The sequence below is a fragment of the Coleofasciculus sp. C1-SOL-03 genome (assembly GCF_040220555.1).
GTDB lineage: Bacteria > Cyanobacteriota > Cyanobacteriia > Cyanobacteriales > Coleofasciculaceae > Coleofasciculus.
In genome coordinates this window covers 1-46,379 of sequence record NZ_JAVJUO010000120.1, presented here as the reverse complement: position 1 = coordinate 46,379, position 46,379 = coordinate 1, and the positions used below count along the sequence as shown (strand labels likewise).

The window sequence follows — 46,379 nt, the reverse complement described above, 5'->3', positions numbered from 1 at the left end:
TGGTTAAGGCTGATATCGAGCAACAATGCCGGGTATCAGCCAAGCGTAAGCGTTAACGGTTATCGACCAAAAGTTACACCGTGGACTTATACCAAGGCAGAATTACTGATGGGTAGGTTTGTCTAGGTTTTTAGAAGCGGTTAAGGAATAAAGAAACCCAAACAATCCGCTAACCCACCGAATAAGTCCCTGGGCATAAATTCTGTACGCTGTACTAAGAAATGTTAAGGAACCTTAAATCCTTACTGTTCCCTGTTCCCTGTTATAACCCAGTCCGCGCAGGCGGACTTTGTTTGTGTAGCAGCGATTTCAATCGCCGTGGCAAAGGGGGTAATAAAAGCGGATTTGGTATCACCTTCCAACCTACATCTCCCATACCTTAATCTGACTCCTCCCTAACCCTCCCCTTGTCAAGGGGAGGGAACTACCCCTACGAATGATTCATAACCTCAAAAAACCGAATTGTGAATTGGGTTCCTTGATCTGGCTTGATGTCCAATTCTCCCTCCAACTGTTCAGTTAAAGCCTGGATTAACTGAAATCCTAATGTCTTGGGATTCTCCGGCTCAAACCCTTCCGGTAAGCCAATTCCGTTATCTTGAACCGTGAGAGTCAGTCTGCGATCGCACTCGGATGTCAGTTTAATGGTAATCACACCTGGACGGGATTCAGGGAAGGCATATTTTAACGCATTGGATAGTAACTCATTCAGCAGTAAGCCACAGGGAATCGCCGTGTCTAGGTTCAGAGAAATGGGTTCAACGTCAATCTGCAATTTAATTACGTTGCGATTCGCGCCATAAGACTGGAATAGATACGTGGCTAAGGTTTCAATATAATCGGCAAAATTAATCGTTTCTAGAGACGTAGATTGATACAATTGATTATGAATCAGCGCCATAGACTTAACCCGATTCGCACTTTGTTGGAAAACATCCAAAACTTGAGGATCGGTTAACGTCTGGGACTGGAGATCCAGGAGACTGGAAATAATTTGTAAGTTATTTTTGACCCGATGGTGAACTTCTTTCAGCAGGACTATTTTTTCCCGCAGGGAGGTTTGCAGTTCAGCTTCAGCCTGCTTTTGTTCCGTGATATCAATCCCCACTAAAACCGCCGCTTGACCTTGTTGGTATTTTTGGGCGATAATCAAATAATTGCGAATCGAATCCTTGATTTTTAAATCAACCACCTGAGAGGCGGTAAATTCTGAGCTTGCCAAGAACTGGTGTACAAAATGAATATACTCCGCGTTATTGTTGCGAAAGCCAATTTTTTGACCAAGAAAATCGCTGGCAGACAAGCCCCACATATTCGCTGTATGTTGATTAACACCGAGATATTGCCCATCTGCACTAATCCAAGCCACACAACCGGGTACGGTATTCAAAATAGCTTGCAGTTGTTCATTCGTTTGTTGTAGGGCTTCAATAAACAGTTGGCGTTCGGCTTCTAGCTGTTTGCGATGGCTGATATCTTGAAAAGCAGCGACGCTATAGATAATATCGCCTTGTTCATCATAAATAGGAGTCGCTAAAATCTCCCATAAGCCTTTCTTGCCATTGTTGCGGATTTCCAAATCATCAACATTGACTTTTTCTCCCCGTAACGCCCGACAAACTGGATAGTTTTCTGGGGGATATAACTGATCCGTTCCCGCAATATAGAATTGATAAAGATGAGAATAGTCTGCAATCGGAGCATCAGTGAGCCGTTCTACGCCCAATAGTTTAAATGCTGCTGTGTTAAAAAATACGGGTTGGATCAATTTATCAAATACTGTAATGCCGACGGGAATGGCGTCTAAGATTTGATTCAGCTTTTTCTCACTGGCACGTAGTAAACTATTTTCTCTGACTTGGGCGAACGTTTTCCATTGGACATAGCCATAAATAGCGCCGAATATGGCAATTGCGTAAAGGGTATAAGCCCAGCCTGTTTTCCAGGGGGGCGGGATAATCGTAATCGTCAGAGATGTGCCTTCTTCGTTCCAAACTCCGTCATTATTAGACCCTTTAACTCGAAAGGTGTAGGTTCCGGGGTCAAGATTTGTATAACTGGCGTAGCGTCGAGTTCCGGAGTAAATCCAATCGTGATCAAATCCTTCGAGTTGGTAGGCGTATTGATTTTTTTCCGGATTAGTATAGTCAAGGGCGGCGAATTTAAAGCTAAAGAAGTCGTCTTTGTAGGATAATTTAATCTCCTTGGCGATGGAGATGGCGGGGTTGAGTTTGACGGTTTGATCAAAGATTCTAAAATCGGTGATCACAATGGGGGGAATATGAGGATTGTCTTTAACTTGGTCGGGATAAAATAAGTTGAAGCCATTGAGTCCGCCAAATAACATCGCACCATCTTTAGTTTTGGCGTAGGCTTTCACGCCATCGAACTCGTTTCCCTGAAGTCCATCGCCGACATCGTAGTTTCTAAAGGTTTCTGCTTCGGGGTTAAATTTGGATAAGCCATTACCTGTACTTAGCCAGAGATTTCCATTATCGTCTGCAAGTATACCGACAACGGAATTGCTGGGTAAACCGTCATTTTCGGTGTAATGGGTAAAGGTTTCAGTGGCGATATCGAATTTATTCAGTCCGCCGCCGTAGGTGCCTAACCAGAGTGTCCCGGCTGGGTATTCATTGATTGACAATACTCGGTCATAGCTTAGGCTATTGGGGTTATTGGGATCGTGGGTGTAGCGGGTAAATTTTTCCGTCTCGCGGTCAAATTTGTTGAGTCCACCGTTGAATGTGGTGATCCAGAGTGTACCTGCACTATCTTCATGAATTAACGTTGTACTATTATCACTCAAGCTATTAGAGTCATCAGGATTATGAGTATAGTGCGTAAATTGTCCTGTTTCACGGTCAAATTTATTGAGTCCACCACCGAATGTACTAATCCACAGATTACCCGCTTGGTCTTCAGTGATGAAATTTACAGTATTATGACTTAAACTTGTGGGATCATCAGGATTATGTGTATAGTGCGTAAACTTTCCCGTTTCACGATCAAACTTGTTGAGTCCGCCACCAAAAGTGCCAACCCACATGATACCCTTACTATCTTCATAGGTTGACCAAACATTGTTACTACTTAGGCTGTTAGGGTTGTACGCTTCGTGGGTATAATGTGTAAAATTTTCAGTTTTGCGGTCAAACCGATTGAGTCCACCGTTATCAGTGCCAATCCAAATTATGCCGTACTTATCTTCGTCGATTGACATGATATGATTATCATTCAAGCTATTTGGATTATGGTATTCGTGTTTATAATGCGTAAATTTCGGTTCTTTCAGGTCTAACTTGTTAACACCGCTAAACCCCGTGCCAATCCACAGAATATTTGACTTATCTATCAAGACACTAAAAAATACCGTACCATTCAAATTGTTTGAGTTAAGTGAATCTTTTGTATAATGTCTAATTATTCCTGTTTCAGGATTAAATTGGTCTAGTTGGGTGCCAAAAGAGTTACCGTACCAGCTACTTGTTGCCAGCCATAGATTTTTCAATCGGTCTTCAGTAATCGCATTGATAGTGTTATTGCTTAAACTATTCAGATTTCCTGGCTCATGCTTATAGTGGGTAAATTGTTCAGTTTCGTAGTTGAAGTGATTTAGTCCCCCATTCAGCGTGCCAATCCACAGTCTATCAGCATGGTCTTCATGGATTGACAATACAGTATTATCGCTTAAACTATGAGGATCAGCAGGATTATGTGTATAGTGTATAAATTGCTCAGTTTCTTGATTGAACTGGTTAAGTCCCCCACCATCGGTACCAATCCACAGTCTATTAGCATGGTCTTCATAGATTGACAATACAGTATTATCACTTAAGCTATGAGAATCAACAGGATTATGTGTATAGTGTATAAATTGTTTAGTTTCTCGATTGAATTGGTTAAGTCCCCCACCATCAGTGCCAATCCATAGTACGCCCAACTTATCTTCATAGATTGATAGGACTCGGTTACTCCCTAAGCTCATTGGGTTATTGGCGTCATGTTTATAGTTGATAAATGTTTGTGTTTTCTCCTCAAATTTATTAAGTCCTCCACTTTCAGTACCAATCCAAATTTCTCCTGACTTGTCTTCATAGATTGTTGTGACAAAATTATCAGATAAGGAATGGGTATCAAGTTCATCATATTTATAAATTCTTAATTTATATCCATCATAATTATTTAAACCATCTTGAGTCCCCAACCAAATAAGTCCTTGACTATCCTGTAGTAAACAATTAATTGAACTTTGAGATAATCCATCTTCAGTAGTGATATGTTCAAAATGAATATTGTCATTTTCGTTGGCATATACACTGACTGAAAGACTAAAACTTATCAAAATTGTAAGAACTACTGTTAATATTAATATCTTGAGCAATTTTAGAGTTAATCGGCTTACTTCAAAGCTTATGTAAAACAAATTTAATGATATGCCGACAGGCATAGACTCTACTAGTCCTAAATAATAAGTAAAAAAGTTGTTCGCGAAAAAATGATACTTATAGTGCGCCTAAATCATTTGTACAATTAACTGGCATGACTTTATTATATGATGTCCGGCAAATCACCCCTACCAAAAATGTACGGGCTTGGTTACCAAGCCCCTACTCCCCATCACCGTAATTATGGGTATTCAACCGGACATGATATTACCTAATGCTTTATTTTTGTGAAAACTTTGGGCTTATCAATCTTAGGTTCTGCTATTGTTTTTTTCTGCTTGACCTGAGTTGTTAGTTGTAGAACTCAATTGGATACGCTGTATATCCTGTCTATGACATTAGTCTCAAATCCAATAAATTACAAGAATCGCTGGGTATCAACCACAATATTCATCACCACAATATCCATCGCTATCACAATCGGTGACAGGATAGTTAGGATTTTGTTTGTTAGTCCAACGCTGCACTGGTTGATCTGTCAGTCCCATTGGCTTGGAGGGGAGAGGAATTTCACAAACTACATTACCGTCCTGACCAGGAACTTTGTTAGTCATTGTTCCCACTAAGGTGTTGTTAATCACTTCAAACTCTACACCACTGGGAACCGTTAACCCGTTCTCTTCTAAAACAGGATTTGTATTCGAGAGAAATTGCGATTTAAACTCTTCATCTACCCATGTCTGGGCGATAATCTTGGACAAAATCTTTTGAGTTGCTGGATTATTCTTTACCAAAACTGACATTGTTTTTCTCCTATTCTTCAAAGAATCTAGTCAAGGGAAGTAATGTTAGTCAAGTATTCCTAGAAACCGGGTTTCTCGTAAGGATGACAACGATATCAACCTTTCACCCAAAGAAACCCGGTTTCTTGACCGATGTCCTAGGGACACTTATTTCCCTTAAATCCGCTATGCCAACTTATAGTCATATTAATATACAATGCTTATTTTATCTATGCAAGAGGGTCGGGGAAATTAAATCAATCTAGATTGGATCATTCGGCTAATCTACAGATGGGTTCCCCAGAATAAACTCTCCCACGGAAGTTTCCCGATAGTAATCCGTTCCCACCGTCGCCGCAAATAAATCGGAATTACCACCACCGATCGCGCAAGGTGCCAGATTCATCGCTGTTGCTACCAGATACATGGTCTGCTGTAATGAACCCACATCCTTAAGCATATTAGCATACGCAATGGATTCATAAACCCAGCTTGCTCGCTGAAACCGTGGGGCGAAGACAAATAGAACTTGCGGCATACAGAATCTACTACTAGCAAAGTAGGCATCTTCTAACAGCGCCTCCACATTCTCATTCCTGCCCGTCAATCGACAAAGCTGATGAGATTCGGGACGATAATGATACACTCCAGAGTCTAGATTATCACAGGTATTCGCGATCGCATACAATTCTAACTCATATCGACCACCACTATTCGCATAAGGTCTGTGGGTACATTCCCCATAATCCTTCGCCGTAATTCGCTTATTCCGAGTGCAGCGATACAGAAATTCCCCCAATTGCTTCACGGTTATCGGCTTATCGCTATAACTCCGAATCGATTTCCTCTCCTCCAGTACCCAAGTAAAGGAATAATCCTCCGCCTTAAGTTTCTCGATATCCGGCTGATACAACTCAATGATCTCATCGGACATCCTCGGTTGAATCATCGGAGGCTGGGGAATCTTATCCAGGAAGCGGAACGTTTTCCCCGAATCATTGCTATGTCTTCCCTTGCGACTTCTGGCGTGAAACAGCAAATCGTGAAACTCCCAGGATATGAGCGAATGACTCTCATCCTCCTCAATTTTGCCATTATCCTGCACGACACCCAGCATTTGGCTACTCAAGAGCAAACTGAGAAATAATTGTACCGTTTCTGGCGTCAATCCAGGTATCCTTTGACACAATTCCTCCCCGGTTCTCGGTTGCGCCAATTCAGAAACCAGTGCAGCGCCGCGCCAATCGGCTAAACTAATCTGGGCGTATGATAAAGGAGATTCCAGGATTAACTGATTGTCCTGTTTATGGCAATAGGCAAAACGCGAGAGAGTATAGCGTTGTTCAACAGTCGCCGATTGAACCTGAAACCGTTTAAACGGATAAATCGGAACTCGCGTAGCGATAGGAAACCCATCCCCAACAACCGTATGACAAATCCAGCCTAACTGAATAAACTGATTCAGATAATAATAAAACGTTGCCAGTCTTTCAAACCCATCGCTTTGCAGGACACTATCACTCAGATTCTCCTCTGTTCCCCCGGCTGTCGATAAACTATTTATCGCACTTAATAATCCCGGCGATACCTGATCCAGATTCAGCGTATACTGAGGGAGATTACCCTTAACACGGGTTGACTGAATCATCATGCGATCGCGCGACTCTTCAGTTACAGTAATATCCTTACGAAATGACAAAATAAAAGGAAGTGACATAAGGCATTAATCGGGTTCGTAGTTGCGCTTGTAGTTGCGTAGTTGCGCTTGTAGTTGCGCTTGTAGTTGCGCTTGTAGTTGCGCTTTAGCGCCGGTTCAACGTTCCTATCCCCACCACAAAATCAGTTGGACACACATTATTGGGCGCACGTCTATCATTGGTGTCAACTTAAACGGAAAACCCCCTCACCCCCAGCCCCTCTCCCACCAGGGGAGAGGGGAGCAAGAAGGAAGCGCTTGCCCCCTACAGAATCACAAAAACATAGGAATCGGATTAAGCTGAGACTCCAGCAACGGTTGAGACAACCAGCCCAATTTTACCGGAACATCATACAACCGTCCAAACGCCAATCGCCGCCAAAAATGACGCAATCCCGGCACAATCACCTTAACCACAGGCAAACCAATATCCGGACGAGTCTGATCTAAAACTAACACCTCCAAACCCTGCTTTCCAGCAATATTAACACAACGCCTGACATCATCCGCCAAATCATCCCTTCCCATCTGAGAATAATCACCAAAACCCTTCATCTTCACCCTAGAATCAGGCACCAGATAGGGCTGATTGGCAATCGTCGCCCTTTGCCACCAATCTAACGCCACCGGATCATTAAAACGATACGCCGTTGTCCCATCATCCGCCACCGATAACACAGCCGGAAGCACCTGATTCATCTCCGTTATCGCACGTAATAGCGCAATTTTCGGGTCAAAATGAGCGCCGAAACCGAAGACAATATCTTCAATCTCATGATTAACTCGTCGAGAAATCGCCGTAAACGTCGGCACATTCAAATCCGTCGTTATATCAATAACCCACATCTCCCGATGAATTGAGCGATAATACTCAACCACCTCCGCTAAATACGGGTCATCAAAACTCCCTAAATCGACCCCTGGACGCTGCACCCGATTATACCACCACAACGCCACCCCATCCCGTTCCACTAACTCCATAAACCCTTGCAAAATTGCCTCTTCTACCGTATTTCCCGCCGCCGCACCATTAGAATTTGCCCAACAATAGGGATTTTGTTCTCTGGGATAACCGTAATAACCATAAGCCGTAGGAATATATTTAAACCGTTGATGAGTTAATGACCAAACAGGCGTCCAGTCTAATTCCTGTTGCGGATCAAAGGGTTCAGGAACCTGTTGACTCGGCGTCGATTGCTCATTGATCTGCTGACGATTCTCATACTGCGCTTCACTATAAAGCATACAGTGATTCGGATGAATCGCCTGATCCCCTAACTCCTGATAACATCCTTTTTGGCGAATCTCATCCCCTTGAAATATGCCACAATAGCGTTCAATCGCTTCACACAACGCACTTGCTTTTGCCTGACTATCAGTTTTCCCTTTCCCACCACTTTTCCCGCGCACGGTTTGCCGCAAAAAGTAGAGGGGATCAAACATCATGGCAAAGTTGTGTCCCGCATAATAACTGTGAATCACCCCATTGTCTGTCAGTTTTTTCGGGTGTAATGTATGCACCACCCCCGTAATCGGACTCACATGATGCTGGTATTTTTTTAGCGTGGCTTCTGGTGAGACACAACGGTGTCCGCCATCATGGGTAAATCTTTTCGTCTGGTTGTGGAGATAGATAGGAGATGGGGTTTGGTTAAACTGTTGCGGATTGCCACAGCAGGAACATTGAGGACGTTGAACTAAGGTATGGGTTTCGGTGTTTAGGGATAGGGTATCGACGGTAATAATCTGTCCCGTAACTTGGGGATTTTCGCCTTGGACAATCCATTTAATCAGTTCCGTCGCCGCGAGATTTAATCCGGTTTGCCAGGTGGAGGGGAGGGCGGCTTTGGCGGTGGGAAAAATTGATGCATTTGGGTTTTGGTTTTGGATATAGGTTTCCACCGGGCGATTGGTGCGTAACCGTTGCGCTAAACAGTGCCAACATCCAGTTTTTCCAGGTAGAAATAGGGGTCCTAGCCAGAGGGTTGTCCCGATGGGTTTGATTAATAGCCAAGGCTGTTGGTTTTGCCAAGCTTGGTGGTTAATATCAGCGAGTTCGGGGCGCAAATAGTCATCGGTGACAACTAGGGTTAAATCACCGTCTTTCCCCAGGTTTAGGGAGAGGGATTCCAGGTGGGTTTTGATGTCTGGAACGGAACAGGTTGCCAAGGATTGCACCGATACGGTTGTGGTTTGTAAGCGATGCCATGCTGAGATTGGATTAACGGGTAAGGTTGCCAGAAAAGCGGCGATTTCGGATGAGATGTGATGCTGGGCTTCGACAATATACCCCTTTTGTTCCATTAACAGGAGGGCATAGTAAATGTCCGCTGCTGAGGCGGTGTCTTGTAGTTGTTCAATGATATCGTCAACGGTTTGTCCGGTGAGTAAGGGGGTTAATTGGGTGTAAAGCTGTCCGCTGAGGGCAAAGGATTCCTGTTCTGAGATTAAAAATACGGTGGAATCGAGAATTTCAATATGAAAATAGGGTTTAATTATGGGTTTATTGATCATGATAGGGGGTTAAGTGAGTGGTGGGTTACGGCGGATATCTACTGAAATCATTATTGTCTGGATTAAATACCGCCTAACCCACCCGACAATTTTATTTGTCAGTTGGGTTGATGTCTCCAGAATGTAATTTATAGATATGTGAGCATTTTTTAATTCAATTTCTATTAAAAAGCAAAATAAATTTAGTGGAGTCCGTAGCATAGTATTAGGCATTTCTCAGCGTTTAAATCCTCAGCATTAATCCTCATGTAGGGGCGGGTTTAGGGATTTCCTTTGAATCGACGCCGATAAATTTTCTACAAAACCCGCCCTTAATCATTGGCATCTCACTACAATTATCCGGAAGCCATGCTCCCCTATAGATTACCATGGACTGCAAGCCAGATGCAGGGTGGGTGAAAACTTGTCCATTCGACTCGGTGCTTTTGATGAACCCTCAAAATCGAGGCAAAACCAATCCTGTAGAAAGTTGGCGGCTGTCAATGGTTTACCTGTCAGACTGTGTTATCGGCGGATTAGAAAAAATTGTTTGCTGCGAATCCAATTTATGGTTTACGAAAGTGAAACGTTATTATAGAAACTATCTACCCGTGAATAGCTGTGAACAATCATGAGGATTCTGCTGGTTGAGGATGATCAGCGCATTGCTAAAGCGCTGGCAGAAACTCTGCAAGACCAACATTATATTGTTGATATGGCTACCGATGGCGAAGCGGGGTGGGATTTTGTCGAAGCATTCAGCTATAAACTCATCCTGCTGGATGTGATGCTACCTAAACTCGATGGAATTAGCTTTTGTCAACGCTTGCGACGTTCCGGTAAAATGACCCCTGTACTCATGTTGACGGCTAAAGACACCAGCAATGATAAGGTGATCGGATTAGATGCGGGTGCGGATGATTATGTCGTGAAACCCTTTGACTTACCTGAATTAACTGCTCGCATTCGGGCATTACTGCGTCGAGGCAATTCTAGCCTACCCCCCGTGCTGGAGTGGGAACGTCTCAGCTTCGATCCGAATACCTGTCAAGTCACTTATGCTGAACACCCCCTACATTTAACGCCCAAGGAATACAGTTTACTGGAATTACTGTTACGAAGTCATGGTCGTGTGCAGAGTCGTAGCACTATTTTAGAACAGCTTTGGTCATGGGATGATCCACCCGGAGAAGACGCGGTTAAGGTTCATATCAAAGATTTACGCAAGAAACTGAGAGCAGCAGGCGCTCCACCGGATTTGATTCAAACCGTTTATGGTATCGGGTATCGGCTGAAGCAACATTAGCCACGGGAAAGACGTATGGTCAGAGAAGATCAGGGAAATCAGGGAAATCAGGGAGATAAAAAACTGTATAAATTTTTATCAAAATTGGGTATCAAAACCCGATTCCCTATAAGCAAAGCGAAGGGTCAAAATTCAAAACTCAGTCAGGGCGGGTTTCGCACAAACGTTACCCTCAATAGCCAAGAGAAAATCCCTAAACCCGCCCCTACACACTCAAAACCCGGTTCCCTACGAGCGCAGCGAAGGGTCAAAACCCGGTTCCCTATAAGCAAAGCGAAGGGTCAAAACTCTGTCAGCCCCCAGTTTAAATCCTTGCGCTGGCGTCTATTGGGTTCCTACCTGATGGTTATGGTGGCAATTCGGGTCATATCTAATGGTGTGGTCTATGAATTTTTTTCTCATAGTCTTTATCAGCAATTAGATAACCGTCTGCTCAATTTAGCCCAAGCGGCGGCTCATAGTTTAGTGGCGATTAAGCAGGATAAAGATGCCGTTGATCAACCAGCTTATCGCCCTTTAGATGGAGATGGTGATCTCGACATTCCCTGGCAAAATCTGAGTAAACCGGATCAAGGTGTGGAGTGGTTTGGCGCGGATCAGCAACGATTAGCGAGCTCTGGCACCCTTTCGCCCACTTTTCCCCTGCAAGAAGGGTTCCAGACAGGGGAACAAGGGCAGATTCGTACCCTAACGATTCCCGCGTACAGATACAGCCAAGGACAACGACAACTCGAAGGTTATGTTCGCGCCAGTGAATCTACGGAGTCTGTGGAAGCTGTCCTCACCCAGTTACGTTGGGGATCAGGTGTAGCAGGTATTCTCACTTTAGGACTGATTGGAGTGGGCGGTATGTGGCTGACTCGGCAGTCGATGAAGCCCATTGAGCAGAGTTTTCAGCAACTTAAACAGTTTACAGCCGATGCGTCTCACGAGTTACGCAGCCCCCTGACGGCGATTAAGGCGTCAGTAGAGGTGATGCAAACTCATCCAGAACGGATTCATCCGGCGGATGTGGAAAAATTGGCTGCGATCGCGTCGGCGACTAGCCAGATGAGTCGTTTGGTGCAGGATCTGCTGTTACTCGCCCGAACGGATGCGACAACTGCCGCACCAACCCACGAATGGACAGTGATTCCCCTGGACGAACTTTTAGAGGATGTTGAGGAACGTCTCGAACCCAACGCTGAAGCCCAAGACATTACTCTGAAATGTAGACTACAAACGGACATTTTTGTCAAGGGGGATGTCTCTCAGCTTTTCCGTGTCTTTTGTAATCTACTCGAAAACGCTCTGCAATACACTCCATCCGGAGGTACAGTTACCCTGTCGATGAGTACAGATGAAACCTGGGTGGTTGTCAGTGTGGAGGATACAGGGATTGGTATTGCGCCAGAACATTTACCCCTTATTTTTGATCGCCTGTGGCGAGCCGATAAAGCCCGAACTCAGCGTCAGGAGGGTTCAGGGTTAGGTTTAGCGATCGCCCAAGCTATTGCCCAACGTCATGGTGGAGACATTACAGTCAGGAGTGAGTTAGGAGTTGGCAGTTGTTTTCAGGTGTATCTGCCTATAGTTTCTTAGGGGTAGCTAAGTAGTCAGATCAAAGAAAACGGCAATTTCTTTACCGAATCCTTACATTTGCCGTCTATTTTTTTTACCAAGCCCTTCTCAGCGAGTGGCAAGGCTGTTTTTACAGAGTATTAAGATACCAGAGATAATGAATTCAAAAGCTTTAATTGCTGAGTTTATCGGCACCTTTGCCTTAATCTTTATTGGCGTTGGTGCGATCGCGACAAACTATATCATTAAAGGTGACACAGATGTCGATTTAGTCGCCATTGCTCTAGCTCACGGCTTGACCATTGCTGTCATGGTTAGCGCTACCGCCGCCATTAGTGGGGGTCATCTCAATCCAGCCGTCACCTTCGGCGCTTGGTTGGCGGGCAAAATTAATCTCAAAGATGGTTTAGGATATATTATTGTTCAGTGTTTAGGAGCCATCTTTGCTGCCAGTCTGATTAAGTTAGCGATACCCCTAGAGCCACTGGGAGCCATTAAAATGGGTACACCCGCACTAGGTAATGGAGAAACTCCAATGATGGGCTTAGTGCTGGAATTTATCCTCACCTTCTTTCTCGTCTTCGTGGTTTTTGGCACAGCGATGGATAAACGTGCCCCCCAAGTCGGCGGTTTGTTTATTGGGTTAACCGTTACCCTCGATATCCTAGCGGGTGGACCGATTAGTGGTGCCGCCATGAACCCCGCTCGTTATCTCGGTCCAGCTTTGTTGGGAGGGGGACTCCAGTACATTTGGCTCTATTGGCTGGGTCCCTTAGCTGGTGGTGCTGCTGCCGCTTTAGTGTATCATTACCTGCTCGAAGACCGCAGTCAACATGCGATCGAGTCTAAGGAGGGTGAAAACTAGGTGAGGGCACGATAGTATCGTGCTCCTACGAATGGTGATTTAAATGTCAGGAAAACGTGACATCCTCCTACACGCTCCCCTACGGGTACACTGTAGGCTTCCTTTGTCGTAGTCTTGCGACTACGCTTCCGGCTCCTTCACTTCGTTCGAGGACAAGGTTTTATAGTGGGAACATGCAAGAGCCCATTTCTTGCTTATCGCAAGAGAAATTTTAGTTATGGAGTTGAGTTTTTGCTGTCAAGTTGCCAGCTTTTACAGCTTTGCATTGAACTTAAGAGTTCTCGCTGTCTCTAGCTAACCGAAACCTCCATCAGTTCTTGGAGCAAAGCATTGCTATCTTGACTCATTGACGGTTCTGGATGTTTGGCGATAATCATCGGAGTGTCTCCCATATCACTATCGGGGATAGCTTGGAGAAGGTAAACCTGTTGGGGGTTGACATTGGCAATCACCTGGGGTGAATGAGTCGCCACAATAAACTGACAGTTGGGGAAAGTGCGAGTCAGGGCGGGTACAATCTCATGTTGCCATTTCGGATGCAGATGGAGTTCAATCTCATCAATCAGAACCACGCCATTCCCTTCTAGGGGATTCCCTAACCCCGGATTCGCGATCGCTAATCGTTTGGCTAAATCGGCGGCGAGTGCAAGCAAGCCTCTTTCTCCTTCAGAGAGTTGATTAACGATTAACTCTCGACCTTGTTTCGTCACCGTCATCCGTAAAGGGGCGCGTCGCACCCGCAGGTTCGCAAAACCGGGTAACAAAGAGGATATCGCTTGGCGGATGGCTTCTAGGAGGCGATCGCGGTGTTCGGGATTATCTCGACGCCATTCGTTTTCTAGATCCTCAAGATCCTTAAACCACTCGAAGAAGCTGCTAAAGTTAATCGACACACCCGTTAAGGCGTGGTCATAAATCGCCAGTTGGTTTGACCAATAGTATTTCGTTGCTTCTTGGGTAACTTTGTCGCAAAACTGGCGATTGACGGGATAGTAAACCACGACGGGTAAATTCACATTCAAATTGTTTTGCAACTGATTCTTAATTCGCAAACAAATTCCTTCTAATTCTCGAATGTTCCCGCCCCTAGGTCGTCCCTTGGTATTGGATAACGACAGAAACCAACTAATTTGCCGTTCCCTCAAGGAAATTGTAATCTCATTTTTGGTTTGATGAGCGCCATTGGCGATATCTCCCTGACGAAAAAAATGTCGCGGAATTTTCCGTTCTTCGGTAATATCCTGTTCGTTAATAAAATGTCCCGTTCCAATCGGATCTTGAAGTTCCGCCACAAAATGGGAAAGCAGAAGTGCGATACAGTCGAGAATACTGGATTTTCCCGTTCCGTTGATTCCCACCAAGACTGTCGGTTCAGTCTCATGGAACTCCAGCGTCAGATCGCCGATGCCACGGAACGAGTTGATTTTCAGGCGCTTGACTTTCATGGCTTATAGTAGGCTGATGGCAATAAAATGACACCGGGATGAAAAAGCAGCAATTGTTATTGATACTGCTGATGATACTCTGATCGGTTGAGCTTGTCCGGCAAAAGCCTCATACAATTGATTCAAGAACTCCTAGTTTGGGGTTGTATAAACGTACCCTGACACGTCTAGAACCTAAATGCGTAACCTTTGAGGAACTGTTAACTGGGGTTACGCCAGCCGACGCCGACGCTTTAGGGAGCAATCCCTAGGGAAGCTTCCCAGAAATAAACGCGATCGCAATATTGAAATCTGCTTGTACAGACAGCTTCTAGGGAAACATTTTGCGTATTGGTCACATCCAACGATACGAAAGCGGGTTCTCCTCCGGGTGCAACGGTTCGAGATTCAGCCTTTACCCCATCTATATACACATTAACAAGAACCCTGGGACTACCTTGGTCGTTATCGCGCATACCAAACCCTAATTGCAATGTCTGAAAGTTAACATCCTCCCGATTGGGTTGCAGTCTACAGGTCAATGATGCCTGAGTATCGCCTGGACCCATATAAAATCGCGATGGGTAAACCGCTTTATTGACCACCACGTTTTCACTTCGCCGTCTCCAGTTACCGATACCCGCATCCACACAATTTAGCCTCAGCAGGAAGGTTGAGCGTTCTTGCGCTTGCACAATTTGCTGACTTGGGGCAGTCAACGCCGCACATAGAAGTCCACTGGCAATGATTTTCTGAATCAGTTTGCTTTTCATTCGTATTGATAGTTCACCCACGCCAATAGGCATCAATACTACATCATCCCATGGGCTGATGTTTAACCCGATGGAATCATCCCTTGATCAAAGATTTGACCCTTTGTATCAATACCACGAACTAGGATGCGATCGCCATATACCTCGTAAGCGGCAAAACTTAGCGTTGAGGCGGAATGGGCAGTCCATGACGAACGCCCAACCGGGCGAACTCCAGCACCTCCACCACAAGTTAAATAGGTTGTCCCATTAATCGGCACAGTGCGCTCGTAGTTGTGGTCATGACCATTAATATAGAGTTGCACGCCGTATTTTTGAAACAAGGGAGTCAGGGTTTCAATAAACGCTTGATTCAATCCGTAATGACCCGATGAATAAATCGGATTATGTCCAAACACAATCTTCCAGGGCGCATCGCTACGGCTGAGTTCCTGTTCTAACCACGGTAACTGACGTTGCCAATCCGCATTGGCATTCGTATCCAGCGCCCAAAATTGCACTGATCCCCGCCGAAATGTATAGTATCGTCCCTGCATGTTGAAACCTGGATATCGGACTTGGGGATCACCATTGGCGGTGCGGATGTCATGGTTCCCCAGACAAGCATGAAATTTCACTCCATTTTCTAGTAAGGCTTGATAGGGTTTTTCAAAGACTGCCTCAACTTTTTCAATTTCCCCATCGTTATAAATATTGTCACCTGCCATAATCACCAACTCGTAGGGATTCTGTTGATAATAAGCCGTCATCGCCTCTGCCACTGCATATTGTCCGGCTGCACCTGTGCCTGTATCGGCAATGGAAACAAAGCGTAGCAGAGGTGTATCAGCCAATTCATTCCGCGTGTCAGTTGAGGGTGTTGGTTTAGGAGTCTGGGAATGGGTATCACTCGTCTGAGTCGTTTGACTGGCAAAGAGATTACTGCCAACAGCAATAACCCCGAAACAACTAATACCACTCAAAATCAAAAATTGACGGCGTTTGAGACTCATAGATCTAGAGCAGTCATGCAGACTGAAGCAAGACGGGCAAAAATGTTAAATTTGTGCTGTAGGAACAGCGTTCGTAAGAAGAATTTAGCGCATTTTATGCCAATTGGCGTTGCTGGGTAGGGAAATAAAAATGTCAAACGAGCAGCATAAGCCTCAGACGTCCGTAGAGGCAGATGAATCTACTCAAGAAACCAATCAGGCTGAACCCACTCGCCAGTCTAAACTGGTGGATTGGCTCTATCCCAGCTTTGAAACCGTTGAGAAGGTGTGGGATAGTATCTTGGCAACAATTCGCTCTGTACTGCCAGAGGCTTGGAATCAAAAGCTATCAGATTGGGGATTGACGGGCGCGATCGCGGCGTTTATTGTGATCATAATGGTGACGGCAGTTGCCTTAACGCCAGAGACACCCACACAGTTAGCCAAAGAAGTAAAACCTAAACCCACCCCTGCACCTCCAGAATTAGCGACCCCTGAACGTGCAGACACTTCAGAACCTGAGTCCTCTCCCCTAGAACTTACCCCAGAACAACGCCTGATTGCGGCGATTCAAGAGCAAGTGGCTGAAATTACAGATCAATATGCGAATGGACTGATTCAATCCATTCAAGCCAATTTTCAGGGCAACCGTCTAATTGTTACCGTGAGTGATGATTGGTATAAGTTGGATGCACAGGATCAAGAGCAATTAGCCAGTGAAATTTGGCGTCGATCTCAAGAGTTGGAGTTGAGCAAACTGGAAATCACTAATTCCGATGGCAGTCTATTGGCGCGGAGTCCGGTCGTCGGTTCTGGGATAGTCATTTGGCAGCGTTAGCTCTATCGACAGATGTCCGAGAATCTGCTTAAATATAAGATTGGCATAGCTTTGGAGGATTAATTCAGTGCAGTTGCCTTCGTTTTACCTGTTACACGGGGGACGTAATCCAAGCAGACAAAAATGCTGCAATGAACATTCTGCATCGCCTTAAGATAGTGAGATCACTCGCTGGATGAAATATGCAGAAGTCCGCGCCATTTTACTGATGCGGACAGTTCGATACTTAGTTCACCCCGATCAGCGCATGGCTTTCTCAAGCTGGTTGGCAATATTGAATTGAGCTAGACTGGGCGATTCAATATCGCTTCTCGCCAGTTGTTCTAACTCAACCGCGAGCGATCGCAGGTAGTCTGCTCGTTGGCGTATTCGGGTACTGATTCCCTCTGCACCAGTGGCAAGGCACTCTGGACAAACATCACTAACATATTCGCCAGAGTCCCGATACGCTCTTGCCACCACCTCTAGCGGGAAAAAAATGTTACCGCACAAGTTGCAACGGCATCTTTCGTCGAAGTCATTACTCTCAACTTTAATTTGAATGGGCATGGACGGTGTTCTCCAATATATATATGGTGTTGCCGGATAGCTGGAACTCTATCTGAACTGGGCTGAAGCGAACAGCTTAATTAATTATTTATTTTATTTTAACCATAAATGTAGTTAATCGTACAGATTATTTCTAATCACAGAGACAATGCCTTTCTGTTAGCTTTCCATGACAATGATCCCGCCGATTTCACAGCCAAGGGCTATCATAAAAAATACTCAGAGTATTAACTCTGAGTACACACAGTTGCCAAACTATTTAGATAAACCAGCGATGACTCTATTGAGGCTTCGTTGTCACCAGCATCAAAGGAATTCCGTCACTTTTGCAGTTCCTCCGAATTCCCAACTGATCCACTCGTTTAGAGGTCGCTGCATCAAAGTGGTCAAGTTTTGTGTCCTTAACCTTCCCACTGCGACGCTATATGTTCAGCCAAATCGACAACCCGCTGAGAATAGCCCCACTCATTGTCATACCAGGCAACGACTTTAACCATGTCGCCACCCATAACCATTGTCAGACTCGCATCAACAATAGATGAAGCATTATGTCCTTTGTAGTCTGAGGACACCAAAGGCAAGTCACTGTATTCCACAATACCCTTGAGCGAATCTTCTGACTCTTCTTTGACGACTTGATTGACCTGTTCAGCGATGGTGCTTTTCTCAACTTGAGCCACCAAATCCACAACCGATACATTCGGGGTAGGTACGCGCATCGCGATTCCATTCAATTTCCCTTGCATATCGGGGATAACTAACGCCACAGCTTTAGCGGCTCCCGTCGAAGTGGGTACGATATTAATTGCAGCAGCTCTTGCCCGACGAACATCCCGGTGGCTAGCATCTAGAATCCGCTGATCCCCCGTGTAACTGTGGGTCGTGGTCATGGTTCCTTTAATGATGCCAAAGTGTTCGTGGATGATTTTGACCACAGGAGCCAGACAGTTCGTGGTACAACTGGCATTGCTGACAATATCGTGCTTACTGTGTTCGTAGTCGTGATGGTTCACACCAACGACAAACGTGCCGATGTCACCCCCTTTTCCTGGAGCCGTAATCAGCACTTTCTTAGCGCCAGCAGCTATATGCTTAGATGCACCATCCCTGGTGACAAACACCCCGGTTGATTCGATGACTAGGTCGATGTCCCAATCACCCCAAGGCAAGTTCAGGGGGTTGCGATCCGATACACACTTAATGGTTTTGCCATTGACGATTAGGGAGTTTTCATCATAGCCAATGTCGGCTTTGAGCGTCCCTAGCATGGAGTCGTACTTAAGCAAATGAGCATTTGTCTTGGGATCAGATGTATCATTGATGCCCACTAACTCCAACTGGCTATTTTCTCTGGTCAGTAAACATCTGGCGAAATTACGTCCGATGCGTCCGAACCCGTTGATCGCTACTCTAATCACTGCGTCTTGCCCTCTGTATTCAAGCTCAGTAAATATACTTTTTATGAACCCAATCATATCGCAAAGCCGGACAAATTCTAAATGCCGATTTAGTCACAGATCGGGAATCACTGGATATGGATGTTGCTCTAAGTCTTTCCACCTAAGGGTTTGAGTCAATCTGAATTGAGAATCAGAGTCGTTGGATTCAGGATATCCGGTGGGGTTAGGTGTCAATACAGCTCGCAGCGATCTCTAAAATTTAGGTTTTCTTCCCCATCTTCCCCATCTTCCCCCGCTCCCCTCGCTCCCTCTGCTCCCGACAGGCAAGGGGTTCTATCGTTGTGCTGAATTTTCCGGAAACCCAAGACTAGCGGCTGTTTAGTATACAAAACCGTCTGGAGATAGAAAAACGTACTTCAGTACAAACACGGTGGTCAACTCCACTGGAGCCATAACACAATTTATAGCTAGGTGTGTCTACTGGCAAAAAAATCTGATAAATTCACCCTTTGCTATATCTTGAAAAATCAATTCTTGATATGATAGCGCGTGTTATTGGCACAGTAGGCTTGTGTGGTGTGGTGTGTAAGGAGTTAAGATGCCTAATACTGTCGATCTTAGTGGCAAGCCATTCCATTTCATCGGAATTGGTGGAATTGGTATGTCAGCGCTGGCTTACGTTCTAGCCAAACGTAATCTCCCTGTATCTGGGTCTGACATTCGTTCGACGCCGATTACTCAGCGGTTACAAGCTGTCGGCGCTCATCTGTTTAGAGACCAGAAGGCAACCAATTTGGAATTTTTTAGAGAAGCGAATGTCCCCATTTATCAGGGTGTATCAGCAACGGCGATTGAACCGGAGTCCACGGGAAAAAAAATTGCTGCCCCCTCAAACGACAACTCCGTTAGGGATGACCATCTTACTTCCTGCTTGCCCCAAGTAATATGTTCGAGTGCGATTAATCCGATCAATTCCGAGTACCAAGCGGCTGTAGACGGCGGCTACCCGATTTTTCATCGCTCAGATTTACTGGCAGCATTGATTCAAGACTACCGAAGTATTGCGGTTGCTGGAACTCACGGTAAAACCACAACCAGCAGCTTAATGGGATACTTGCTGCTGAAAACGGGTTTAGACCCAACCATCGTAGTGGGGGGAGAAGTGGAGGCTTGGCAAGGGAATGCGCGTCTGGGTCAAAGTCCCTTTCTGGTGGCTGAAGCCGATGAATCAGACGGATCGTTAGCCAAGCTAGCTCCGGAAATTGGTGTGATTACCAATATTGAACTGGATCATCCCGACCATTACCAGAATCTCGATCAGGTGATCGAAACCTTCCGGATTTTTGCCGATCGCTGTCAAATCGTAGTGGGTTGTATTGATTGCCAGACTTTGCGATCGCATTTAACCCCGACAATCAGTTATAGCTTGCAACGCACAGCCGGGGCTGACTACAGTGTGGATCGCGTGGTTTATCACTCAGAAGGTATCACGGCGAGGATTTGGGAAGGCGATCAGGTATTAGGTACGCTGCAACTGAGTCTGTTAGGTCAACACAATCTCAGCAACGCCTTAGCTGTTGTGGCAGTAGGACGACACCTGGGATTGAAGTTTGAGGCGATCGCCGCCGCCCTCGCTACCTTTGAGGGTGCCAAGCGCCGCTTTGAGGTTCGGGGTGAGTGTAAAGGGATTACATTTGTGGATGACTACGCTCATCATCCCAGTGAAATTCAGGCAACCTTGGCAGCCGCTCGCTTACAGGTTGAATTATCACGCCGTATTGTTGCCATTTTTCAGCCCCATCGCTACAGTCGTACCTTGACATTCCTGTCAGACTTTGCTAAATCATTTGGCGATGCCGATCTCGTCGTGGTCACAGACATATACAGCGCAGGCGAACCCGGTGTCGGACAAATTACAGGTGAGCAAGTGCGGGCAGCGATCGCGGCTCACCATGAGCGGGTGTACTACCAACCCACCTTAGAGAAAGTCTCCCAACTCCTCGCCCAAATCCTGCAACCCGGAGATTTGGCGATCTTTCTTGGTGCGGGAAATTTGAATCAGATTATTCCCCAGGTTATACAGTCCTACCAGACGGCGATCCCTAAGCTCAGTAAAACCGTCTAAGTTGGATTTACCCCAGCCGCACCTGATTGGGTGCTTTTATTCCCACTGCCTAACATCCATCGGCAATCTTTTAACCTGTATTGATATGACCTTGTCATCCTATTCTCCTCGCGTTGCTAACGCGCCACTGTGTCAGGAAACCTCTGATAAGCCTAAGCTTTACTTGCCTGGAACTGACTGCCTCCTCCGTTCTCAGGTGTCTTTAGCGAGTTTGACATCCTTTCGCGTGGGGGGTCCAGCCGAGTGGTATGTGGCACCCCGACGGGTCGAGGATCTGCTCGCCAGTTTTGAATGGGCAGATTTGCAGGGATTACCCATAACCTTGCTAGGGGCGGGTTCTAATCTACTGGTTAGCGATTGTGGTTTGTCCGGCTTAGTCGTCTGCACTCGTCATCTCCGTTCTACCCACTTTGACCCAGATACGGGTCAAGTCACCGTGGGAGCCGGAGAATCAATCGCCCGTTTAGCATGGCAAGCCGCTAATCACGGTTGGCAAGGGTTGGAATGGGCGGTAGGTATTCCCGGAACTGTAGGGGGCGCTGTGGTAATGAATGCCGGTGCCCATCAAAGTTGTGCAGCGGATCTGCTAGTGAATGTGGAAACCATTTCACCCACCGGAATTGTGGAGCGGCTCACACCTCAAGAGTTGGGCTTTCGCTATCGCACCTCCATCCTGCAAGGGGGGAATCGCTTCGTGACTCAGGCAACGTTTCAGTTGCAACCGGGCGCTGATCCGAAACAGGTTCGAGCGACAACAACTCACCATTTAAAGCAACGACGTGATGCTCAACCCTATCATCTACCCAGTTGCGGCAGTGTTTTCCGCAATCCCGAACCCCATGCGGCGGGTTGGCTGATCGAACAACTGGGTTTGAAAGGGTATCAAATTGGTGGCGCTCAAGTGGCAGAACGCCATGCTAACTTTATCTTGAACTGTGGCGGGGCAAAAGCTAGCGATATCTTTCAACTGATTCGTTATGTGCAGCAGCAAGTCGAGCAGCATTGGTCGCTCTCCTTAGAGCCAGAAGTGAAAATCTTAGGACAGTTTCAGCCTGTCTAAGGATGTCGCATTGACCGAAGCGGTACTAAGATTAAGACTTAGCAATGATAAACCCGTCCAACTCGAGAGACAGTCAATCAGTTATGACCAAAGGACAAGGATTCGGCTTCGGTTTAGGCAAGATGAAAGAACTTGCCGAAGCATTCAAAAAAGCCCAAGAGGTACAACAGGGAGCCAAACAGCTTCAAGAAGAATTGGAGCAAATGGAGATTGAAGGTTCCTCTAGCGATGGTATGGTTAAGGTGTTTATGAGTGGGAATCAGGAACCCCTGCGCGTCGAAATTGCCCCAGACGCGATCAGTCAGGGAGCCGAAACCCTCTCAGAGACGGTGACAGCCGCCATGAAAGATGCTTATGATAAATCAACCACGACGATGAGAGAACGTATGGAAGAACTCACCAGTGGGCTAAATCTGCCAGGGATGTAACGTCATTGGTAGAACTGGGAATAAAAGTCATAAGTTATCCATTGGAGATAGCACTTCCCAGTTCTGCTCTGATGGTCATTGGTCATTGGTTATTGGTCATTGGTCATTGGTCATTCGTAAAATCGGGGCGGGTTTAGTTACATCTGGATCTAACCGAAAAGATAGTTGTGAAACCCGCCCCTACAACTTTCAAAACTCTCCCCCATCTCTCCCATCTCCCTCTCCCCACCACAAGACTTATTCAGCAGCCCCTAATCAATGATTTCTGTGACTTTAACATTGATTTGCCCCTCCGCTAATTGAATCTGTAATTCTTCTCCAGGAACGAGACTCGCCGCGTTGCGAGCAATTTTTCCTTGTTCAGTCCGCACCACCGCATATCCTCGTTTTAAAACATTGGTCGGGTCAAGGGTGGCTAACTTTTGCCCCAGAAATTGGCAGTGTTGAGTCGCTTGACTTATTCGCCAAGAGGTGCTTTGAACTAATCGCTGTCGCTGCTGCGCGATCGCATGGTGTTCCTGCTGTAACTGTCGGTTAAGGGGTAAGCGTTGGAGACGGTTTCTGAGTTGGTGTAATTGGTTGCGGCAGGTATCCAAATGATGAGTCACCGCCTCATGTAACGCCTCCTGACGCTGCTGATGTTCGCTAATTAGGGTTGCCAACTCTGGCACGGCGCGTTCAGCGGCGGCGGTGGGTGTGTGAGCGCAACAATCAGCGACTAAATCAGCTAAAGATTCATCCCGTTGATGACCAATTCCGGTTAATACGGGAATTGAACAGTTCGCGATCGCTCTGACTACTCGCTCATCATCAAAACCCACCAAATCCTCAGATGCGCCACCTCCCCGCGACAAAATCAGCAACTCAGCCCTCCCGTCTCGCTCAACTCGCTCAATCGCTGCCACAATCGATTCAGGTGCTAAATCCCCTTGCACTTGTGCCGGAGAAAACAACACAGATAACCCCGGATACCGTTGTCGCAGGGTGCGGCGAATATCTCCCCAAGCGGCGGCTTGGGGTGAAGTCACGACGGCGATCGTTTGCGGATGTATCGGTAGGGGGCGCTTGTGTTGAGCATCAAATAATCCTTCCGCCGCTAATCGTTGGCGCAGTTGATTATAGCGTAGTGCCTGTAACCCTTCTCCTCCTGGCAATACCTGCCAAACCATAAGCTGATATTGTCCCCGTTGCTGATAAATCCGGATACTGCCTAATGCAATCAACTGTTCTCCGGATTGAGGAAGTTGCACCAGCTTACTTAGCACAGAGTTCCACACCACGCATTGAATGGATGCCTTGCCCTCTAAATCTCGCAGGGTAAAAAACATACCACTCCGATGGCGGTTGGCACTAGAGACTTCTCCAATTACCCAAATCTTCTGGAGTTGGGTATCCTGTTCTAATAGATCCTGAATATAGTCGGTTAACCCCGCAACTGAAAGGGTTGTCTCTGGAAGCAATGAATTGGTATTGGTCATTTGTCCTTTGTCATTTGTCATACTCGCTAAGTAGGTGGACACAATTAACGTGAACGGTTGAGATTAGGGAACTCTTAACAGGGAACAGTAAGGGTTTGAGGTTTGTTCACAAAACTTAGTATGGTGCTGTTTTCTTTTGTCCGACTACTTATCGCGATGTCATTTGTCATTTGTCATTTAGTCGGGGCGGGTTTTGCAGCCAAGTTGGGGATAACAATCAATATTAGTCCCTAAACCCGCCCCTACACACAGACGTCATGGCACATCTTCCCCATCTTCCCCATTTTCCCCATTTTCCCCATCTTCCCCAGCACCCCTACCCCCACCAAATCCTCGAACTTGTCGATTGACCCAATAATGCTATAGTAGTACCTGTGTTCTATATTGGGGGGAGAGGAAATGCTGTCAAATGTTTCTCTCCAGTCCAAAACTTGGGATCAAAACACTGTAACAGTTTGGCAAAATTTTGGCGTTGATGAACGAGTTCTTAGCATTGACAAAATAGCATTTCCGTGATTTAGTCCCAAAAATCAGGTTCTCTTAATCTTGTCGGCAGTCGGCGTTAAAATAGAGCCAACTTTCTGCACGAATTCTCTGTCCATTTCAATAACAGTTCTTGAGGCATCCATGGCTACCCAAATTACCAACAGTCCCGAAAAGGAAAAAGCCCTGAACTTGGTACTCAACCAAATTGAGCGTACCTTTGGCAAAGGTTCGATTATGCGCTTGGGAGATGCCACCCGTATGAAGGTGGAAATTATCTCCAGTGGTGCAATTACCCTAGATTTAGCCTTGGGTGGTGGCTTGCCCAAAGGACGGATTATCGAGATTTACGGACCAGAAAGTTCTGGAAAGACGACTCTCGCCTTGCACGCCGTTGCAGAAGTGCAAAAGTCCGGTGGAGTAGCCGCATTTGTAGACGCTGAACATGCCCTTGACCCCACCTACTCATCGGCGTTAGGGGTTGACATTGAAAACCTATTAGTCTCTCAACCGGATAGTGGTGAATCGGCTCTGGAAATCGTCGATCAGCTAGTGCGATCGGCGGCTGTGGATATTGTCGTGATTGACTCAGTAGCCGCTTTGGTGCCTCGTGCAGAAATTGAAGGCGAAATGGGCGATACCCAAGTGGGATTGCAGGCGCGTCTGATGAGTAAGGCGTTACGCAAAATTGCTGGGAATATTGGCAAATCAGGCTGCACTGTCATTTTCCTGAATCAGTTGCGACAAAAAATTGGTATTACCTACGGCTCTCCAGAAGTCACAACAGGCGGTAATGCGCTTAAGTTCTATTGTTCAGTCCGCTTAGATATTCGCCGGATTCAAACGCTTAAGAAAGCCAGTGAAGGGGAATATGGAATTCGCGCTAAGGTCAAGGTGGCAAAGAATAAAGTTGCACCACCATTCCGGATTGCTGAGTTTGATATTATCTTCGGGCAAGGGATTTCTCGGTTAGGATGTCTGGTTGACTTGGCTGAACAAACAGGGGTGATTAACCGCAAGGGCGCTTGGTATAGCTACAACGGCGATAATATTGCCCAAGGTCGTGATAATAGTGTCAGGTATATTGAAGAGAATCCTGAATTTGCTGCGACGATTGAACAACAAGTGCGCGAACAACTGGATATGGGAGCTATGGTGTCCGCTAATTCCATCAATCCAGACGACAATGAGGATCAAGAGGAAGAAGAAAATTTGGAGGAAGATTAAGCTGAATTGCTTAAAATCTAATGGTGCGTTACACTTCGCTAACGCACCATGGTTCTGTTTAGCACAGAAGCTGTAATAGGTGGGCAGGGGTGGGGGTAGCTGCGATCGCGGCAAGGGGTTGGAATCCTGTTTTCCCCAGCATTGGCAAAAGATGCAATTTTGCTCCTTTACTTAAATCAGGTAAGCCCACATTCCCATTTAAGACCGAAGTCTAAACCAGAATGTGAGCTTACCCTGTCAGGGCTTCACGGGTTCATTTATCTGCCTTGATATAGGGTTTTTTCAGGCAGGTTGCTTTCGCTTCCTCTATTGTGCAACCGAACCTCAACCTATTGGGTATAGTTTTGATGAAATCTACTGGGATAAATATTAAATTTCTGTAAAAGTTTCCCCTAAAGAGCTTGCCACTCATGGGCTTCCAAAATTTGGCAGGCAGAGCGGGACGGTAACGGGCTAGATAGGGGCTGCTGAATAAGTGCTGTGGTGAAGGGGAGCGGGGAAAGCCCATTGATCAATAAAATATAATACCAGGTAGGGTGGGTTAGGCGGTAATTCAATTTAAAAAATCACCATTTAATTCAGTGTCCGCCGTAACCCACCAATCACAAAACTTGTAGTCTATTAATTAACAATACTTTAGGGATTAGCGACAAGGGATTTTCGCGCACACCTGTGATTTACAAACGCTGTCCCAGTTTCAGCCAGGAGAATACCTGTTCAACGGTTAGCTGTAGATTGAGGAAATCTGGCACAGGTAGCCTATCCTCTGGCTGTCGCATAATTTCTGGTAATTGGTTGGGGTAAAAACAAATTACTGACTTAAGCATTTATAGTCAGCGATGCCAGCGCTTATGGCGAAGACAGGGCAACTACAAACTTGGGTGTTAGTACCATTCCTCAAAACTCTCTAGCAATCGTTTAGGTTCTTCGTGTTTGGGTAGTGGAATCCGGATTTCTAATATTCCCTGGTCATAAGCCATTCTCCAAGCCCGATTATCTCCTACATCGTGCATTAAGGCTTGATACGTTTGCCAGCTAACCCCTCTGAGTGTAACGATTGGTTCAGCGCGAACTTGCGGTTGTTCGGTCGTTGATGTTGTTGTCACCGTCTAACCCACTATGACTAACTGTATTAATTTATAGTACACCACAAGCATAGGGTGGGCATTGCCCACCCTACTCCAAACGTTTTTTTATCTCTACTGGCTACAGCGCTTTTTCATAAATTCGATACGTCTTATAAATTGTCCCCCCCGATGCTTCAATCAACTTGCGAGACGGAAAATTATCTTCCCATACCCAACCCAGTTCTGCCCGTTTATAGGGCTTACCTTTCTTAATTCCCCCTTGCATTCCCAAATAAATTAACGCCAGCGGCACCATTTTGCGGCGATATTCTGGCAATGAAGCAATCGCAATCACCCGTCCTTGGTCAATTTTGCGGCGATACCAAAGAAACTTGAGAATTCCCAGCCAGTTGAGTTTCCCATTAACGTGTTTTAGGGGAATATTATAGTCCGGTAATCCCATGAAAAAGCCGATCATTTCCCCATTATCCTCCGCAATCGGGAATACATCGGGATCGACTAAACTCTGTAATGACTTCGCTTCTTCTAGAAATTCTTCCTCAGTTCTCGGTGCAGAACTCCAATTATTAGCAAAGGCACGGTTAAAGAGGTGATAAAGGCTCAGACAATCTTGTTTAAATCCTTCCCCTTTGGTTCTAATCGGGCGAAACGTGATCCCCGATTTACAGGCAATCTGATAGGCTTTCTTAAACTTATCCGATAAAGGCTTATCTAAGGGAAAATCATAAGCATAAGTATCCTTCGCTTTCTGCCAACCCTCTTTTTCCATAAATTCGGGATAGTAGGAAGGATTATAGGGCATCATCACCATGGGCGGTGTATCAAAGCCATCGACCAAAAATAAACAATTATTGTGGGTTGATAAATCAATCGGTCCCCGCGCCACAGTCATCCCTTGTTCCCGCAGCCACTGACAAGCCGCATTCAGCAGAGATTGCGCGATCGCCAAATCTTCGACACACTCAAAAAACCCAAATAAACCAACCGTTTTCCCCTCTCGTTCAATTAACCGTTGGTTCACCGCCGCCACAATTCGCCCCACCGCCTGGGAAGGATGGGACGAGTCTAGGGCGATAAATTGCTGTAATTTGCCGTAGCTGAAAAAAGGATTATCGGGAGCAAACTGCTTCGCCACCTCACTCCGCAACGGCGGTACCCAATTGGGATCATTGCCATAGACTCGTGCAGGTACATCCAGAAACAAGTCCTGATCGGCTGGAGTGGTTACAGTACGAATTTTTGTCATTCGTCTTATGTCCTTTGTCCTTTGTCATACTCGCTCCCGAAAAGAAACAAGTTACATCATCCCCCCTTTGACCCCAGACAAGTTAGGCGCTAATCATCGGTTTATATAAAAAATCCCGTGTTGCGACCATGGCGGCGACTAATTTATCCATCTCCTCCTTGGTATGCAAAACATTTGCTGTCATCCGAATACGGGGTTTGGCAATAAACCAGATGGGTGATACCCAAATCCCATGATTCTCTAACATATACTGACCAAATAATTTCGGATTAATTTCTGAGGGTAAAATTACCGGGATAACGTTCGTTTCACCAATGGCATCAAAACCCACCTCGACTAAGCGCGATCGCAAGTAGCGAGTATTTGCCTGAAGCTGGTTCACCAAGTCGGGATGACGGCGCACTTGGCGGATGCTCTCCAACGCGGCGGCTGTCAAAGGTGGCGACAAGGAAACGGTGCCAATCGACGTGGGAGAAACATTTAACAGCGGGATCAATTCTGCCAGAGGACTACTAATTGCCGCCCCTGCTGACGCCGCAAACTTGGAGAATGTGGTCATAATCAGCGGCACAACACCTTGCTCAATCGCGTATTCGGGTAGGATGCCAAAATGTTCGTAGACACCGCCACCCGTCGCCCCAATTGCCCCACTGGCATGCGCCTCATCCATAACCAAGACACTGCCTGGGTAATGTCGCAGCACCTTGATCATATCCGGCAGAGGGGCAATATCCCCATCCATCGAAAACACGGCATCGGAAATTACCATAATCCGATCATGGGGGCGAGCATAACGACGCAGTTTACGGGCTAAGTCCTCGGCATCACAGTGGCGATAGGCTCTCACCCGGACACGGGGACTATGACCAAACAACTTTCCCGAACGAGTTCCCGCGTTGACAACCGCTGAGACAATACAGCCATGATTGAGGACATCCGTTAAAATTAATGTCTCACGGGTATGCTGAAAGCCAGGAACAGGGATCGCGAGATGGCAGAAGGCATCCATCAAGGCTTGCATCGCCATCCACGCATTTAAAAACAGTTGGGTATGGGGTAGGTGCTTAAACTCCGAAATCTCTTGTTCAAGCTGTCGATGTAAATCAATCCGACCACTGAGTACCGATGTTGAACTGTTGGACGTACCGTATTGAAAGATAGCATCAACTGCGGCTTGGCGAACCGCCTCGTTCTGAACCAGACCCAAGACATCATTCGTACAGAACGTGAGAACCGTCTGACGCTTTCCGGTGGCGACTGATTCGATCTCGACTAAATTTCCTTGCTTTTTATGGCAAACATATTCGTCGGGCGCTAATCCACTATCGTACCACCGTTGGACGTACTCTTTGACAACTTCCACAACCTTACTCCTCTCACCTTTTCCTAGATAGACTACCGCTTCTGGCTATAGATGTGTGTTTTTCTCTTAAATTTACGTGATTATCCCGACTGAATAGCAAGCTCCATATTGGCAGTTTTATAGAGTACACGGTAATCCTAAATAATACAGGGTGATTGGACAGGGCGGCTTATGACAGACACTAACGCTGGCACATTGGCGATCGCTGTTGTTGGTGCGTTTTTAATTTCTGCTCTAGCAGGGTAGCATAGAACGCAACTCCCTGCGGGATTTGTTTTCATCTCCAGCTCTATGTCTAGGGTTTGGTCGCTAAAGCCCGTTCATATTGGCGCATAATCAGCCGCTGTATGGCAATAATCGCAGGATTGACTTCCACATAACGACGCTGGGGATTTGCCAGATAGGTTCGCTGCTCACTTTCCATCATCTCGATATCCTGGTTGAGAAATCGCATAAATACAAACCGTTCCAGTACGGTGGACAGGATGGGGTCAAATAGCTGGCGGAACCATTGGGGTAGGGGAACCTTGAAAAAGAATAGAGCAAAGGAGCGACTTTCGGTCAGTCCGATGGGGAGGCGCATCAGGTAGAGGTTAGAGACGCCTTCTAGGGAACTGTAATAATGGGGATAGCGATATTGTACCGATATGGTGCGCCGAGTCACTTGATCCGCGCGATCGCTTAATCCTAACCATTTCGCCATCCGCCCTTTATAGGAGACATCGTACTCCGCACAGACGGTATTTTCAGTTTCCTGCAACCGTTTGAGAACCGGATCAAACCATCCTTGCAGGTTTTGGTGCAAAAATCCATGAAAGACATCCATGGAATTTTCATTACAGATAGAAAAATGAGATTTCATCCTGGCACTCACGGGAACCATAAACCAGTCCGGATGGTCAAATTCTGGCATATCTGGCGGTTGGCAGGTTGTGGCTAATGCCGGATCTCCCGGAAAGATCCAAATCAGCTTGTATTTTTCCTGAATTGGGTAGGTACGAACTTGGGCGCAGGGTAGTTTCTGTTCCGGGGGAAAGTAGGGAATGCCAACACAATTGCCCCCGCCGTCAAACTGCCAGCCATGATAAGGACAGGCTAAATACTCATTTTGGACGATGCCTTTATGCAGTTCCACCCCTTTGTGAGGACAAGCATTTTCTAAAGCATGGAGTTGACCTGTAGAAGTCCGGTAAACGGCGAGCGATTGTTGCCATATCTTGACAGGCAAGATTTTACCCGGTTTGATTTGATTTGCCCAAGCCACAGGATACCAGTAGTTTGGGTTAATCCCCACTTCTCTAATCGCGTTTTGCACGTTTTGGCTGGTTAGCGTTGTCGCTAGTTCCATATCGGCGCCTCTGTTGTCGATTCATTTGACAATATTTACCTTGTTATTTTTGGGCAGTCAATGCATCGGATAGCCTTATGTCATTTGTCATTCGTCATTTGTCTCCCCTGCCTTGGAGCCTTCTGCTATAGTTGTCAAAATATTTAGGTATTTTAAGTTATGTTACGTGATCCTCGGCTGTTAGTGCTGCTAGTCGCTGGTTCCCTCACCACCATGGCGGGGGGAGTGGTGGCACCAATTTTGCCAGAGATGATCCAGCAACTTAACCTTGATCCGGCATTAGCTGGGAATTTGGTCAGCCTGCATTGCCTAACGATTGCCCTATTTAGTCCACCGTTAGGAATCGTAGCGGATCGAAAGGGACATCTGCGGGTGCTGATCCCGTCATTAATTCTCTACGCCTTATTTGGCGTAGCCGGTGCCTTCATGCACTCACTGATACCATTATTAATCGTGCGGGGACTCTTGGGTGCCGCCAGTGGCGGAATTGCGGCGGCGGGTTTGGGTATTTTGGGGAACATGTATGAAGGCGAAGCGCGATCGCAGGCGTTGGGATACGCCACCAGTACACTAACCATTATGGGCATTGCTTTCCCCATCCTTGGGGGTTGGGTAGGTTCGGTTCACTGGCAATGGGCATTTTGTCTCTATGGGGTAGGACTACCTCTGGCAATCTTAGCCGCACGGTTCTTACCGGAAAAATCCTGCCCAAAACCCAAGGGAGACGTTCAAGAGGCTGGAAGTAAACTGCGCCAGGTTTTAGGACGTCCCTACACCCTACGCCTCTTAGGGACACTCAGTTTGGTATCTGTTGCCATGTACGCGGTGGTCATTTATGCCCCGCAATATCTCAAACAAACCATTGACGCCACCAGTGTGGTTAATGGGATTGTTTTAGGATCACGGGCAATAGGCGCAGCTATTATATCAGCCTTTGGCGCGAAAAGGCTAGCCCAGCGCTGCGGACGACCTACAACGATTGCGATCGGGTTAGGTCTGATGGCGTTAACTTTAAGTACGATTCCCATCCTGCACCAACTGGGTTGGATTTTGGTGACGGCTGTATTCTTTGGTATGGGATTTGGTTTGGTACTCCCTACCCTTTATGGCACTCTGGCAAATATCGCCCCCCCAAATCTAAAATCCAGTGTACTAGCGGCTGGGACAGGGGCGGGGTTCTTGGGACAGTTTATATCCCCCATCCTGTTAGGACCCGTGTTAGCGTCCTGCGGTTTAGAGTGGGTGTTCTATGCGGCGGCGATTGTGTCACTATTGGCAGGATTGTTGCTATTTGCTCATAAATAATAAGTTATTGGTCATTGATTCGGGAATAGGGAATAGGGAATAGGGAATAGGGAACAGTAAAGATTTGAGGCTTATTCACATTTCTTAGTACAGCATACAGAATTTATGTCCAGGTACTTAGACGTGATCAGCTAACTTCCGTTAGGTCAAGTGGCTGCTTTACTTCCCCTTTAAACTATCTGCCAATTCTTAAAGATTTGAGTAATCTAGACGTGAACATCTATCTTCTTGGTTGAAAATTGGATAGGATTACATAAACATAGGAATCATAAACATTTAAGGGACAAAAATCATGTGAATTTAATCTCGCTGGAGTTAATTCTACCTTATGTTTTGTCCCCCTAATCATCTCCTTATCCTTATCCCATTTAGACCAGGACTTGCCCTTAGAGGTGTATCGTGCATCAATCCCCAATTTATTTCTCAGACACCTAAACTGTTCCTTTCAATGGATTGAAAGATATACCTAAAATGATGTTCATTGATGTTGTTTCTAATCCTACCGCAGGTATTGAGCTTAACTCCTTTCCAAAGGGTAATAATTACTTAAGCCGTCTTCGTCGTTTTATTCTTGCTAACAAAATCGGCAAGATGAAGACAAGTGATATTCAGGATCAATCTCAACTTTCAATTTTCCAGGACATTGATTTTACCGAGACTATTCATTCCCTGAAACAAAAAGGCATTTATCAAAACCTTAACCTCCCTGCACCGATTATCCAAGAAATCCGAGACTTGGCACTGACAAATACTTGCCATGAACCCAATAATCCCCAATTCAGGTTTCATGTCTCCGAAAAAGAAGAAGTTATGAGGCAGACTGGGAAACCATTGGTTCAGGGAATTTACAACAAGACTATAGTGTCATGTCCAGCAATCAAGAAATTAGAAACTGATTCAACATTATTAGCAATTGCTGCTACATACCTCAACGCCGAACCCATGCACCAAGACACTCAGCTTTGGTGGAGTTTTGCCGTAGAGTCAACGCTGTATCAGCGACGCCAAGAGGCTCAACGGTTTTGTCGAGACACGAATAACCCCCGTAGTTTGACCTTTTACTTTTATCTAACTGATGTGGATTTGTGCAGTAATCCTCACGTTTGTGTGCTGGAGAGTCACCGGAAGAAAAAACTTGCCTCTCGGTTTTTGCACAAAGACCATTCACTCCGAGAAATTAGTCAGTATTATGGCTATCCTAATATAACCTCTATTTGCGGTAAAGCAGGTTTTGGATTTGTAGAAGATGCCCGTTGCTTTCGCAAAAAAAGCTCTCCCAGCAGTAGCGATCGCTTAACTTTGGAACTCAAATTTACCGCCAAGCCAGGTTCACCGTCAAACATCCCCGGACATGGACTCTCGAAACTGATGCACAACCCGATCCAAACCTACAGAACGGGAAGCTTTGAATAGTATGCGATCGCCCGGTTGCACAAATTCAGTTAAATGCTGTACCAAAGCGTCATCTTGGGCAAAACTTTCGCTAGGTAATGCCGAAATTCCCCGAGTAATCGCTTCGGCTTCCCTATCCTTAAGAGTAATGAACACCGCATCTAATTGGAGTTGCTGGGCTTTCTGTCCAACTTGTTGGTGCAGTTGTTCCGAATGGTCTCCTAATTCCTTCATTGAACCCAAAACAGCAATGTGTCGCTTACCTGGTGTCTGGGCGAGGAGGTGCAACGCCGCGATCATGGCTTCAAATCCAGCATTATACGTTTCATCAAGAATCACGATATCATTGGGTAACTCATAGCGTTGCGATCGCCCCGCAGGCATCTGAACGGCTAATCCTTGAGTCAGGGGTGTCCAATCAATCCGGAGATGTTTCGCTACGGCTAAGGCGGCTAAATAATTGAGGGCATTATGTTCTCCCGGTAAGGGTAAGGGAAACGTGATATCATCCACCGTTACTCTAAACAGGTCAATGAGTTTCCCTTGGACATCACCCCCGTTTAAGCCAAACGTTAACGTTTCTCCCTGCCAAACCGTCGCTGCCGTATCCATGAGACGTTGGTTATCGTGATTGAGAATCGCCAAGCTAGTGTCCGGCATCTGCGCCAATAACTCACACTTCGCTTTAGCGATCGCCTCCTGTGATCCTAACAGTCCAATATGCGCCGTTCCCACATTCGTAATCATACCAATCGTCGGACGGGCAATCTGGGTCAATAGGGCGATTTGTCCAGAACCCCGCATCGCCATTTCAATCACGGCATAATCATGGTTGGAGTCTAATTCCAGCAACGTTTTTGGCACACCAATTTCATTATTGTAATTTGCCTGGGTTTTCAATACATTGCCTTGAGTCGATAAAACTGCTGCGATTAATTCCTTCGTCGTCGTTTTTCCCGCAGAACCCGTAACCGCAATCACCGGAATATCAAACTGATCCCGCCACCATCGAGCCAGTTGCTGATATGCCTGTAGAGTATCATCAACTTGAAGCTGCGGTATACCTTGAAGATGATACCCTTGGTCACGGTTGGCAATTACCGCGATCGCCCCTTTCTGAATCGCTATCTCAGCGTAATCATGTCCATCAAAGGTTTCCCCCCGCAGCGCTAAAAAGATTTGACCGGGTTCCAGGTTACGGGTATCAGTCGTAACACCATAGACCCCATTAACCGTCATCGGTACGGACAGATTAACCGGAGTAGCCGCGAGGACTTCGATGAATTGGGTTAACGAAAGCTGACAAGGCATAATTCCAGGGTGATGAATCGGTTGTGGCTAGTTGTGATGGTGGGAGTGGGCGAGCCACACTCATCCCCTACCCCATGTCCGACTTATTCAACAGTCTAAGTCAAAGATCGAATTCGCGTTTTCTACTAAATTTACTGAATCTTTACAATTTTGCAGCATAATTTTACGGAATGATCCATACTTAGTTTAGTATGCTTACTATATAGGGATAATCTCGTCTATATAGATTTAAGCAATCCTTGACCAAGTTCCTTTAGGCAGGGTAATTCATAAAGGGCATCAGGGTTTTCGGTTGTTGAGGTACAGGGCAAGTCAAATTTGAGCTTAGATCTGCCAAATTCCATTCAAATCGACCAGCCCACGGCGTTTGCGCGTAGGGGGGCAAACTGAAGTGACTACTAGTACTTGGACAGACTCTGACATCAGACAAACCAGCTCACAAGAGCAGCAACTGTACGACCATCTCCTGTATTGCGTACAGGTAGAATCTCCGACGCAGACAATAGACCGCTTCAAACAGCTATTCATGGACGGCTCTCGATATCCAGAGCCGGAAATCTGGATGGTATTGGAAAAGCTAGCAATGGATAAGCAGGCTGAACAAGAATTCAAGTTCATCCTGAATCGCTGCTGTCACATTCTAATTAACCGCTGGCAAATACAACCGCAACACCAAAGCGCCATCCCTGAGTTGGTGGCATTACTGGATAATATTCCACCCGCAACCGGGGTTTACTCTCGCGGTTCTAGGCGTTTACGCCACCTGCTACAGCTTTTCAAAGAAACTGAGCAATATCTTACCCTACATCGCTTATCTCAGGTGGTTGGTGAAACCTCCACCAGTTCTAAAGAAGTTGGACCCCTCATTCAGCGATATCCCTATCTGTATGAACATTGTTTACTGAGTGAAGATAGTAGTTGCGAACATCGGCAAACCGTCCGGCAGATTCAATCTCGGCTCCAGCAGCGCTTCGAGTTCGATTTGTCAAAGTACGTGACTTATCAGGTGCGATGCGCCAAAATGAAACGTCGGGACTCGCAAGAAGCGTCCAGCCAAATTATCCAGCCTGTCAAAAATCCTACCCTTTTAACAGATCATGAGTTGGGGACTGCCCTAAAACAGTTTGTCGGCAAAGTCCAAGGCTCTCATACGTGCCGGGATTTAGCTCAAAGTTTCCTCACCCATAGTAGCCAGACCTCTTGCTACAAAGACTTTAAGGACGATTTGTATGAGTATCTGACGGCTTCCATTGATTCAGCCTACGGAAAACGCCAGTTTAATAGTCGGTTGTATGAGCATCTGAAAAATACCTTACCTCAAAGCGATAATCAGAAGCCCAGCGAATTTCTGATTATGCGAACTTGTAGCCAGTTATTCAATTTTCTGGTGGTTGAGAGTTCTGTGCGCCCGAAACATTTTGTTTTTGTCGATCTAATCACGAATTTAGGCGCAACGGTTACGACGGTGTTACTACTCAAGATTGTGCTGCTATGTCGTAAAGTTAAGCCCTATTTGGAAAAGCGATTTTCTATTTTGTTTAATCATTACGAGTCTTCAACTAGGGATGGTGTACCCTGGTTAATTAAGTCTCTGGAAAACTTGAATGTGGCTTTTAGTATTCATTTTGGCAGAGCTGACGTGTCCTGTCTGAATCAAATTATGTAAATGGGGAGCAAGAATTAATGGTCGATCCGCCTGTTCCTGGAACCGTTCAAATACGGCTAGGTCGTGACCGGACTCAGTGAGTCTTTTACGTGAGGGTAGCCCGTGTGAATCCGCTAGGGGAGTCGGCTTCCCGTACTAAACGACCAGTTGAACTGTAGCAAGAAAGCCTATTCCCTATTGCCTCTCCCCACCACCAGACTTATTCAGCAGACCCTATTTAGGGCGCGTGAAACCCCAAGTCTGTGCCTTTTCCCCCATGCACCAATGCCAGCTTCTGGTAACGCTGTGCATGTTCGATTAGTTCAGCTGCCTCGGTTTCCGAAATATCGCGGACTTTTCGCGCCGGAATGCCAACCACCAGCGATAAAGGCTCAACATCTTTGGTCACTAATGCCCCAGCACCGACAATGCTGCCATATCCCACCCGCACACCATCTAAGATAATCGCACCAATCCCAATCAAACATCCCCGTTCAACATGAGCCGAATGGACGACAGCCCGATGTCCAATCGTCACATGGTCTTCCAGAATCGTAGGTTTACCGGGATCACCATGTAAAATCGCACCATCCTGAATATTGGTGCATTCACCAATCTCAATCCGTTCGACATCACCCCGCACTACAGCACCATACCAAATACTGGCTCCCGATGCGATCGCGACGTCACCGATAACCACGGCATTGGGCGCAACAAAGGCGGCTTGAGACTGATCAACAGCAGACCAATAGGAGGGAGTTGGGGAGAACTGGGGATGAGAGTCAGTCACGATTGCCGATAAAACAGATGAGTGTGTTTGAGCGTATTCTATAATTGATGAAGCCACCGATGTATTTACACAGGTACTAGTGCAATAGCCGAATGACGATACCTTAAACCCTTGATGATTAATCCTAGTTTACAGTACCCCATATTCGGTTCAGAGATTCAATGTCCTCACTGTCGGCAGTCTATTCCGGCATTGACATTGACCGATACCTATTTGTGTCCCCGGCATGGTGCTTTCGAGGCAGACCCCAAAACTGAAGAACTCATCCACTTACAATCGGGGCGTCATTGGCGTCAATGGCAGGGTGAATGGTATCGTCAGCATACCCATCCGGATGGAATTCGCTTTGAAATTCACGAAGCCCTCGATCGCCTGTACACTCAAGGCTATCGGGCAACACGGGTAATTATTGCCAGTCGCTATCGAGATTTGGTTAGTGCTTATCTGGAACGAAGTACCCCTTGGCGGGGACAATCGGAACCGGGACGCCCGCGACTTTATGGTTTACCTGTGGCATTTAGCCCAGAACCAGAGGACGATCCTTGTTGGGAAGTGATTAATTTCGATTTGGAAAAAGAGCCAGGAATTCCGGTACGCTATCCTTATTTTCGATTATTTGAGTGAATTGTCATTGGTCATTGGTCATTGGTCATTCGTCCTTTGTCATTTCAGGACTTACGCACAAACGCCATTTATGGTAGGGGTACGGCATTGCCGTGCCCCTACAGGTAGCGCCTGTGCCGTCAAGAAAACGTAAGTCCTAATTCCTATCATTAAGTCGGGGCGGGTTTAGTTAAGTTAGGGGTTTAAGTTAAAGTGTTATCAGTAAAACCCGCCCCTACAGAGATCAACAATTAAAATTATTCGTGAATCATGCATCATGCTTCAATTCGCACGGCTGATATCCATCGCGCGATCGCCTTCTACGAACAATTAGGGTTTACGGTTTGTGAACGCTTCACGGCGGGGATTACCCTAGCCTGTTGGATGGAGGGATTAGACGGACGAATTGAACTGATTCAAATCCCAGAACCTAAACCTGCACCGGATGCGTTTGGGGATGAACATTATGTCGGTTACTATCATCTTTCCTTTGATCTCACTGAAACAGTTCCTGACTTACCCAGTTGGCTAGAATCGCTACAACAGAGGCTAGCTGAGGCATCGAGTCAAAATCCGGATCAGTTTCAGCCGCTGAAAATTCTCTTAGAACCCACTCAACAAATTATCGGCGATCGCGTGTACGAGGTGGCATTTATTGCCGATACCGATGGATTACCCTTGGAATTTATCCGAGTTTTGGCAACCCGCTAATTTGTTCCAGACGTTGCATACAACGTCTCTACACCCATTGCTTAACGGGTGGATTAAAATTGTAGGGGCGCACCGACGTGCGCCCGTGTCAACTTAGAGTGAAAAGCCGGGGGTGTAGGGGCAGGTTTGACGACTATCGTTTGAAATGGTGCGTTACGCTGCACTCTCCTCACCCTACACCCGCCCCGACTTAGTGATAGGAAAGCAAACAAATGACATAAGACAAATGACACCTTAAAATCCTAGTCATCATCTCTTGATGAGAGAACTAAATTCTCTGTGTAATCAGTGTCAATAAGCTCTTACCTCCCCACCCCTATCTCTCCCAGCAATCCGTGAAATCAGTGTTTTGACAAATGACCAATGACATTGAAGCATTATTAGATAACATCTATAATTCCTTTACCCCAATGCCACTTCCGGCGGGTGATCCTCAATATGTGGAATGTCGGGAGGTTCGGGGTGATGTGGAAATTCAACAAGATTTAGGCAAAAGCATTCGGCGTTCCAAAGAGTTAACCTGTCAGTTGTATTCTGGGTATCGTGGCGCGGGTAAGACGACGGAATTGTATCGACTCCAGACGTATCTGGAAGAGAAAAACTGCTTTGTGGTTTATTTTGCGGCGGATGAAGAGGATATCAGTGTCCAAGATGTTCAATACACGGATATCTTACTGGCTTGTACGCGCCATTTACTCGCCCAGCTTCAACACGCTGATTCTACACCCATCGCCAACTGGTTACGCGATCGCAGAGAGGAACTTAAAGACTTTTTTCTGCAAGACGTGAAGCTGGAGAAGCTGACAATTGAAGCCCAATTAAATCAGTTTGCCAAGCTAACGGCGGCGATTCGCACGGAACCCAGTCAACGCCAGAAAATTCGCGAGAAGGTAGAACCCCATACGGAAACCTTACTGAAGGCACTTAATCAATTTATTGCTGATGCCCAGCAGAAGTTACCCGATGGTAAAACTCAATTAGTGATTATTGCCGATAACTTAGATCGGATTGTCCCCATTTTCCGCGAGAGTGGGCGCAGCAATCATGAGGAGATTTTTCTGGATCGTCATGAACAGCTTAAGGCTTTAGATTGTCATATTGTTTATACCGTCCCCATTTCCATGATTTATTCTAAATGGGCGACAGATTTAAAAGATAACTATGGCATTCCCAAAGTTCTGCCCTCGGTGATGGTACAGTGGCAGGATGGCAGTGTCTATGAACCGGGTATTGCCAAGTTGAAGGAAACGATTAAACGCCGGATTGAACCCTATACAGATTTAGACTTAGAAACCGAAATCTTTGCCGCGCCAGACGTGCTGGAACAACTCTGTCGCATGAGTGGTGGGTATATGCGAGACTTAATTCAACTGGCGCAAGAAGCCACCAATCGAACCGAACAATTACCGATTTCAGCGCGGGCGGTACAACGGGCAATTGCGGAACTGCGAGATGTTTATCAACGGGCGGTGGAAGAGGATCAATGGCAGATTCTTGCCCAAGTTTATAAGAGTAAAGAAATTGGCAATGATAACCTGCACCGGGGTTTATTATTCAGCCGTTGCTTATTGGAATATCGCTATCTTAATCAGCAGGGAGACAAGCACACCTGGTATGATGTTCACCCGATTATCTTGGATGTATCTAAGTTTAAAGATGCTTTAAAACAAGTGGATGATGCCAATCACGCCTGATTCATTACCCCCAGAAACGTTTGATCAAGTCTACCGTCGGCTGTTACGGGCGCTGCGGCGGAAGAAGGGATTTGGTTTATTTTTTGTGCAATCGGGTGAGCGTCAGGCGAAGCAAATTATTGAGCAACTGCGGCGAGATTTACCTCAGAAAAAACTATCCCTGTTGCAGATTGAGCGGGAAACTCAAACGCTTTATGACCAAATTGCTGAACGAAGAGAACAAGAAGGCTTTGATATTTTAGTGATTCGGGGGATAGAACAGGCGTTATATGAGTATGAAGATACGAAACGCCTGAGTGGTTGGACGGCGGCAGAAATCTATACTTATAGTTGGAAAGGTGTGCCGCCGATTTTAAGTCACTTAAACCAACAGCGAGAACGGTTTGGCACAGATTTTCCCTGTAGTTTTGTCTTTGTTGTCCCTTCCTTTGTCCTGAACTATTTTATTCAGCGGGCACCGGATTTCTTTGATTGGCGTTCAGGATTATTTCATTTTCCCTTAACTGAGGAAGAGCGGCAAGTTAGATTAGAACAGTTATCAACAGGAGATTTGCTGCACTATTTAAAACTGACTCCAGAAGAACGGGTGATTAAAACTTTAGAGTTAAACGACTTACTTGACGAAAGTAGCAATAGTCCAGAAACGACAGCTAATTTACTTTGTAAGCATGGCTTACTGTTTTTTAGCGGCAAGAACTATGAGAAAGCCATAGCGAGTTTTGACCAAGCCATTGCCCTGAATCCTGATTACTATCAAGCCTGGTTGAATCGCGGCATCGCATTAGGAATGTTGGAGCGATATGAGAAAGCCATAGCGAGTTTTGACCAAGCTATTGCCCTCAATCCTGATGCCTATGACGCTTGGAATAATCGCGGCAACGCATTAAGCTATCTGGAGCGATACGAGGAAGCCCTAGCTAGTTATGACCAAGCTATTGCACTCAATTCTGATAACTATCAACTCTGGTTTAATCGCGGCAACGCATTAAGAAATCTGGAGAGATATGAGGAAGCCCTAGCCAGTTATGACCAAGCCATTGCCCTGAATTCTGATTACTATCAAGCCTGGTATAGTCGCGGCATCGCCTTAGGGAATCTGGAGAGATATGAGGAAGCTATAGCCAGTTATAACCAAGCCATTACCCTAAATTCTGATTACTATCAAGCCTGGTATAGTCGCGGCATCGCTTTAGGAAATCTGGAGAGATATGAGGAAGCTATAGTGAGTTTTGACCAAGCTATTGCTCCCCATCCTGATTACTATCAAGCCTGGAATAATCGCGGTTTAGCTTTAGAAAAGCTGGAGAGGTATGAGGAGGCTATAGCCAGTTATGCTCAAGCAATTTCCCTCAATTCTGATAACTATATAGCCTGGAATAATCGCGGTGTAGCCTTAGGAAATCTGGAGAGATATGAGGAAGCTATAGTGAGTCATGACCAAGCAATTTCCCTGAATCCTGATTACTATCAAACCTGGTATAATCGCGGTTTATCCTTAAAAAATTTGGAGAGATATGAGGAAGCCATAGTCAGTTATGACCAAGCCATTGCCCTCAATCCTGATGACTATCAACCCTGGAATAATCGCGGTGTAGCCTTAGGAAATCTGGAGAGATATGAGGAAGCCATAGCCAGTTATGACCAAGCTATTTCCCTCAATCCTGATTACTATCAAGCTTGGTTAAATCGCGGTATCGCTTTAGGAAATCTGGAGAGATATGAGGAAGCCATAGCCAGTTATGACCAAGCTATTTCCCTCAATCCTGATTACTATCTAGCCTGGTTTAATCGTGGTAACACATTAAGAATGCTGAAGCGATATGAGGAAGCTATAGCCAGTTATGACCAAGCCATTGCCCTCAATCCTGATAACTATCAAGCCTGGTTGAATCGGGGCATTGCATTAAGAATGTTGAAGCGATATGAGGAAGAAATAGTTAGTTATGACCAAGCCATTGCCCTCAATCCTGATAACTATCAAGCCTGGTTGAATCGCGGCGTAGCCTTAGTAAGGCTAGAGCAATACGAGGAAGCCATAGCCAGTTATGACCAATCCATTGCTCTCAATCCTGATAGCTATGAAGCTTGGTATAGTCGCGGCATCGTATTAATAATGTTAGCGCGATACGAGGAAGCCATAGCCAGTTATGACAAAGCCATTACTCTCAATTCTCATGACAAAAAGCCGCGTCTTGTCTTAATCGTTCGCTTCCTATTAATGGCAGTTATTTTTTACCTATGCTTAATTGGGCATTGGTCGATGTCATCGATAACAAAATCCAAAAAGCCAAACGACTCATCCAGAAAAGCTTAACCTGTTGTCATGGCGATGACACTCAAGAAAAACTCTACATCGCGATTGGCACAATAGCACTGGGTAAAAAACAAGACGGATTACAAAACCTGCAAGACATTCTCAGCACTCTAACTCACCCTTCAAGAATTGGTGTGATTCGTGGCGGCGTTCTCGAATCGGCGGAACTATTAGCCCGCTATCCTGCTGAATTTCCAGGAATTGACCAAGCTTTAGCGATGCTCAAACACACTTTGCAGCGAGTAAGTTAGGTTAACGTCGGAAACCCAACGGATTAGAAAAAGCAACAGAATATTACCGATAATATTGGCTACAGTTTAAGGTTGTGATTGGTGGGTTACGGCGTATATTTCATTAAAAGGTTACTGGAAAAAGGGGATAACCGCCTAACCCACCCTACTGACTATCGATGTGTACAGGTATTTTGATGGATTGTAACCGTAGGGGCGCACCGACGTGCGCCCTTTCCACCCCATTAATGTGCGCCCGATTTCACCGTATACAGCGCTTAATTCTGTAATAAAGTACAGTAGATCAAAGTCCCCCTTTTTAAGGGGGATTTAGGGGGATCGAAAATGTACCGCATAGCAGAGCAAACTGCTGTAATTTAAGCCATAATCTTGACAGTCAATTAGGGATAATATTGGCTGTATTTTATGAAGGTTGTTGGTGGGTTACGGCGGATATTTCATTAAAAGGTTACTGGGAAAAAGGTAGAACCGCCTATACCTCCCTGGAGTCGTGACACTCCTTAATTGGTGTATTTGTATTGTTGGGGCGCATGGCGTGCGCCCTTTCCCCCTCCATCAATGTGCGCCCGATTTCACCGTATAATTTAAGCCATAATCTTGACAGAAAAAAAATTGTGGATTAGATTTGCAGCTTTTATGGGCGCACGTCGGTGCGCCCCTACAGTTTCTGGATTGTTAACCGTATGCCTGGGTTTCATCTTCTCAATCGCTATTTTGTCCCCCTTCTCCTGTTTAGCCTCTGCTTTAGCGCTGTGCTGCTTTTCTCCAATACAGCAACGTTGAGTCAAACTCCTCTATCTAATTCCAATTCTGATTCTTCATTGTCTCTAACTGAAACGGTGCGTAAAACGGTATTGGATAATGGCTTAACGGTTCTCACCAAAGAAGTCCATTCTGCCCCAGTTGTCACCGTTCAGGTGTGGTATAAGGTGGGTTCACGGGATGAAACCCCAGGATTAAATGGAATCTCGCACCAACTTGAACATTTAATGTTTAAAGGAACGACGAATCGCCCGATTCAATTTGGTCGTTTACTGAGTGCGTTGGGGGCAGATTCTAATGCATTTACCAGTTATGACCAAACGGCATATTACAACACCGTTGAGCGCGATAAACTAGAGGCTTTGCTGATTCTGGAAGCGGATCGAATGCAAAATGCCCAGATTAATTCTGAACAACTGGCGACTGAAAAAGGAGTGGTTATTTCAGAATTGGAAGGGTATGAAAATGATCCCGGATATCGTCTCGATCGCGAAATCATGCGCCAGGTTTTTCCTAATCATGCTTATGGATTGCCCGTTGGGGGGACTAAGGAGGATGTAGAAGGGTTTACCCTAGAACAGGTTGAGGATTATTATCGCACTTATTACCGTCCTGATAATGCCACGGTGATTATTGTGGGTGATTTTGAAACCGATGCAGTGTTGAAGGCGGTAAACCAGCATTTTGGCACAATTGATGCACATCAGTCTGGGAAAGATGGGGGTGTAGGGGCGGGTTTGACGGATAACATAAGACACCAAACCGATAACTTACCTAAACCCGCCCTTCCGGGGGAAAGCGGAGGTGTAGGGGCGGGTTTAACAGATAACATAAGACACCAAACCAATAACTTGACTAAACCCGCCCCGGTGGAACGTCTGGAAGATGGGAAGAATTTTGTAATCTTGGAACAACCCGGTAGTGCAGCGCTGGTGCAGGTGGTTTATCCTCTCCCGAATGTTACTCACCCGGATGTTCCCGCTATTGATGTGATGGATTATATTCTGACATCGGGACGAAGTTCTCGCATCTATCAGGCTTTAGTCGAGTCGGGATTGGCAAGTGATGCGGGGGGATATGCAGCGAATTTTCGCGATCGCGGCTGGTATGCTCTTTTTGTTACGACTGATCCGGGTGAGGATCTTACCGCGATCGCACAGGTTCTCCAAGAGGCGATCGCATCTTTACAAACCCAGGGTGTCACTGAGGCTGAACTCAACCGCGCTAAAGCCCAACTGAAAGCCGAACTGATTCTAGAAAATCGCGATGTTACCAGTCAAGGCTTCCAATTCGGGGCAAATCATACCACCGCCGGGGATTATCGATTCACGGATCAGTATTTAGCCGCCGTTGCTCAAGTCTCCAGCCAAGCGGTACAACGTGTTGCCCAAGCTTATCTTACCCCCCAACAGCGCACAGTTGGCTTCTTCCAACCCACTCAGATTCAGGACGAACCCAGTCACGGTATCGGTCAATTTAGTAAAACATCTGAACATTTTTATGGCGAGTCTCCCGTTGATCCCGCCGAAGTCGCCCAATATTTGCCTCCTGGGGTTACAGATGCAACGTTAACCACAACTCAACCCCTACCGGAACGATTAACGTTAACATCAGGATTGCAAGTCTTGCTGTTACGCGATCGCAGTACGCCGACTGTTACCTTAACCGGATATATTAAAGCAGGTCGAGCAAATGATCCGCCTCAAAAGTCCGGTATAGCCGAACTCACCGCAGACAACCTGATGAATGGAACTCAGACTCAGGATGCATTGACCCTAGCTCAACGTTTAGATGATCGGGGAATTGATCTAGACTTTTATACCGTGCGGGAAGGAACCTTTATCACAGCGAGTGCATTGTCTGCTGATTTATCCTCCTTAATTCAACCCCTCAGTGATGTCTTACAACGGGCGACATTTCCCCCAGATCAACTGGAATTAAGCCGTCAACGGGCATTAACGGATCTGCAAATCGAACTTGATGATCCCGCCTCTGTCGCCCAACGTACCTTAGCCCAAACCCTTTATCCCCAAAATCATCCCTTTCATCATTTCCCAACCCTGGAAAGTCTGAGTCAGATTACTCGTGATGATGTCGTGCAATTCTATCAGACTTATTATCGCCCCGATCGCACAATCCTAACCCTAGTAGGCGACTTTAACCCCCAGGAAGTGCGATCACTCCTCGACCAAGAATTCGGCAATTGGACAGCCACCGGAAAGCCGCCCCAGTTAACCGTTCCAGCCGTTCAGCTTCCCCCTAACACCGTGCGTGTCAATCGAGTTTTACCGGGGAAATCCCAATCCGTCACCTTGATGGGAAACGACGCCATGAATCGCACTGATCCGCGCTATTATGCTGGATTAGTTCTCAATCAAATCATCGGCGGCGATACCCTAGCCAGTCGATTAGGAAGCGTGATTCGCGATCGCTTAGGCTTAACTTATGGGATTTACAGTTACTTCAAACCGGAATCTATGATGGTTTCTTTGTGATTGAACAACGGTTGAGCGCAGTCCCCATCTAAAATCATAAGATTTAGATGGGGTTAGCGAAACATTAATAATTTGGCTATAATACTAACAGGTACGGCGGCATTTATTTGTTCGGCACGACCTACAGGTAGAACCTAGAAAACTTAAGATTATAGGGTTCCAGTAGAGACTATTTGTTACAATAACGCATCTACTGGGTAAAAATCTTAGTGCGT

Annotated in this window: 34 protein-coding genes; 17 read left to right on the top strand and 17 right to left on the bottom strand. The window is 46.1% G+C overall.

Annotated elements, in window-relative coordinates:
- Positions 1-430: 430 nt before the first annotated feature.
- The 4 genes from RIE73_RS19080 to RIE73_RS19065 form a co-directional block, all read right to left on the bottom strand.
- Positions 431-4,345, bottom strand: coding sequence for a two-component regulator propeller domain-containing protein (locus RIE73_RS19080; protein ID WP_446402684.1), 3,915 nt, complete (start codon positions 4,343-4,345; stop codon positions 431-433).
- A 480-nt stretch (positions 4,346-4,825) separates the two neighbouring features.
- Positions 4,826-5,191, bottom strand: a complete 366-nt coding sequence (locus RIE73_RS19075; RefSeq protein WP_446402683.1) for a hypothetical protein — start codon at positions 5,189-5,191, stop codon at positions 4,826-4,828.
- Between the two features lie 259 nt (positions 5,192-5,450).
- Positions 5,451-6,887: a SagB family peptide dehydrogenase gene (locus RIE73_RS19070; protein ID WP_446402682.1), complete on the bottom strand. Its 1,437-nt coding sequence runs from the start codon at positions 6,885-6,887 to the stop codon at positions 5,451-5,453.
- 252 nt (positions 6,888-7,139) lie between these two features.
- Positions 7,140-9,380 (bottom strand): TOMM precursor leader peptide-binding protein, encoded by a 2,241-nt coding sequence (locus tag RIE73_RS19065; RefSeq protein WP_446402681.1) that lies wholly within the window; start codon positions 9,378-9,380, stop codon positions 7,140-7,142.
- A gap of 610 nt (positions 9,381-9,990) precedes the next feature.
- On the opposite strand from RIE73_RS19065, the gene RIE73_RS19060 reads away from it, so the two are divergent.
- From RIE73_RS19060 to RIE73_RS19050, 3 genes are all read left to right on the top strand, one after another.
- Positions 9,991-10,665 (top strand): response regulator transcription factor, encoded by a 675-nt coding sequence (locus tag RIE73_RS19060; RefSeq protein ID WP_446392962.1) that lies wholly within the window; start codon positions 9,991-9,993, stop codon positions 10,663-10,665.
- Between the two features lie 15 nt (positions 10,666-10,680).
- Entirely contained in the window at positions 10,681-12,246 is a 1,566-nt protein-coding gene (locus tag RIE73_RS19055) for a sensor histidine kinase (RefSeq protein ID WP_446402680.1), read from the top strand.
- Positions 12,247-12,382: 136 nt separating this feature from the next.
- The gene (locus RIE73_RS19050) at positions 12,383-13,090 is read left to right on the top strand and encodes an MIP/aquaporin family protein (protein ID WP_446402679.1); all 708 of its coding nucleotides are present in this window, start codon (positions 12,383-12,385) and stop codon (positions 13,088-13,090) included.
- Between the two features lie 290 nt (positions 13,091-13,380).
- Here the strand turns inward: RIE73_RS19050 and RIE73_RS19045 are convergent, their stop codons facing one another.
- The 3 genes from RIE73_RS19045 to RIE73_RS19035 form a co-directional block, all read right to left on the bottom strand.
- Positions 13,381-14,535 carry an AAA family ATPase gene (locus tag RIE73_RS19045; protein ID WP_446402678.1) on the bottom strand — a complete coding sequence of 385 codons (1,155 nt, stop codon included), beginning with the start codon at positions 14,533-14,535 and terminating at the stop codon, positions 13,381-13,383.
- A 233-nt stretch (positions 14,536-14,768) separates the two neighbouring features.
- On the bottom strand, positions 14,769-15,287 hold the full coding sequence (locus RIE73_RS19040; protein ID WP_446402677.1) for a hypothetical protein: 519 nt from the start codon (positions 15,285-15,287) through the stop codon (positions 14,769-14,771).
- Between the two features lie 62 nt (positions 15,288-15,349).
- On the bottom strand, positions 15,350-16,279 hold the full coding sequence (locus RIE73_RS19035; RefSeq protein WP_446402676.1) for a metallophosphoesterase: 930 nt from the start codon (positions 16,277-16,279) through the stop codon (positions 15,350-15,352).
- Between the two features lie 130 nt (positions 16,280-16,409).
- On the opposite strand from RIE73_RS19035, the gene RIE73_RS19030 reads away from it, so the two are divergent.
- A complete protein-coding gene (locus RIE73_RS19030) occupies positions 16,410-17,096 on the top strand; it encodes a hypothetical protein (protein ID WP_446402675.1) in 687 nt (228 codons plus the stop codon).
- A gap of 240 nt (positions 17,097-17,336) precedes the next feature.
- Here RIE73_RS19030 and RIE73_RS19025 read toward each other — a convergent pair whose 3' ends face one another.
- Positions 17,337-17,645 (bottom strand): hypothetical protein, encoded by a 309-nt coding sequence (locus tag RIE73_RS19025; protein WP_446402674.1) that lies wholly within the window; start codon positions 17,643-17,645, stop codon positions 17,337-17,339.
- Positions 17,646-18,046: 401 nt separating this feature from the next.
- Positions 18,047-19,063, bottom strand: coding sequence for a type I glyceraldehyde-3-phosphate dehydrogenase (locus RIE73_RS19020; protein WP_446402673.1), 1,017 nt, complete (start codon positions 19,061-19,063; stop codon positions 18,047-18,049).
- A gap of 580 nt (positions 19,064-19,643) precedes the next feature.
- Between RIE73_RS19020 and murC the strand changes: the two genes are divergently transcribed.
- From murC to RIE73_RS19005, 3 genes are all read left to right on the top strand, one after another.
- Positions 19,644-21,170, top strand: a complete 1,527-nt coding sequence (gene murC, locus RIE73_RS19015; protein ID WP_446402672.1) for a UDP-N-acetylmuramate--L-alanine ligase — start codon at positions 19,644-19,646, stop codon at positions 21,168-21,170.
- 85 nt (positions 21,171-21,255) lie between these two features.
- Positions 21,256-22,230, top strand: coding sequence for a UDP-N-acetylmuramate dehydrogenase (gene murB, locus RIE73_RS19010; RefSeq protein WP_446402671.1), 975 nt, complete (start codon positions 21,256-21,258; stop codon positions 22,228-22,230).
- Positions 22,231-22,313: 83 nt separating this feature from the next.
- The gene (locus RIE73_RS19005) at positions 22,314-22,658 is read left to right on the top strand and encodes a YbaB/EbfC family nucleoid-associated protein (RefSeq protein ID WP_446402670.1); all 345 of its coding nucleotides are present in this window, start codon (positions 22,314-22,316) and stop codon (positions 22,656-22,658) included.
- Positions 22,659-22,909: 251 nt separating this feature from the next.
- Here RIE73_RS19005 and xseA read toward each other — a convergent pair whose 3' ends face one another.
- Positions 22,910-24,136 (bottom strand): exodeoxyribonuclease VII large subunit, encoded by a 1,227-nt coding sequence (gene xseA, locus RIE73_RS19000; protein WP_446402669.1) that lies wholly within the window; start codon positions 24,134-24,136, stop codon positions 22,910-22,912.
- A gap of 627 nt (positions 24,137-24,763) precedes the next feature.
- On the opposite strand from xseA, the gene recA reads away from it, so the two are divergent.
- Positions 24,764-25,846, top strand: coding sequence for a recombinase RecA (recA, locus tag RIE73_RS18995; RefSeq protein WP_446402668.1), 1,083 nt, complete (start codon positions 24,764-24,766; stop codon positions 25,844-25,846).
- Between the two features lie 677 nt (positions 25,847-26,523).
- Here the strand turns inward: recA and RIE73_RS18990 are convergent.
- The 5 genes from RIE73_RS18990 to RIE73_RS18970 form a co-directional block, all read right to left on the bottom strand.
- Positions 26,524-26,673 (bottom strand): hypothetical protein, encoded by a 150-nt coding sequence (locus RIE73_RS18990; RefSeq protein ID WP_446402667.1) that lies wholly within the window; start codon positions 26,671-26,673, stop codon positions 26,524-26,526.
- Between the two features lie 57 nt (positions 26,674-26,730).
- Entirely contained in the window at positions 26,731-26,952 is a 222-nt protein-coding gene (locus RIE73_RS18985; RefSeq protein WP_446402666.1) for a hypothetical protein, read from the bottom strand.
- A gap of 100 nt (positions 26,953-27,052) precedes the next feature.
- Positions 27,053-28,180, bottom strand: a complete 1,128-nt coding sequence (locus tag RIE73_RS18980) for a hypothetical protein (RefSeq protein ID WP_446402665.1) — start codon at positions 28,178-28,180, stop codon at positions 27,053-27,055.
- 82 nt (positions 28,181-28,262) lie between these two features.
- The gene (locus tag RIE73_RS18975) at positions 28,263-29,543 is read right to left on the bottom strand and encodes an aminotransferase class I/II-fold pyridoxal phosphate-dependent enzyme (RefSeq protein ID WP_446402664.1); all 1,281 of its coding nucleotides are present in this window, start codon (positions 29,541-29,543) and stop codon (positions 28,263-28,265) included.
- A 295-nt stretch (positions 29,544-29,838) separates the two neighbouring features.
- Positions 29,839-30,891, bottom strand: coding sequence for an aromatic ring-hydroxylating dioxygenase subunit alpha (locus RIE73_RS18970; RefSeq protein ID WP_446402663.1), 1,053 nt, complete (start codon positions 30,889-30,891; stop codon positions 29,839-29,841).
- Between the two features lie 159 nt (positions 30,892-31,050).
- Here RIE73_RS18970 and RIE73_RS18965 point away from each other — a divergent pair, with 159 nt between their 5' ends.
- Positions 31,051-32,196, top strand: coding sequence for an MFS transporter (locus RIE73_RS18965; protein ID WP_446402662.1), 1,146 nt, complete (start codon positions 31,051-31,053; stop codon positions 32,194-32,196).
- 471 nt (positions 32,197-32,667) lie between these two features.
- Positions 32,668-33,609, top strand: coding sequence for a hypothetical protein (locus tag RIE73_RS18960; RefSeq protein WP_446402661.1), 942 nt, complete (start codon positions 32,668-32,670; stop codon positions 33,607-33,609).
- On the opposite strand, the gene RIE73_RS18955 is transcribed toward RIE73_RS18960, so the two are convergent.
- Positions 33,532-34,899: a UDP-N-acetylmuramoyl-tripeptide--D-alanyl-D-alanine ligase gene (locus tag RIE73_RS18955; protein WP_446402660.1), complete on the bottom strand. Its 1,368-nt coding sequence runs from the start codon at positions 34,897-34,899 to the stop codon at positions 33,532-33,534. The genes RIE73_RS18960 and RIE73_RS18955 overlap by 78 nt on opposite strands.
- A 391-nt stretch (positions 34,900-35,290) precedes the next feature.
- Between RIE73_RS18955 and RIE73_RS18950 the strand changes: the two genes are divergently transcribed.
- On the top strand, positions 35,291-36,565 hold the full coding sequence (locus RIE73_RS18950; RefSeq protein WP_446402659.1) for a hypothetical protein: 1,275 nt from the start codon (positions 35,291-35,293) through the stop codon (positions 36,563-36,565).
- 217 nt (positions 36,566-36,782) lie between these two features.
- On the opposite strand, the gene RIE73_RS18945 is transcribed toward RIE73_RS18950, so the two are convergent.
- On the bottom strand, positions 36,783-37,334 hold the full coding sequence (locus RIE73_RS18945; RefSeq protein WP_446402685.1) for a gamma carbonic anhydrase family protein: 552 nt from the start codon (positions 37,332-37,334) through the stop codon (positions 36,783-36,785).
- 114 nt (positions 37,335-37,448) lie between these two features.
- Between RIE73_RS18945 and RIE73_RS18940 the strand changes: the two genes are divergently transcribed.
- The 6 genes from RIE73_RS18940 (at position 37,449) to RIE73_RS18915 (ending at position 46,164) form a co-directional block, all read left to right on the top strand.
- Entirely contained in the window at positions 37,449-37,958 is a 510-nt protein-coding gene (locus RIE73_RS18940) for a TIGR02652 family protein (protein WP_006106563.1), read from the top strand.
- A gap of 249 nt (positions 37,959-38,207) precedes the next feature.
- Positions 38,208-38,648 carry a VOC family protein gene (locus RIE73_RS18935; RefSeq protein ID WP_446402658.1) on the top strand — a complete coding sequence of 147 codons (441 nt, stop codon included), beginning with the start codon at positions 38,208-38,210 and terminating at the stop codon, positions 38,646-38,648.
- Between the two features lie 356 nt (positions 38,649-39,004).
- Complete coding sequence (locus tag RIE73_RS18930; protein WP_446402657.1) at positions 39,005-40,342, top strand: ATP-binding protein; 1,338 nt, start codon at positions 39,005-39,007, stop codon at positions 40,340-40,342.
- A complete protein-coding gene (locus RIE73_RS18925) occupies positions 40,323-42,656 on the top strand; it encodes a tetratricopeptide repeat protein (RefSeq protein ID WP_446402656.1) in 2,334 nt (777 codons plus the stop codon). The genes RIE73_RS18930 and RIE73_RS18925 overlap by 20 nt, the downstream gene beginning before the upstream one ends.
- Positions 42,596-42,907: a hypothetical protein gene (locus tag RIE73_RS18920; RefSeq protein ID WP_446402655.1), complete on the top strand. Its 312-nt coding sequence runs from the start codon at positions 42,596-42,598 to the stop codon at positions 42,905-42,907. The genes RIE73_RS18925 and RIE73_RS18920 overlap by 61 nt, the downstream gene beginning before the upstream one ends.
- Positions 42,908-43,590: 683 nt before the next feature.
- On the top strand, positions 43,591-46,164 hold the full coding sequence (locus tag RIE73_RS18915) for a M16 family metallopeptidase (RefSeq protein ID WP_446402654.1): 2,574 nt from the start codon (positions 43,591-43,593) through the stop codon (positions 46,162-46,164).
- Positions 46,165-46,379: the final 215 nt, after the last annotated feature.

Coding starts and splice junctions, on each gene's coding strand:
- RIE73_RS19075 (WP_446402683.1), bottom strand. CDS start 5,191: ATGTCAGTTTTGGTAAAGAATAATCCAGCAACTCAAAAGATTTTGTCC.
- RIE73_RS19070 (WP_446402682.1), bottom strand. CDS start 6,887: ATGTCACTTCCTTTTATTTTGTCATTTCGTAAGGATATTACTGTAACT.
- RIE73_RS19065 (WP_446402681.1), bottom strand. CDS start 9,380: ATGATCAATAAACCCATAATTAAACCCTATTTTCATATTGAAATTCTC.
- RIE73_RS19060 (WP_446392962.1), top strand. CDS start 9,991: ATGAGGATTCTGCTGGTTGAGGATGATCAGCGCATTGCTAAAGCGCTG.
- RIE73_RS19055 (WP_446402680.1), top strand. CDS start 10,681: ATGGTCAGAGAAGATCAGGGAAATCAGGGAAATCAGGGAGATAAAAAA.
- RIE73_RS19050 (WP_446402679.1), top strand. CDS start 12,383: ATGAATTCAAAAGCTTTAATTGCTGAGTTTATCGGCACCTTTGCCTTA.
- RIE73_RS19045 (WP_446402678.1), bottom strand. CDS start 14,535: ATGAAAGTCAAGCGCCTGAAAATCAACTCGTTCCGTGGCATCGGCGAT.
- RIE73_RS19040 (WP_446402677.1), bottom strand. CDS start 15,287: ATGAAAAGCAAACTGATTCAGAAAATCATTGCCAGTGGACTTCTATGT.
- RIE73_RS19035 (WP_446402676.1), bottom strand. CDS start 16,279: ATGAGTCTCAAACGCCGTCAATTTTTGATTTTGAGTGGTATTAGTTGT.
- RIE73_RS19030 (WP_446402675.1), top strand. CDS start 16,410: ATGTCAAACGAGCAGCATAAGCCTCAGACGTCCGTAGAGGCAGATGAA.
- RIE73_RS19025 (WP_446402674.1), bottom strand. CDS start 17,645: ATGCCCATTCAAATTAAAGTTGAGAGTAATGACTTCGACGAAAGATGC.
- murC (WP_446402672.1), top strand. CDS start 19,644: ATGCCTAATACTGTCGATCTTAGTGGCAAGCCATTCCATTTCATCGGA.
- murB (WP_446402671.1), top strand. CDS start 21,256: ATGACCTTGTCATCCTATTCTCCTCGCGTTGCTAACGCGCCACTGTGT.
- RIE73_RS19005 (WP_446402670.1), top strand. CDS start 22,314: ATGACCAAAGGACAAGGATTCGGCTTCGGTTTAGGCAAGATGAAAGAA.
- xseA (WP_446402669.1), bottom strand. CDS start 24,136: ATGACCAATACCAATTCATTGCTTCCAGAGACAACCCTTTCAGTTGCG.
- recA (WP_446402668.1), top strand. CDS start 24,764: ATGGCTACCCAAATTACCAACAGTCCCGAAAAGGAAAAAGCCCTGAAC.
- RIE73_RS18990 (WP_446402667.1), bottom strand. CDS start 26,673: ATGCTTAAGTCAGTAATTTGTTTTTACCCCAACCAATTACCAGAAATT.
- RIE73_RS18980 (WP_446402665.1), bottom strand. CDS start 28,180: ATGACAAAAATTCGTACTGTAACCACTCCAGCCGATCAGGACTTGTTT.
- RIE73_RS18970 (WP_446402663.1), bottom strand. CDS start 30,891: ATGGAACTAGCGACAACGCTAACCAGCCAAAACGTGCAAAACGCGATT.
- RIE73_RS18965 (WP_446402662.1), top strand. CDS start 31,051: ATGTTACGTGATCCTCGGCTGTTAGTGCTGCTAGTCGCTGGTTCCCTC.
- RIE73_RS18960 (WP_446402661.1), top strand. CDS start 32,668: ATGATGTTCATTGATGTTGTTTCTAATCCTACCGCAGGTATTGAGCTT.
- RIE73_RS18955 (WP_446402660.1), bottom strand. CDS start 34,899: ATGCCTTGTCAGCTTTCGTTAACCCAATTCATCGAAGTCCTCGCGGCT.
- RIE73_RS18940 (WP_006106563.1), top strand. CDS start 37,449: ATGATTAATCCTAGTTTACAGTACCCCATATTCGGTTCAGAGATTCAA.
- RIE73_RS18935 (WP_446402658.1), top strand. CDS start 38,208: ATGCATCATGCTTCAATTCGCACGGCTGATATCCATCGCGCGATCGCC.
- RIE73_RS18930 (WP_446402657.1), top strand. CDS start 39,005: ATGACCAATGACATTGAAGCATTATTAGATAACATCTATAATTCCTTT.
- RIE73_RS18925 (WP_446402656.1), top strand. CDS start 40,323: ATGATGCCAATCACGCCTGATTCATTACCCCCAGAAACGTTTGATCAA.
- RIE73_RS18915 (WP_446402654.1), top strand. CDS start 43,591: ATGCCTGGGTTTCATCTTCTCAATCGCTATTTTGTCCCCCTTCTCCTG.